Raw genomic sequence first — 55,463 nt, 5'->3', positions numbered from 1 at the left:
GACGCGGATCGCGCGCTCGTCGAGCAGGCGCGCGGCCGAGGCAGACACCTTCTCCGGCAGCGGGGCCAGGATGCGCGGCGCGCCTTCCAGCAGGGTGATGCGCACGTCGCGCTGGACCTGCAGGCGATTGAAGCCGTAGGCGGCATAGGCGCCCGATGCTTCGCGCAACTCGGCGGCCAGTTCGACGCCGGTCGCGCCGCCGCCGATGATCACGATGTCCAGGCCGGTGGCGGGACTGTTTGGCTTCATGCCCGCATCGGTCACCGCGGCCGGGTTCGCCGTCAGGGTCGCTTCCGCGGTGGCGGCCCTTGCGCCCGCCCCCGCAGCATCGGCCGCGACGACGCCGGACTCGAAGCTGCCGGAACCGACCGCCTTGGCCACCGCCACGCCGGGATTCGACGCGCCCTCGCCCTTGGCTTCGGCCGCGCGCGCGAGCAGGCGCAACAGGCGCAGGCGGAAGCGTTCGGCGTCCTCGGTGGCGTTCAGGGATATCGTGTGTTCGCGCGCGCCGGGCACGCCGAAATAATTCGAGGTGCTGCCGACGGCAATCACCAGGGAACGGAAGGAAATCGTGCGCGCGGGAAAGATCTCTTCGCCATCGCTGGCGGCGTTCACCGCGCCCACGCTGATGGTCTTGCCGGCGTGATCGAGCGCCGTCATGGCGCCGTAGACGAAGGTGAAGCCGCGGTCGTGGGCCAGCATCTGATAGGACAGGCCCTCCTGGTGGATGTCCAGGGTGCCGGCCGCCACCTCGTGCAGCGAAGGCTTCCAGACATGGTAGAGCCGGCTATCCACCAGCATCACCTTGGACGGGCCCAGCTTGCGGCCCAGTTTGCAGGCGAGCTCCAGTCCGCCTGCCCCGCCTCCGACGATCACAATCTCGCTATGCAAAACTGCCTCCCTCGTAGCGCCCACCGAGCGTCTAACGAACCCATGGCCGCGTTGCGTTCGTCTCGCCGTACTTGCGTACTGTCTTCGACGAATGCGCCTTGCCCTGAGCTCGTTAGACGCCCGGACTGTCGGGCTAACAAGACCAGTTTACTACGAGGGCGGAATCGCCGCTGGCGCGGGCGTATTGACGGCCCGGGCGGCTTGGCCATCGCGGGCACGGTGTGCCCACGATTGCCAGGACAGGTTCTTAGTGGTGGCCGTGCCCGTTGCCATGGCCATTGCCGTGGCCTTCGCCATGACCGCGTCCGTGACCCTCGCCATGGCCGCGGCCATGATCTTCCCAGCGGCCGCCGTGATCGCGGCCGCGGTCGTGGCCACGATCATGGTCGCGGTACTCGACGCGCTCGACCACGCGCACCTCCGGACGGCGGTAGCCGCCGCCGTGGTAATGCTCGCGGTAGCGCGGCACATAGGTGTTGGTGTACCAGTCATCGCGCACGAACAGGACCCGGCGGCCGCAGGCGTCGTAACGGCCGCAGAACCTGGCCCAGTGCTTGCGATGGCCCGGCGGCACACGCAGGTAGACCGGCTCGGCCACGTAATACGGATCCTGGCGGATGATCACCGGCTGCGGCGCGTACAGCACCGGCCGCGGCGCGAAGTCGCCGATGTCGACACGGCCGTAGAAGCCGGGCTGGCCGACGCTGATGCTGACATTGGTCTGGGCCAGGGCCGGGAACGCTGCGCAGAGTGCGGCGCCGAAGATGATCGATTTCATGGCTTTCTCTCCATATAAGTATGTGGCGAGTTTACCAAAGGGAAAGTTGCATTCAGTTCGCTGCAACACATAATTACATCCGTTACCGATACAATGCCCGCTTTCCGTTTCTCAATCTTGAAGGCAGAACGATGTTCATGAAATATGTTCCCCTGGCAGCCGCCCTCCTCGCCGCCGGCGCCGCCCAGGCGCAGGTCGGCATTACCGCGGACCTCGGCACCACCGGCGCCGGCTTCCACGTCGTGGTCCCGATGGAGTCCAACCTGAACGGCCGCTTCGGCGCCAACTATTTCAAGCACGACTTCGACCGCAGCACCGGCCAGCTCGATTACACGCTCAAGGGCAAGCTGCAGACCTTCGACATCCTGTTCGACTGGTATGTCCGCGACGGCAGCCCCTTCCACCTGACCGGCGGCCTGGTCTACAACGGCAACCGCTTCGACGCCACCGCCAATCCCTTGCAAAACGGCCAGATCATCGTGAACGGCCACAGCTACACCGCCGCCGACATCGGCATCGTGAAGGGAAATATCGATTACCGCAAGGCCGCCCCCTATCTCGGCATCGGCTGGGGCAACGCCCTCGCTGCCACCAACAAGAACCACTGGAGTTTCAATGCCGACCTCGGCGCCTTCTTCCAGGGCAACCCGAACGTCAAGCTGGGCAGCTATGGCTGCACGGTCGCAAAGATCGTCTGCGACCTGCTGAACGAAGATATCGCCGCCGAGCGCCTGCGCCTGAAGGACGACATCGACAGTTTCAAGGTCTATCCGGTGCTGCGCGCCAGCCTGAACTACAGCTTTTGATTTATCCGGCATTCGGCGCTAGGATGTCTGCATGGAGGGGATCATGCACAATCATCCGCTGCGCTGGAGCCTGGTGCTCCTGGTCTGCCTGATGGCGGTGGCCTGCCAGGACCGGCGCGAGCCGGTCAAGCCGACCGTCGACCTGTCCGGCGGCGCCGTCACCGTATCCTGACACCGCGGGTCTCCGCGGTCTCGCCCGCCGCCTCTCATGGCGGCGCGGTACACTGTCGCCTTTTCACACTCTTTTCACCTCTTACAAGACCGCCTGCCCATGTCGTTCGCTTCGCTCGGCCTGATCGACCAGATCGTCCGCACCCTGTCCGCCCTTTCGTACAATTCGCCGACCCCGGTCCAGTCGCAGGCGATTCCCGCCGTGCTGGAAGGCCGCGACGTCATGGCCGCCGCCCAGACCGGTACCGGCAAGACCGCCGGCTTCGCCCTGCCGCTGCTGCAGCGCCTGGTCACGGACGGCATGCAGGTGAACAGCAACGCGGCGCGCGCCCTGGTGCTGGTGCCGACACGCGAACTCGCCGAGCAGGTCCACCAGAGCGTGCGCGCCTATGGCGAAGGCCTGCCGCTGCGCACGATGGTGGCCTACGGCGGCGTCAGCATCAACCCGCAGATGATGCGCCTGCGTAAAGGCGTCGACGTGCTGGTGGCCACGCCCGGCCGCCTGCTCGACCTGCAGCGCCAGAACGCGCTGCGCCTGAACCAGGTACAGACCCTGGTGCTGGACGAGGCCGACCGCATGCTGGATCTCGGCTTTTCGCGCGACATCGACCAGTTGCTGGCCCTGCTGCCGAAGCGCCGCCAGACCCTGCTGTTCTCGGCCACCTTCTCCGATCCGATCCGCGCGCTGGCGACGAAGCTGCTGCGCGACCCGGTCAGCATCGACGCCAGCCCGCGCAACACGACGGTGAAAGCGATCCGCCAGTGGATCGTCCCGGTCGACAAGAAGAGGAAGCCCGAGCTGTTCCTGCACCTGCTGAAGCGTCACGCCTGGCCGCAGGCACTGGCATTCGTCAAGACGCGCAAGGGCGTGGACCAGCTGGTCGAGCTCTTGGCGTCCAAAGGAATTTCGGCCGACTCGATCCACGGCGACAAGCCGCAGCCCGCACGCCTGCGCGCGCTCGACAGCTTCAAGGCCGGCGAAGTACGGATCCTGGTGGCGACCGACGTCGCCGCGCGCGGCCTCGATATCGACGAGCTGCCGGTGGTGGTGAACGTGGATTTGCCGATCGTGGCCGAGGATTACGTGCATCGCAGCGGCCGCACGGGCCGCGCCGGCGCCTCGGGCGAGGCGGTGTCGCTGGTCTGCGCCGACGAGGTGCAGCAACTGGCGGCGATCGAAGCCCTGACCGGCCAGACGCTCGAGCGCAAGGAAGAACCGGGCTTCTCGCCCGACCACCGCGTGCCGGAAACGAATGCCGGCGGCCAGATCGTCAAGAAGCCGAAAAAGCCGAAGAAGCCCAAACACGGGGCTTCTTCGGCCAAGGGCAATGCGCCGGTGTTACAGGAAGACGTGCGCTTCCGGCGTTGAGTTTCAAGCGCTTTACTGCGCCTTCATCTCCGCATCGATTTTCGACTGCTTGCTGGTATCGCGCATGAAAAAGCAGACGATCAGCGTGCAGGCGATCACCGCGGTCGCGTACCAGTAGAAGCCGCTCTCCATCTGCTCAGCCTTGAACCACAGCGCCAGGTACTCGGCGGTGCCGCCGAACACCGACACCGCGAAGGCGTAGGGCACGCCGACGCCGGTGGCGCGGATCGAGGCCGGGAACAGCTCGGCCTTCACCAGGGCGTTGATCGAGGTGTAGCCGGACACGATCATCCAGGCGCAGGCGATCAGGAGGAAGGCTTCCCACGGGCCGCTGGCGTGGCGGATGGCGGTCAGGAGCGGCACGGTGAACAAGGTGCCGAGCAGCGCGAAGCCCACCAGCAGCGGACGGCGGCCGATACGGTCGGACAGCGCGCCGTACAGCGGCTGCAGGCACATCGCGAACAGCAGCGAGGCAGCCGAGACGGCGGTGGTCTGGGCATCCGTCAGTCCGACCGACAGGCGCAGGAACTTCTGCATGTAGGTGGTGTAGACGTAGAAGGCCAGGGTGCCGCCCATGGTCAGGCCGACCACCAGCAGGACTTCCCGCGGATGCTGGGCCAGCTGCTTCAGGCCGCCCATCGATTTCGACTTTTTACGCGCGGCTTCGAAGGACTGGGTTTCCGGCATGTCGTGGCGCATGCGCAGGGCCAGCAACGCCAGGCAGGCGCCGGCAAAGAACGGGATGCGCCAGCCCCAGGCCTTCAGCTGGTCGGCGTCGAGCAGGAAGCGCTGCAGGACCAGCAGCAGGAGCAGCGCCATCAACTGGCCGCCGATCAGGGTCACGTACTGGAAGCTGGTGTAGAAGCCGCGGCGCTTCGAATCCGCCATCTCCGACAGGTAGGTGGCGCTGGCGCCGTACTCGCCGCCCAGGCTCAGGCCTTGCAGCAGGCGCGCCAGCAGCAGGATGCAGGGCGAGAGGATGCCGGCCGTCGCATAGGTCGGGGCGCAGGCGATCAGCAAAGAGCCGAAGCACATCAGCAGCACGGAAGTCATCAGCGCCTTCTTGCGGCCGAGGCGGTCGCCGATGTGGCCGAACAGGACGCCGCCGATCGGGCGCACGAAGAAGCCGAGGGCGAAGATGCCGGCCGTGGACATCATCTGCGCGGTCGGGTCCTGCTTCGGGAAGAAGGAACTCGCAAAATACAGAGCGAAGGCCGAATAGCAGTAGAAGTCGAACCACTCGACCAGATTGCCGGCGGAACCGACGAAGATCGCGCGCAGGCGCTTGCCGGAGATGCGCTCGCCGGCGTCGACATGGCCGTCGAGGGCCGGTTTTGTTGTGACAGTGTTCATTGTTGTCTCCTTTTCCAAGGGCTCCACTATCGCGGCCGTTTGGCCGGCGCGCATCCGCAATCTCGTCGCACCCTCCTCCGTAAAACTACGGAGAGCGGTTCTCAATCGACGCTGCAGCTGTTATCGTCTGCCGATGTTCATCACACATCATTGGCGCAAGCTCCTGGGCGCCGCGCTCGCGCTGGTCCTGATCGCGGTCGCCGGGAACCTGGCCGAGCAGCGCGAGCTGCAGTCCAGGACCGAGGCCCTGCGCCAGGCCGCCGCGGCGAACGCGCTCGGCCTGCGCGGCATCGTCGAGAAGCACAACTTCCTGCCGCACGCCGCCGCACGCCACCCGGACGTGCAGCAGCTGCTGCGCACGCCGCGCGACGCGCTTCTACAGGCGCGCGTCAACGACTACTTTGCCGACCTGCAGTCGACCACCGGCGCCGCCGCGCTCTACCTGGTCGACCGGCAGGGTTTGACCCTGGCCGCCAGCAACTGGAACCTGCCGTCCAGCTTCGTCGGCCAGTCCTACCGCCAGCGGCCCTATTTCGAAGACGCCCTGCAGGGCCGGCGCGGCCTGTTCTACGGGCTCGGGCTCACCACCGGCCAGTCCGGCCTGTTCATCGCGGAACCGGTGCGCGTGCAAGGCGCGATCATCGGCGTGATGGTGGTCAAGATCAGCCTGGAGCCCTTGCAGGCGGCCTGGATGCGCGGACCCGATCCGGTGCTGCTGCGGGACAGCCGTGGGATCGTGTTCCTGAGCGCCGTGCCGGCCTGGCTGTTCCGCGCGATCCGTCCCGTGCCCGCCGTGGATGCGCGCTGGGTGGCCGAGCACGGCCAGTATGGCAGCCGCAGCCGGTTCGAGGTCCTGCCATGGCAGATCGAGCCGCGCAGCGATACGCCGGGCTATGTCGTGCGCACCGAGGTGGATGGGCGCCGCATGAAGCTGCTGGCGCTCGACACGCCCTTGCCGGAGCTGGGCTGGACCCTGACCGTCACCACCGACATGAAGGAAGTGCTGCAGGCGCGCCAGGCCGCGCTCGCGCTCAGCGCGCTGGCGGTGGCGCTGCTGCTGCTCGGCGTGCTGTACTGGCGCCTGCGCGAAAAGCGTTTCGTCGAACAGCGCACGGCGCGCCTCGAACTCGAGCACCGGGTGGAAGAACGCACCCGCGACCTGCAGGAAGCCCACGCCTTCCGCAAGGCGATGGAAGACTCGCTACTGGTGGGCATGCGCGCCCGCGACCCGGAAGGCAAGATCATCTACGTGAACCCGGCCCTGTGCGCGATGGTCGGCTACAGCGCCGAGGAACTGCTGGGCCGCCGGCCTCCCTACCCCTACTGGCACCCGGACGACCTCGAAAAGCAGGCCCGTGAAAGCGACGACGCCCTGCAGGGACGGGCCGCGCCGCACGGCTTCGAATCGCGGATCCGCCACAAGGACGGACACGACGTGGTCACCATGGTCTACGCGGCGCCGCTGGTCGACGCCCAGGGCGTGCACCGCGGCTGGATGAGCTCCGTGGTCGACATCACCGCGCAGAAGCAGGCCGAGGCCCGGCAGCGCGACCAGGAACTACGGCTGCAGCGCAGCGCGCGCCTGGCGAGCGTCGGCGAGATGGCCTCCACGCTGGCGCACGAGCTGAACCAGCCGCTGATGGCGCTGTCGAACTTCGCCGTGGCGGCGCGGGCGCTGGCCGCGCGCGGATCCGCGGACATGCTGCCCGGGGCGCTGGACGAGATCGTCGAGCAGGCCAAGCGCGCCAGCGAAATCGTCAAGCGGGTGCGCGCCTTCATCAACCCGCAACGGGCCCATTACGAAAGCCTGACCATGGACAGCGTCGTCACCCATGTCGAGACCTTGCTGAAGCCGGAGCTGCAAGCGCACGGCGTCACGCTGCGCCTGATGCTGGAAGGCGCGGACGCGCCGCTGCGCGGCGACCGGGTGCTGCTCGAGCAGGTCCTCGTCAACCTGATCCACAATGCCATGCACGCGATGCAGGACCAGGCCGGGCGCCGCGTCATCGAGCTGGACACCCGGCGCGCCGAGGAGGGATTGCGCGTCACCGTCGCCGATCACGGCCCGGGCATTCCGCCCGAGCAGCTCGAGCAGGTGTTCGCGCCCTTCTTCACCACCCGGCCCGACGGCCTGGGCCTGGGACTCAACATCTGCCGCACCATCGTCGAAGCCCACGGCGGTTTCATGAGCGTCGAAAACCGCATCGGCCGCGGCGCCGCCTTTTCCTTCACGCTGCCTGCGCTACCATGAGCACAATGAAAGACCTGCCACTGACCCTGTACGTCGTCGACGACGATGAAGCCCTGCGCCGTTCGCTGCTCCTGCTGCTGTTTTCGCAGGGCCTGGCAGTGCAGGCCTTCGAGTCCGGCGAAGCCTTCCTCGACGCCGTCGACATGCGCCAGCCCGGCTGCGTGATCCTCGATTTGCGCATGGGAGGGATGAGCGGCCTGGCCGTGTTCGAACGCCTGCTGGCCGAGCACAGCCCGCTGGTGACCCTGTTCCTGTCCGCGCACGGCGACATCCCGACCGCGCTGGAAGCGGTGCGGCGCGGCGCCTGGGACTGGGTCGAAAAGCCGGACACCGAGCAGCTGCTCGACAAGCTGCCGGCCGCCATCGCCCAGGCCAGAGCCCGTGCCCAGGCGCTGCGCCTGTGGGCCGAGCTGACGCCGCGCGAGCGCGAAGTGGCGCGCCTGGTGGGACTCGGGCAGCCGAACAAGGAGATCGCGCGCATCCTGGTGCCGCCCTGCGGCCCGCGCTCGGTGGAAACCCACCGCGCCAACATCTTCAGCAAGCTGCAGTGCGCCAACGACAATGAACTGGGCCGCTGGCTGGCGGCCCATCCCTGGCTGGACTAGAGAGCGCCCACGAAATTCTGGATCAGACGGTTGAACGACGCAGGATGCGTGACGTTCATGCCGTGCGAGGCCCCGGCGATGGTCTGCTTTTCCGCCTGCGGGATCCACTCCGCCAGCCGGTCGACGTTGTTGCGGTACATGCGCGGGCTGCGTTCGCCCGCGATCAGCAGGGTCCTGCACTGGATTTCGGCCGCATCGCTGCGGGTATAGGCGGGCAAGGGATCGCGGAACTGCTTCGGCAGCGTGGCCGCGTTGTCGGCCGCCATCGTGCGGAACTGGGACGAGCTGCGGCGCCAGATGCCCGGCATGCTGACCGAGTCGACGAACATTTCCAGTCCGGCCTCGATGTCCCCCTGCGCAATGAGGTCCGCAACCTCCGCGCGCAGGCGTTCGGTGGCCGGTGGGAGCGCCGCCGGTGGCGTGCCCTCGATCTGCAGCGGGCCGCCCGGATCGGCGAGCGTCAGCGTCTTGACCAGCTGCGGATACTGGCGCGCCAGGTGGAAGGCGACGCAGCCGCCGCGCGAGTGACCCACCAGATGCACCGGGCCGAGATGCATCGCCGCGATGAAGCCGGCGAGTTCGTCGGCGTGCGCCTGCCAGCCGAATGCGCCCTGCGCGAACGCATCGGCGGCCGGCCAGTAGTGGCTGAGGCTGACCGAAATGCACTTGAACTGCTTGGCCAGAACGGCAGTCTGGCTGTTCCAGTAGCGGTAGTCGCATAGCGAACCGTGCACGAACAGCAGCGGTTCGCCGGCGCCGGTGGCGACATGGGGCATGTGGATGTTGACGCGTGCGTTCATGGTGTTGCTCCTTTGACGCTACTATGCCCGACACACGAGACTAAGAAAATCGCATAATATTGATCGTACCTATTCGATTATCTGATACCGCATGAAAGCACTCGACCTGGACGTGCTGGCCATGATCGTCGCCGTGGCCGACACCGGCAACATCAGCCGCGCGGCGGAAGTCGTGCATCGCTCGCAGTCGGCGGTGAGCATGCAGATCAAGACGCTCGAGACGGCGCTCGGCAAGCCGCTGTTCGTGCGCAAGCCGCGCAGCGTGACGCCGACCCAGGACGGCGAAGTCCTCCTGAGCTTCGCGCGGCGCATGCTGGCCCTGCGCGACGAGGCCTGGGCCGCGGTGGTGCGGCCTGACATCACCGGCCGCGTCGTCATCGGCGTGCCCGACGACTATGCCTCGTCGCTGCTGCCGGGGATCCTGAAGAAGTTTTCCGCGACCTACCCGAAGGTCGAGATCCAGGTGGTCGGCCTGCCCAGCGTGGCGCTGGCGCCGATGGTGAAGGACGGCTCGGTGGACCTGGTGTGCGCGACGCGCGTAAAAGGGCTGAGCGGGGAATTCGTCCGCTTCGAGCCGATGGTGTGGGCCTCGAATCCGAGCGCCCAGGCGATCTGGAAGGAGCGCCCGCTGCCGATCGCGGTCTTCCTGCCCGGAAGCGTGGCGCGCGAAAACGCGATCCGCAGCCTGGAACGGGCGAAGATCCCCTACCGGACCTCCTATGAGAGCCCCAGCCTCATGGGCCTGCTTAGCATGGTCGAGGCGGGACTGGCGGTGGCGCCGCTGGCGCGCTGCGCGGTGCCCGGCCATCTGAGCCTGCTCGGCCAGGCCCAGGGCTTGCCGGACATCGACCCGCTGGAAGTGATCCTGGCGCGCAGCAGCAAATCCAAAAGACCGCCATGCGATTTCCTGGCCGAGAAAATCATGTCCGAACTGCGGCGCTGAATCGGCTATGCTATCGAAATTGTCATCCAGCAAGTTATCGTCATGCAAATCTTCGGAATCGGCCTCCACATCCTCGTCGCCATCTTCTTCGCGATCCACGTCGTGCGTACCGGACGCGAAATGTACTGGCTGCTCGTGCTCTTCATCTTCCCGCTGCTGGGCAGCATCGTCTACTTCTTCGCCGTGTTCCTGCCCGCCTCGCGCTTCGACCAGTCGGCGGCCAAGGCCGGCCGTGCGCTGCAGGCCACCCTGGACCCGGGCCGCGAAGTGCGCGACGCGCAGCGCGCCTTCGAGCTGACGCCGACCGCGCACAACCAGATGCGCCTGGCGAAGGCCCTGCTGGAAACCGGCCAGGCCGCCAAGGCCGCCGAACAATACGAAGCCTGCCTGCAGGGGCCCTTCGCACGCGATGCCGAACTGCGCCTGGGTGCCGCCCGCGCGCGCCTGGCCAGCGGCAACACGGCGGGCACGATCGCGCTGCTGGAATCGCTGGCCGCCGAGCAGCCGGGCTTCCGCCCCGAGCAGGTCGGCATCCTGCTCGGCCAGGCCTACGCCGCGGCCGGCCGCCAGGACGAAGCCGGCTCGCAGTTCGCCGCCGCGGCCCAGCGCTCGGGCAGCCTGGAAGCGCGCGCCGAACTGGCCATCTGGGCGCTCGCCAACGGCAAGCCGCACATCGCCGAGCCGGAACTGCAGGAGATCGAGCGCACCCGCAAGCACATGCCGGGGCACTCGCGCAAGCTGAACGCGGATTTGTTCAGGCGCGTGGATGCGGCGCGGGCGCAGGCACGCTGAGTCCGGGCACCGCCGCGCTCAGCGCAAGCTCAGCCAGAACTTGCGCACGCCCTCATCTTCGTCCAGCGGCCCCACCGTAAAGCCCAGTTTCTTCACCAGTCCGATCACCGGCGCGTTTTGCGGCAGCGCCTCGCCGACGATCTCGCGGGTGCCGCGCGCGCGGCAGTAGGCGATCAGCTTGTCCATCAGCAGGCGGCCCAGGCCTTTGCCCTTCAGGTCCGAGCGCACCGTCACCGCGAACTCCGCGCTGATATTGTCCGGGTCCGCCACTACCCGGCCCACGCCCAGTGTTTCGTCATGGCCGTCCGGTCCGGGGCGGGTGGCGATGAAGGCCATCTCGCGGTCGTAGTCGATCTGCGTGAAGCGCGCCAGCTGGGCCGGCTGCAGCTCGCGCACGCGCACGAACATGCGGTAGCGGACGTCGTCCGGCGTGAGGGCATTGAAGAAGGCGACGTGGGCCGGGCCGTCCTCGGGGCGGATCGGGCGCAGCAGCACTGTGCCTTCGGCCCAGGGCAGCACCTCTTCCAGCTCGGCCGGATAGGGACGGATCGCCAGCCGGTCCAGCGTGGAGCCCGAGCGGTCGGCCATGGCGATGCGCATGCGCGCGTCCAGCACCACGGCGCCGCGGCTGTCGGCCAGCAGCGGGTTGATGTCCAGTTCGACGATCTCCGGCACGTCGGCGACGAGGCGCGAGACCTGCACCAGCACCGCCTCGATCGCGGCCATGTCCGCCTTCGGGTGATTGCGGTAGCCCTCGAGCAGGCGCGCAACACGGGTACGCGCTACCAGTTCCTGCGCCAGCACCGTGTTCAGCGGCGGCAGCGCCACCGCGTGGTCGGCCGCTGCTTCGACCGCGAGGCCGCCCTGGCCGAACAGGATCACCGGTCCGAACACGGGGTCGGTGGCGGCGCCCGCGATCAGCTCGTGGGCTTCGGGATTCCGCGCCATCGCCTGCACGATGAAGCCTTCCAGGCGCGCGCCCGGCTGCAGCTCGGCCAGGCGGCGGCGCATGCGCTCGGCCGCGGCCAGCACCGCTTCCGCGTTGTCGAGGTCAAGCGTGACGCCGCCGACGTCGCTCTTCTGCGCCACATCCGGCGACAGGATTTTCACCGCCACCGGATAGCCGATCTCGCCGGCCGCGCGCACCGCGTCCTCGGGCGTGGCGGCGGCGCGGGTCGGCACCACCGGGATGCCGTAGGCTTCGAGGATGGCCTTGGTGTCCGGGTCGGCCAGCATGTAGCGGCCCTTCGCCAGCGCCTCGCGCACCAGGCGCCGCGCCTTCTCCCTGTCAGGCTCGCCGTCGCCGACCGAGGCCGGCACCTGCATCAGCAGGCTCTGGCTCTCGCGATAATGCACGATCTGCAGGAAGCCATTCACGGCATCTTCGGGCGTGCGGTAGGCCGGCATGCCGGCATCCGCGGCAATGGTGCGCGCCTCCAGCACCGACTGCACGCCCAGCCAGCAGCCCAGCACATTGCGGGACGACGCCTTGGCCAGCGGCGCCACCGCGCGCGCCACGTCAGCCGGGTCCACCACCGCGTTCGGCGCGTGGATCATCAGCACGGCGTTGGCGCCGGAATCCTGCAGCAGGACTTCGATGACGTCGTGGTAGCGCTCGGGCGGGGCGTCGCCGCGCAGGTTGAGCGGACCGTCGCCGCGCCATTCCGGCACCATGTCGCGCAGTTTTCGCACGGTGTCCTCCTGCAGCACGGCCGCATGGCCGCCGCCGTACTGCAGCGCGTCCAGCGCCAGCACCACCGGCCCGGCGCCGTTGCCGAGGATGGCGAGGCGCTCGCCGTACAGGGGCTTGGCGCGCGCCAGGGTTTCGACCGCCGCGAACAACTGCTCGGTGGTGTACACGCGCAGCATGCCAGCGCGCCGGATCGCGGCGTCGTAGACGTCGTCCGGGGTCGCCAGCACGCCGGACAGGCAGGCGCCGGCGGTGGCAGCTTCCAGCGAACGGCCGGCCTTCAGCACCAGGGTCGGCTTGCTGCGCGCCGCCGCCCGCGCCGCGGACATGAACTTGCGCGCATAGCGCAGGCTCTCGACGTGCAGCAGGATGGCGCTGGTGCCGCCGTCGCTGGCCAGGTAGTCGAGCACATCGCCGAAGTCCACGTCGGCGGATTCGCCCAGCGAGACGAAGCTGGAAAAGCCGATGCCGCGCGTGCGCGCCCAGTCCAGCACCCCGGTCATCAGCGCACCCGATTCCGACACGAAGGCGATCCGCCCCGGCGTGGCCCCGCCCGCGGCAATGCTGGCGTTCAGCTTGACACCCGGCGCCAGCAGGCCCGCGCTGTTGGCGCCGAGGATGCGCAGCAAATAGGGATTGGCCGCATCCAGCATCGCCTGCTTCAGGCTGCGCCCGCGCGCGTCGCGGCCGGTGGCGACGCCGGCGCTCATCACGATGGCGGCGCGGGTGCCCAGTTCGCCGAGCGCGCGCACGATGCCGGGTACGGTGTGCGGCGGGGTACAGATGATCGCGAGTTCCGGCGCCGCCGGCAGGCTGGCGACGTCGGGCCAGGCGCGCAGGCCGCCGATGCTGTCGTACTTCGGGTTGACCGGATACACCTGGCCCTTGAAACCGCCTTCGCGCAGGTTGCGCAGCATGGTGGCGCCGACGCTGCCCGGGCGTTCGGTGGCGCCGACCAGGGCCACGGACCTGGGCGCGAACAGCTGGCGCAGGTTACGGACGCTCATGCCGGGCTCCCCCAGCCGTGCAAGCCGATGGTGTCGAATTGGCTACACTGGTCCCAACAGAAAACAAGGCACAGGACCAGGACATGACGACCGGGCAGGACCAGGAGGAAAAGAAAAGCGGCTCGCTGAAGGTGATCTATGCGGCCATCGTCGCCAATCTCGGCATCGCCGTCAGCAAATTCATCGTCGCCGCCATCACGGGCAGCGCCGCCATGATGGCCGAGGGCATCCACTCGGCGGTGGATACCGGCAACGAATTGCTGCTCCTGCTCGGAGAGCACAACAGCGCCAAGCCGGCCGACGCCAAGCATCCTTTCGGCTACGGCAAGGAAATGTATTTCTGGGCCCTGATCGTGGCAATGTCCGTCTTTTCGCTTGGCGGTGGCCTCTCGATCTACCATGGCTATGAAGCATTGCGACATCCCGAACCCCTGACCGACCCTAGGTGGAACTATGTCGTGCTGGGTGTTTCCGCCCTGTTCGAAGGCTATAGCTGGAACCTCTCCCGCAAAACGCTCAACGAACGACGAAAGCCGGGCGCCTCGCTCTGGCAGACCATGCGCGCCAGCAAGGATGCGTCGGTGTTTACCGTGTTCATCGAAGACTCGGCTGCGCTGATCGGCCTGCTCATCGCCGGACTCGGGATCGCCATCGGCCATGCACTCGACAACCCCTACATCGATCCGGTCGCGTCGATCTTGATCGGCCTGCTGCTGGTGGGCGCCGCCTTTACGCTGGCGCGGGAAACCGGCGACCTGCTGGTCGGCGAAAGCATCAGCCCCGAGGCCATTCGAAAAGTACGCAGCGTGTTCGAGCGCGACCCGGACATCCAGGAAGTCGGCAACCTGCAAAGCATGCAACTGGGCCCAGACGAGGTACTGTTGACGGCCGCCGTCAAGTTCCGTCGGGGCATGCGCATCGACGAGGTGGAGGACGTGATCGACCGGCTCGAGAAATCGGTGGCGGCGCTCTACCCCTCGATCAAGCAAATCTATTTCGAATCGGGCGCACTGCGCTCGGCGATGGCCTGACAAGGCCGCTGGACTCATCTTGTATGCCTCCGTGGACGATGGCGATGCTTGGAATAATGCTATCACGGCCATGGCCGCGTCACGCCAGCCGGCTTGTCACGCGTGCTAGAATGAAGCCGTGAAATCCATCCTCCGATCGCTCGTGGTCTGCTTCCTGATGCTGGCGCTGCCCTTCCAGGCATTCGCTTCGGCAAGCATGCTGCCGCGCGTCGTGAACGCATCGCTGGCTGCACACGCGGCGCCGGCTACGGAACTGCCGCCCTGCCACCAGCAGATGGCGAAGGATCACATTGCCAAGGCTTCTTCCATGCACGATGGTGACGCCGGCCAGCACGACAAGGGCAAGTGCGGCGCCTGCGCCGCCTGCTGCGTCGGCGCGGCGATGGCTTCCAGCCTGCCTGCTGGACTGGCGCTTGCGCCGCCTTCCACCACCCCGATTCCCTTCCGCGCCGGGCATCTGCCCAGCGTCGATCCCGTCCTGCCCGAACGGCCTCCCAGCACCCTCCTCGCCTGATACCGCGCGCCGTCGCCTTCCGGCTGACGGCTGACATCACGCTTGATTCAAAGAGGAATCCATGAAGATCCAATACCCATTGGCGCGCGCCGCCGCCTGCCTGCTGCTGGCCGTGTCCAGCGTTCACGTCCACGCCCAGCAAGCGGCCGATCCACAAGCATCCGTACCCGCCACCAGCTACCAGTCTCCCCTGGCCAAGCCTGCCGAGGCCGCGCCTGCGTCGACGCCCGACGCCAGCTGGGTCAAGAGCAACCAGACCGTCGCCGCCACCAACTCGATGGCGCTGACCATGAAACCGATGGCCAGCCAGGCCGCCGATCCGCATGCGGGCCACGCCATGCACGATCACGCGGCCATGCAGGGCATGAACATGGACAAGAAGGACAGCCCGGCCATGTGCGCGCCCGGCGGCGACAAGGACAAGGGGATGCAATGCATGTCCAGCGACAAGTCGGGCCAGGACAAGATGTCCTGCTGCGGCGCCGGTTGCGAGTCCTGCTGCTGCAAGGACAAGATGAAAAAGGCCAAGGAGGCGCCATGAAGCTGAAGACGCTGGGCGCGCCGCTGGCGCTGGCCGTGCTGGCCGGCTGCACGACGGCGGCGCCGGATGGCGGCTTCTCTTCTGTCGCCGCCAGCGCACGCGAACGCATCGGCGCCGAACCCCGCCTCGCACGCGACGATGCCGCCGCGGGCGAACTGGCGCGGCAGGTAGAAGCCACGCTGGCGCAGCCGCTGGGCATGGACGATGCCGTCAAGGTCGCGGTGCTGGCCAACCCTGGCCTGCAGGCCAGCTACTGGAAGGTAGGCATCGCCCGGGCCGACCTGGCCCAGGCCGGGCGGCTGCCGAATCCGGTGCTCGCCTACAAGCATTTATCGAACGCCGGCGACCTCGCCATCGAGCGCACCTTCACCATGAACCTGGTGCAGTTGCTGACACTGCCGCTGGCGTCCCGCCTCGAGGCCCGGCGCTTCGAGCAGGTCAAACTGGAAGTCGCGCGCGAGATCGAGCAGCATGCGCGCGACACCCGCCTGGCCTGGGTCGATGCGGTGGCGGCCGGACAGGCGCAGGACTACGCGCGCCAGGTGGACGCCGCCGCCGAGGCCAGCGCCGAACTGGCCGGACGCATGGCGAAGACCGGCAACATGAGCCAGCTCGACCTGTCGCGCGAACAGCTCTATCACCTTGAAACCCAGGCCGCGCTGGCCCGCGCCGGCAAGCAGGCCGTGGCCGCGCGCGAGAAGCTCACGCGCCTGCTCGGCCTGTGGGGCAAGGATGCGCAATACAGCCTGCCCGGGCACCTGCCCGAGCTGCCTGCCTCGCCGGCGCAATTGCGGGACATCGAACGCATCGCCATCGAACAGCGCCTCGACGTGCAGGCCGCGAAGCTGGATGCGCAAGCCACCGCCGCGAATCTGGGGCTGACGAAGACGACGCGCTTCGTCAACGTGCTCGATCTCGGCTACGTGAACGAGACCACGACCGGTGCGCCGAGCGCGCGCGGCTACGAGCTCACGCTGGAACTGCCCCTGTTCGACTGGGGCGGCGCGCGGGTCGCGCGGGCCGAGGGCGTCTACATGCAGGCCGTGCAGCGCGTGGCCCAGGCAGCCGTGACGGCGCGCAGCGAGGCGCGCGAAAGCTATCTCGATTACCGCTCGGCCTACGACCTGGCCGCCCACTACCGCGACCGCATCATCCCGCTGCGCAAGCGGATCTCGAAGGAGGTCCTGCTGCGCTATAACGGCATGCTGATGTCGACCCAGGAACTGCTCGCCGATTCGCGCGAGCAGGCCGGCGCGGTATCCGGCTACATCGAGGCATTGAAGGAATTCTGGACCGCGCATGCGCAGCTGGAGGCGGCGCTCGGCGTGCGCCTCGGCGCGCAACACGGCAGGCACCAGGACCAGGAACGCAAGGAACACAAGGAACACGCAGAATGACATCGCGCAGGAATTTCATCACCGGAGCCGGTGCGGGCGCCGCCATGCTTGGCGCCTCGCTGGTCGGCAAGGCGGCCGCCGCCGCCATCCCCGAAGCCCCGGTCCAGAGCTCGGCCGGCACCGCGCCGCCGCTGGTGCCGCCGAACGGCCGCCCCTACAACCCGGTCGTCACCTTGAACGGCTGGACCCTGCCCTGGCGCATGAAGGACGGCGTCAAGGAATTCCACCTGGTCGCCGAGCCCGTGGTGCGCGAGATCGCGCCCGGCATGAAGGCGAATTTGTGGGGCTACAACGGCCAGAGTCCAGGTCCGACCATCGAGGTGGTCGAGGGCGACCGCGTGCGCATCTTCGTCACGAATAAACTGCCGGAAGCGACCAGCGTCCACTGGCACGGCCAGTTGCTGCCGAACGGGATGGACGGCGTGGCGGGCCTGACGCAGCCGCGCATCGAACCTGGCAAGACTTATGTGTACGAGTTCGTCGCGCGCTACGCCGGCACCTTCATGTACCACCCGCACGCCGACGAGATGGCGCAGATCGGCATGGGCATGATGGGTTCCTGGGTGACCCACCCGAAGGACCCGCGCCAGCATGCGGTGGACCGCGACTTCGTGTTCCTGCTGAACGCCTACGACATCGATCCGGGCAGCTACACGCCGAACGTCAACACGATGCTGGAACAGAATATCTGGACCATCAACAGCCGCGCCTTCCCCGGCACGGACCCGATGGTGGTGAGGAAAGACGACCGCGTGCGCATCCGCATCGGCAACCTGTCGATGACCAACCACCCCTTCCACATCCACGGCCACCGCTTCGAGATCACGGGCACCGACGGCGGCTGGATCCCGCCCGCCGCGCGCTGGCCGGAAGTCACCGTCGACATCGGCGTGGGCCAGATGCGGGCCATCGAATTCATCGCCGACGCGCCGGGCGACTGGGCCTTCCATTGCCACAAATCCCACCACACGATGAATGCGATGGGCCACGGCGTGCCGAACCTGATCGGCGTCGACCACAGCGGCGTGGCCAGGAAGATCAACGACCTGGTGCCCGGCTACATGGTGATGGGCGAAAAAGGCGGCTCCATGGGCGGCATGCGCATGCCCCTGCCCGAAAACACCCTGCCAATGATGGACGGCAAAGGCCCCTTCGGCGAGATCGAAATGGGCGGCATGTTCACGATGATCAAGGTGCGCGAAGGCCTGGCGCGCGGCGATTTCCGCGATCCGGGCTGGTACAGGCACCCGCAGGGCACGGTGGCTCAGGCGTGGGCCGGCGCGACGCCGGAGCTGGTCCGCGCCCCGGCGACGGCGGCGGCGCCCGGGGAGCCGGTGGCCACGGTCAAGCGCGGCGGCGGCCACGGCGGGCATTAGCCTTCGGCATATCCGAAGGCTGGGGCCGGAATTGCCGGATTGCGGACAAGGCACCCGGCCCCTATGATCGGCACATGAATGCGATGATCATGACCTTTTCTGCAGGAATGGTGGCCGGGGCGATGAATGCGCTGGCCGGTGGCGGTTCCTTCGTCAGCCTGCCGGCGCTGATCGCGGCCGGCGTGCCTCCGGTACAGGCGAACACTTCCAGCACGGTGGCCCTGTTCCCGGGCGGGCTGGCCAGCGCCTGGGCCTACCGCGACGGCGCCAGCTCCGTCGGCGCCGTGCCGATGCGCGCCCTGCTGGCGGCCACCCTGTGCGGCGGCCTGGTGGGCGCCCTCCTGCTGCTGCGGACCTCGTCGGCGGCCTTTACCTTCGTGCTGCCCTGGCTGCTGCTGGTGGCCTCCCTGGCGCTCGCCTTCGGCCGGCGCATCGGCGAGGCGCTGCGCGCACGCTGGCACATCCACGCCCATGCGGTGCTGGCGGTGCAGTTCGGGCTTGGGATCTACGGCGGCTATTTCGGCGGCGCGGTCGGGATCATGATGATCGCGGTGTGGGGGCTGCTGGACAACAGCGATATAAAACGACTGAACGCGCCGCGCACCTTGCTGGTCAGCGCGGCGAACGCGGTGGCGGTGCTGGCCTTCATCGTGGCCGGCGCGGTGCGCTGGCCGGAAACCCTGGCCATGCTGGCGGGCGCCGTCATCGGCGGCTACGGCGGCGCGCACCTCGGCAAGCGCGCGCCGGCGAACGTGATCCGCGCGTTGACGCTATGCGCCACCGCCTGCATCACACTGGTATTCTTCCTGAAGACGTACGCGCCCACGCTATTGCAACACTGAGTCCATGCGAGGTAGCCATGCTCGAGGCACTGGCAGCAACGATAGGCACGCTGGCGATCCTGGCAAGCATCGCCGCGAAGTTCTTCCTGTACTCGGCCGACAGCGGCGAGACCGCGGCCGCCGGCGCCCGTGCGGCGCCTAGCGCTTGCGCAGGGCCGCGATCTGCTTGCGCAGGTCCGCGTTCTCGGCTTCCAGGCTGTCGCGCGCCGTCCTGGCGCCGACCAGTTCCATCTCGGCCGCCAGCCGCGCGTCCGACAGCGTCGCATTCTGCGTCACGCCTTTCTCGACCTGGGTCCGCAAGTCCGCCAGCTGGGCATCCTTGCCCTCGATCGCCAGCTGGTCCTTGGCCTTGCCGACCAGGGCATCCATCGCCACCTGCCTGGCGTTACGCAGCTCGGCGTTGAGGCGCTCGATCTCCTCGTCGCGCTCGGCCAGGCTGGCCAGCGCCTCGTCGCGCGCCGCACTGGCCTCGTCGAGCTGCGCCTGCACCGCATCGCGCTCGCCCTCCAGCGCATCGCCGGCTTCGCGCAGCGCTTCCAGCTCTTCCTCGTGCCGCGCCAGCGCCGCACGCGTGCCGGTGCCGGCTTCCTCGGCGAATTGCTGGGCCCAGCGCGCCAGCTCGGCGACCAGGTTCGGCGGCAGCTCGGCCTTTGGCGGCTCGGGCGGGGTCTCGTGTTCGGCGCGCCACTGCGCCAGATGGCGCGAAATGGCGGCGGCCGAACCGCCGCCGAGGGCGTCGCGCACCGAATCGATGCTTACCGGCGTACCGCCGTCCTGCAGCTTGCTGGCCGCCGCCGCTACGTCTTCGAAATTCATGGATGGGCTACCCGTTTGTCGAAGGCCGTATCATACGCCACGCACGCCTCACTCATATCCGGAAGTCGTCGAGCGACTTGCCTTTCGTGAGCCCCTCGGCGATCCACTTCGGCTGGCGCCCGCGGCCGGTCCAGGTCTGCGACTCGTCGGCCGGGTTGCGGAAACGCGCCTGGCCTGCCTGGCCCGTTTGGCCATTCGCGCCCTTCTTGGCGCCGCCCTTCCTGCCGCCGCCTTCGCCGGACAGCAGCGCCGACACCGGCACCCCCATGTCCTGGGCAATCGCGAGGATCTGCTCGCGCGCCTTCTTGACCTCGTCCTGCTGGCGGGACTTGATCTCCTTCTCGATATCGAATTGCAGGCCCTTGAGCTCGGCGAGGTTGTAGTTCGACAGGTCGGTCTTTGCCATGTGCGCGCCTTTCAAGTTTCGGATTGTTTATTTGGCATTCTTGGCGATTCTACATGAGTGGAGAATTGCTGCCGCACCGGTCAGGCGCGCGCACTGACCGGATAGCCGGCCGCGTCGATCGCCTTCGCGATCCTGTCCAGGTCGGCCGCACTGTCAATTTTGACCTTCCTGGTCGGCAGGTCGATATCGACTTTCGCCTGCTGGTCGATCTCCTGCACCGCCTTGGTCACGCGGCCCACGCAGTGTTTGCAAGTCATGTCTTCCACGGTCAATTCATACATCGTCCTTACTCCTTCGTTTGAAACAGGGGTTGAAAAAGAGGCCGGCGTCCAGCGCCGCAGCAGCAGCGCATTCGTCACCACGCTCACGGAACTGAGCGCCATCGCCGCGCCGGCCAGCACGGGATTGAGCAGGCCCAGCGCCGCGACCGGGATGCCGACCACGTTGTAGACGAAGGCCCAGCCCAGGTTCTGGCGGATCTTGCGGTAGGTCGCCGAAGATATCGCAATGGCGTCCGCCACCAGTTGCGGATCGCCGCGCATCAACGTGATGCCGGCCGTGTGCATGGCGACGTCGGTGCCGCCGGCCATGGCGATGCCGACGTCGGCCGCGGCCAGGGCCGGGGCGTCGTTGATGCCGTCGCCGACCATCGCCACCTTGCCCGCGCCGGCGTCCGCCATCCGTTCGCGCACGGCGGCGGCCTTGTCGGCCGGGAGGACCTCGGCCAGGTAGCGCTGCAGGCCCAGTTCGCGCGCCACCAGCGCCGCCGCGCCGGGGTTGTCGCCGGTCAGCATGACGGTTTCGACGCCCATCGCTTGCAGGCGCGCCACCGCCGCCGCGCTGGTCGGCTTCAGGCGGTCGCCGAAGGCCAGCAGGCCCTCGACGCGAAGTGCGCCGCCCTCTTCCACGGCCAGCCAGGACACGGTGCGTCCATCGCGTTCGTGCCGGCGCGCGGCGTCTTCCCAGGCGTCCGCCGTTGTGCCGATCTCCCGCATCAGGCGGCGGTTACCAAGATACACGTTCGCGGTTCCGACCCGCGCCCGCACGCCGCGGCCCGGCAAGGCGGCGGCATCGCGCGCGGCCGGCGGCTGTGACAGGCCGCGTTCCTGCGCCGCCTGCGCCACCGCCTTGGCCAGCGGGTGCTCGCTGTACTGCTGCACGGCCCAGGCCAGCGGCAACAGCGACTCGCCGCCCTCGTGCGCCACCACGCGCGGCTTGCCTTCGGTGAGCGTGCCGGTCTTGTCGAAGACGACTGTGCGCAGCGCGTGCGCCGTCTCCAGCGCTTCCGCGTCCTTGATTAGGATGCCGTGGCGCGCGGCGACGCCGGTGCCGACCATGATGCCGGTCGGCGTCGCCAGGCCCAGCGCGCAGGGACATGCGATCACCTGCACCGCCACCGCGTTCAGCAAGGCTTGCTGCCAGTCGCCGGTGGCCAGGCCCCAGCCGAGCAGCGTGATCACGGAGATCAGCAGCACCGCCGGCACGAACACGGCGCTCACGCGGTCGACCAGGCGCTGGATCGGCGCCTTGACCGCCTGCGCATCCTCGACCATGCGGATGATATGGGCCAGCATGGTGTCCGCGCCAACCTTGGTAGCTTCCACCAGCAACAGGCCCTCGCCATTCACCGCGCCGCCCAGCACAGGCTCGCCGGCGCCGCGCGCCACCGGCAGGCTTTCGCCGGTCAGCAGGGATTCGTCCAGGTGGCTGCTGCCTTCGAGGACACGACCATCGGCAGGTACGCGCTCGCCCGGCCGCACCACCATCAGGTCGCCGCTGCGCAGGTCGGCCAGCGCCAGCTCGATATCGCGGCCGTCGCGCCGCACCAGGGCGCTGTCGGGCCGCAGGGATTCGAGGGCGCGGATCGCTGCCACGGTCTGGTGCTTCGCGCGGCCTTCCAGCCACTTCCCGAGCAGGACCAGGGTGATGACCACTGCCGAGGATTCGAAATACAGGTGCGGCAGCCGGTGACCGGCCGGCGCGCTAAACAGCTGATATACCGACAGGGCGTAGGCCGCCGAGGTGCCGATCGCCACCAGCAGGTCCATGTTGCCCGAGCCGGCGCGCAGCGCCTTCCAGCCGGCGCGGTAGAAGCGCGCGCCCAGCCAGAACTGGACCGGGGTCGCCAGCAGCAGCTGGATCCAGCCCGGCAGCATCATGCCGTGGGCGGCATCCGTGCCGAACAGCTGGCCGAACATCGGCAGCACCAGCGGCAGGCTGAAGATGGCGGCGGTGGCCACCGGCCACCACGAAGGCAGCGCGGACGAGCGCGGCGCGGCGCGCGGCTCCCCTCGCTGCACCGGCGCCGCCTCGTAGCCGGCCTGCACCACCGCGGCGACGATGGCGGCCGCGTCCAGCGCCGGGCCGTGCACGGTCGCCTGCTCGGTGGCCAGGTTGACGCTGGCGTCGGTCACGCCTGGGACCTTCTTCAACGCCTTTTCGACGCGCGTCACGCAGGACGCGCAGGTCATGCCTTGTACCGCGAGCTGCAGCCCGGCGGCGGAATCCTTGGTATTCATCGATTACTCCTGTCAGTCAACGACAGGATAATCCTTCCCACGGTGGGAAGGTCAAGCGTCCGCTTCGAACGGTGCCGAGGGGGGCGCCAGCGGCGGCATGGGCCGCAGGTCGTAGACCATGTCGGCGCGGTCGCCGGCCGCCGCCGCGGTGATCAGGAAGCTGTCGCGGCCGAGCCGCTGCGGGCCGGCGGCCAGGCGCACGGGCCGCAGTTCGCTGCGCGCCAGCACCAGCACCACTTCGTAGCTGAGGGTTGGCGCGGCGAACAGGCCGAGCATGGTGCGCAGGGCGCGCGCCCCGTCCGCGTGCGGCAGGAAGCGCTCGAACTGGGCGCGGCGCAGCGGCCCGATGCGCACGCGCACGCGCAGGTCCGGACGCCAGCAGCGCTCGCCCAGCACCGCTGCCTGGCCGAGGATCGCGCCGGGATTCGCTGCCGCGCCGCCGAGCCGGGACTGCTCTTCCCGTGACAGCGCATCCCAGAAGCCGATCCCCTCTTCCAACGCAATCGGCACGCCGAAATGGTGCGACAGCACCCGCGCCAGCACCACGGCGGACGCCGGGCGCTGCCTGAGCACCCCGACATAGCGCGCCAGCGTGGCATCGTCGACCGCCTCATGCGGCGAGCCCGGACTGAAGCCGGCGAGCGCCAGCAGCAGCGGCAGAAAAGCGTCGCTGCCGTCGGCGCCCGTCACCGAATGCTCGACCCGGTACTTGCGCCAGGCGCCGTAGAACAGGGCCAGCATGCGCGTGGTGAAGATGTCGAGGAAGGCGCGCGGCGCGTCGGCCAGTTCATCGTCCGGCTGCCCCGCTTCCCAGGCGGCGATGCGCTCGGTCACGTGTCCGGGCAGCGCACCGTGGGCGCCCAGCAGACCCATGAAGGTGGGGGTCAGGTGGAATTGCGGCGGCAGCCCGTCGAGCGCGAGGGAGGGTGCGATCGCCTCGACCTGGCCGGCCGGGAAGCCCAGCGCCAGGCTGTTACGGAAGCGCAGGTGGCGTTCCAGCGCGCGCCGCGGCGGCACGCCCTGCTCGCCCAGCCACAGCAGCAGCAGCCGCACCGCCTGGAAGAATTCGAAGCGCTGCGGCTCGGCCAGCAGCCGGTCTATCAGCCCAGCGGCCGGCTGCTGTAGCGGGGTTCGCATGCAAGGAGTTCCTGGCCGGTCTGGCGCGACACGACCTGCAGCCGCGTAAAACAGTTGAGCTGTCCGTTCAGCGCAAAATAATGGTCGAGCACCCGCGCGAACACGAACAGGCTGCCGCCGGCAAAGGCTTCCTCGTCCACCGTCAGACGGATGGCTATGCCCGGCATCAGGGTCGAGACCGGCGCGGTCCGTACCCAGGCCCGCACCGCGCCGTGCTCCAGGCCCCGGATGCCGGCGATCAGGCGCTGCGCCGCCGGCGAGTGCGGCAGGTCGTACAGCGCCAGCATCTTGCGGAAGTCGTCGAGGCCGGCCATGGTCAGGCTGGTATGGCTGAGCGACAGATGGGTGATCAGGCGCCAGTGCGCGCCGCGCGCGCTGCCGAAGCGGTAGCTGGGGCTGGGTTTGCGCAGCATGCGGATCGGCGCCACGCCGGACAGCTCGTCGGTGCGCAGGTCGCCATGCGGGTCGCCGTAGCGCAGCTGGGCCGGCAGGTCGCGGTTGGTGCAGGTCAGCGTGGTCGACAAAGTCGCGCCGGCGCTGTCGGTGGTGCGGAAGTCGGCGTCGATCAGGGCGATGCGCATCTCGTGCCCAGGGCTGACGGCCGCCACCGCATGGTCGCGCCGCGTGATCCAGTAGTGATTGCCTTCCCGTGCTTCGCCGCCGTCCGCAGCGCCGTTCGCGGCATACAGGGGCACGAAGCGGGTGACGCTGCTCGATCCCTGCCCTTCACGCACCAGGCGCACGGCGTCGACGCTGTGGATCTCATAGTCTGCCGCGTGCGCGCCGTCGGCCAGCAGCGGATAGTCGGCGCTGGTATAGGACAGCTGCAGCGGCGCGCCGGCTTTCGGGAACAGGTTGATGACCGGAGTGCAGGACGTCAGCAGGTTGCCCGGCTTGAGCCCGCCCAGCAGGCGCGCCGGGTCCGAGTCGACGGGCAAGCCGTTCAGCACCACGTGCAGGGTGAAGCTGGTGCAGCGCGGCGGCAGCAGCGCGCGCAGGGCCGCCGTGTCGAGGTCGATGAAGTGGAATTTCTCGGGATAGCAGAAGTACTCGCTCAGCAGGCGCAAGGCCGGATGGGCGCGCGCCGGGAACGGGATCATCGCATCGTCTTCCCCGAAGCCGGCCAACGCCAGCGGAAAGTCTGGCAGCGGCAGCCAGGCCGCCTCGTCCCCGGCCTGGACGTAAGCACAGGCGCCGCGCAGGAAGATCGCGTCGATCAGGGCCGCGCGCATGGAGGCTTCGCCGTCGACGAACAGGCGCAGACGCGCCGGCAGCACCTCGGCCAGCGGCCGCGGGCCGGGCGTGTCGATGCTGATGCCGATGCTGCTCCCGGCGCCGCGCGGCAGGCGCAGCGAGCGCGGGCTACTCGCCAGCGCGGCGAACTGCAGCCCGGCCACGCGCAGCGGCGCCAGCAGCACGTCGTAGACGGTGCGGAACAGGATCACGCTGTCGTGGCGGGCGCTGGTCCGCAGCATGGTCCCGCGCGGCATCAGTACGGGGGCGTCCGGCAGTTCGGCGTCGCCGTGGCCGCCCACCTGCACGATGGTGTGCGAAGGCATGGGCCGCAGATAGTGCGGGTACAGGCTTTCCAGCAGCGATTCGGTGAACTTCGGGTAGTCGTCGTCTAGGCGCTTGCGGACCCTGGCGCTCATCAGGGCCACCGACTGGATCAGCCGCGCCACGCTCGGGTCTTCGTAGGTCTCGCCGGCCAGGTGCAGCTCGCTGGCCGGCTTCGGATAACGGGCGCGGAATTCGCGCGCGAACTGTCCGAACAGGCCCAACTCTTCCTCGTAGTAGCGCAGTAGCTCGTCCATCCAAAGATAGTCCCATCCACGCTGCAAACGTATCTTGAGTACAATCAACATGGACCATTTACCCAAGGGGGAACAAGCATGGCTGACCTGAGCAATTTTCCTATCACCCGCAAGTGGCCCGCGCAGCATCCCGAGCGCCTGCAACTGTATTCGCTGCCCACGCCGAACGGCGTCAAGGCCGCGATCATGCTGGAAGAAACCGGCCTGCCCTACGAGGTGCACCGCGTCGATTTCGGCACGAACGACCAGCTCTCGCCCGAGTTTCTGTCGCTGAACCCGAACAACAAGATCCCGGCCATCATCGACCCGGACGGCCCCGGCGGCCAGCCGCTGCCGCTGTGGGAATCGGGCGCGATCCTGCTCTACCTCGCCGAGAAGACCGGCAAGCTGCTCCCAAGCGACCCGGCGCTGCGCTACCAGACCATCCAGTGGCTGATGTTCCAGATGGGCGGCCTGGGGCCGATGTTCGGCCAACTCGGTTTCTTCCACAAGTTCGCCGGCAAGGACTACGAGGACAAGCGCCCGCGCGACCGCTACGTGGCCGAGTCGAAGCGCCTGCTGGCGGTGCTGGACAGGCACCTGGAAGGCCGCAGCTGGATCATGGGCGATGAGTACACGATCGCGGACATCGCTACCTTCCCCTGGGTGAACAACCTGGTCGGCTTCTATGGCGCGGGCGAGCTGGTGGGCTACCAGGATTTCAGGAACGTGACGCGCGTGGTGCAGGCCTTCGTGGCGCGGCCGGCTGTCGCGCGAGGATTGCAGATCCCCCCGGCCCCGGCGCCTTAAGCTCCCAGAGTCCGCAGGTCGGCCACCACCTCATCCCCGAAGGACTTGCCGAGCAGGTAGTCGACCAGCTGCTCGGCGCATTCGTCCGGGTCGACCAGGCTGCCGGTTTCCTTCAGGTCGACGAAGCGCTGGCGCAGCGGGAAATTCTCTTCCGGCGTGGCGCGGATCTCGGCCTGCATGCCGGTGTCGATGGTGCCCGGAGCCAGGCTGCAGATCTGCACGTCCTGGCCGCCGTCCAGCACCACGGCGCGCGCATGGTGGTCGAGTGCTGCCTTGGTGGCGCAATAGACGCTCCAGCCGGGGTACGGATGGCGCCCGGCGCCGCTGGAGATGTGCAGGATGCGCGTCAAGCCGCCGTCGCTGGCGCGTACCACGGCGGCCGCCAGCGCCATCGGCGCCGCCACGTTCAGGGTCACGGCGCGCAGCACCGCCCGCGGGTCCTGCTCCTCGAGGGGGCCGACCGGGGCCACCATGCCCGCATTGTTGAGCAGAAGAACGGCGCCGGTCCCGTCCAGGTAGTCGGTCAGGGCGTTCCCGCCTAGCCAGTCGATCAGCGCCGGACCGTCCGCCAGGTCCAGTTCGACCTCCTCGAACAGCTCGGGCCAGGATTGCGCCAGTCCGTCGGAACGGGTGCGGGCCAGGCCCAGCACCGGCACCCCGCGCGCCAGCAGGTTACGGGCCAGGGCAGCGCCCAGGCCCTTGGTATGGCCGGTTACGATCGCTTTCATGTCCTTCTCCATCCCATTGCCGCGCAGGGCATCGACATGCATGTTATCGCAAGCAGGCGCGCACGATAAAGTCAAACGTGCTGCCGTCGCACCCTTGCCTCTGCTCCAGTTCGCTCCGCCATGGCAGAATCGGTCATCGCACCGCCGGATTCACCGCAAGGAGGAGCATGAAAATTCCTGATATTCCCGTCGACGAAGCACGCCGCCTGACCGCCCTGCACGCCACCCGCCTGCTCGGTAGTCCTCCCGAGGAAGCCTTCGACCGCATCACGCGCATGGCCGCACGCCTGCTGAACGCGCCCACCGCCCTGGTCTCGCTGGTCGACAAGGATGTCCAGTGGTTCAAGTCGCGCTGCGGCCTGGAGGCCGCCGAGACTGCGCGCGACATCTCCTTTTGCGGCCACGCGATCCTCAAGCACGATCCGCTGGTGGTCGGCGACGCCACCCAGGATCCCCGTTTTCACGACAACCCCCTGGTGACCGGCGAGCCGCATATCCGCTTCTACGCCGGTGTTCCCCTGTACTCGGTCGACCGCATGGCGCTCGGCACCCTCTGCGTGCTCGATACCGAGCCGCGCCAGCTGGGCGCCGAGGAACTCGACCTGCTGCGCGACCTCGCGCGCATGGTCGAACAGCTGATCCACCACCGCCAGCTGGCCACCGCGGCCCAGGCCCTGTACTCGCACGTGCTGCTGGACGCCGCCAACCCGGAGCTGAGCGCGGCCGCCGGCCAGGTCGAGTTCCTGCTGAACCACGACCAGCTGACCGGGCTGTCGAACCGCCAGGCGCTGGTGCGCACCATCGGCGCCGGCATCGAGGAATGGCGCAGGCGGGACACGCCGACCCTCGTCGCCTCGATCAACCTCGACAAGTTCAAGCGCCTGAACGAAGCCCTCGGCCACCATGCCGGCGACCAGGCCCTGGTCTCGATCACCTGGAGCCTGCAGGGCGTGCTGCGGCCGGAAGACCTGCTGGCGCGGGCCGGCAACGACGAATTCGTGGTGCTGCTGCCCGGCCTCGGCGACGACAGCGTGGCGCGCGACCGCCTGCGCCAGATCATGCAGGCGGTGCACCGCGAGTTCAAGAACCCGGGCGGCGGCGCGATCCCGCTCACCTGCAGCATCGGCTATGCGATCTACCCGCAGGACGGCGACAACGCCGACGTCCTGATGAACAACGCCGCCATGGCCTCCCGCCGCGCCAAACTGATGGGCGGCGGCCAGATCCAGCACTTCTCCGAGGAGCTGAAGGCTGCCTTCAACCGCAAGCTGACCATGGAAAGCCAGCTGCGCGCCGCGCTCGACCACAAGGAGCTGTTCCTGATGTACCAGCCGAAGATCGCGCTGAAGGACGGCTCGGTGGCCGGGCTGGAAGTGCTGCTGCGCTGGCGCCACCCGCAGCATGGCGTGGTTTCGCCGGTGGAGTTCATTCCGGTGGCCGAGGAGGCCGGGCTGATCGTCGAGATCGGCGAATGGGTGCTGAAAAGCGCCGTCGACCAGTGCCGCGCCTGGCGCGCCGACGGCGTGCCGACGGTGCCGGTGGCCGTCAACCTGTCGGCCCGCCAGTTCCACCGCACCGACATCGTCGGCTGCGTGGCCGCCGTGGTGCGCGACGCCGGGCTGGCGCCGGGCGACCTCGAACTGGAGCTCACCGAAAGCATGTCGGTGCAATGCCCCGAGCGCAGCGCCGGCCTGATGGCAAGTCTGCGCGAACTCGGCTGCACCATCAGCATCGACGATTTCGGCACTGGCTACTCCAGCCTCAGCTACCTGAAGCGGCTGCCGGTCGACAAGCTCAAGATCGACCGCTCCTTCGTGCAGGACATGCACCAGAGCGCCGAATCGATGGCGATGGTGAAGGCCATCATCGCCATGGCCCACGGCCTGCGGCTAGAGGTGATCGCCGAGGGCGTCGAGTTGCAGGAGCAGCTGGAAGGCCTGCGCGCGGCCGGCTGCGACCAGATCCAGGGCTATTATTACAGCAAACCGCTGAGTCCCGAGGACTGCGCCGGCTACCTGCGCGAACATGCCGCGCCGCAGGCGCCCTCGGATCAGGGGTAGCGCACCGGCCGCCCCAGCGTATCCGGCAGCGGGATGAACTCGGTCTCGCCCGGCACTTTCGGGAAGCGCATCTCACGCCAGTCTTCCTTGGCCTGCTCGATGCGCTCGGCCGAGCTGGAGACGAAATTCCATGTCAGGTAACGCGGGCCGTCCATCGGCTCGCCGCCCAGCAGCATCACACGGGCGCCTTTTCCATTCGCGGCGGCCAGGGTGACGGCCGCGCCGGGCTTCAGCACCAGCAGCTGGCCGGGACCGAAGCTGCCGTCGCGGCCGAGGTCCAGCGTGCCTTCCACCACATAGATCGCCTGCTCGCCGTACTCGGCCGGCATGGGCAGGCGCGCGCCCGGCTGCAGCGCCAGGTCGACGTAGAACATCGGCGACTCGACCGGCACCGGGGCGCGCTTGCCGAAGTATTCGCCGGCGATGATGCGGGCCGTGGCGCCCTCGCCTTCGAGCACCGGCAACCGGTCGGCGGCGATGTGCGAGAAGCTCGGATCCTTTTCTTCCTTGGCCTTCGGCAGCGCCACCCAGCATTGCAGGCCGTGCAGGGTCGAGCCGTTGGCGCGCACCAGCGGACCGGTGCGTTCGGAGTGGACGATGCCCTTCCCTGCCGTCATCCAGTTGACGGCGCCGGGACGGATGTCCTGCACGGTGCCGAGGCTGTCGCGGTGCGAGATCTCGCCTTCCAGCAGATAGGTCACGGTGGACAGGCCGATGTGCGGGTGCGGACGGACGTCGATGCCGGTGCCGGCGTTGAACACGTGGGGCCCCATCTGGTCGAGGAAGACGAAGGGACCGACCATGCGGCGGTCCTTGTGCGGCAGCGCGCGCCGGACTTCGAAGCCGCCGCCCAGGTCATGGGTGCGCGGGACCACGATGGTTTCCAGCATGCTCTCTTCGTCGTGTTGGTCGAGTTCCATTTAAACTGCCTCCGTGGTGATCTGGATCTGCCCGGACAGGGTCTTGTGGACCGGGCACTTGTTGGCGATGTCCGTCAGGCGCTGCTTTTCTTCTTCGCTCAAGGCGCCGAGGTAGCGGATGCTGCGGTGCAGGGCGTAGGCCGCGCCTTCCTGGCCGTGCCTGATACTGACCTGCACCTCGTCAAGTAGCCAGCCCTTGCGTTTGGCGTACAGGTTGACCGTCAGCGTGGTGCAGGCCGCCAGCGCGGCCGCCAGCAGGTCGTGCGGTTCCGGGCCGCTGCCCTCGCCGCCGAATTCCGGCGCCACGTCGGTCAGGAGCCGGTGCGGCCCGATCTCGATTACCTGTTGCAGCGGTCCCTGGCCGCGGTGGGTCGTCACTTCCATGTCGGTCTCCCTGTTATTTGAACGATTGTACGTGATGGCTTGTTAAACCGTGCGTGGGCGCAGGATGGTGGTGCCGGCCTTGGCCTGCACGCGCTGGCGCTCGCGCTGTTGCTCGACCTCGAAGATCACCAGCATCGCGCCCAGGATCGCCACGTTTTTCAGGAAGTGGTTCAACTGGTTCTGGAACTCGGCCGCGCCGGCGCTCCAGAAGCCGTGGAAGATCAGGGTGACCGGCACCAGGAACAGGGCCAGGCCGAGGCTGGCCCAGCGCGCCTGGAAGCCGGTGATCAGGGCCAGGCCGCCGCCGACTTCCAGTAGGATGGTCGCGGCCAACAGCAGGCTGGCGAAAGGCAGGCCCATGCTGCCCATCCAGCCGGCCACATAAGAGAAGCCGAGGATCTTGTTGATGCCCGAGACGACGAACAGGGCGCCAAGCAGAGCGCGGCCGACGGGGTAGAGTTTGCTGGTGTTCATGATGTTCTCCTTCAGTTGGGTTGTCGATGGAGTTCATTATGTAGGCCCCGAGAACTGAAGAAAAACGAGTTATTTGACCGTCTATCATCGAAATTTTCGATCAGACGTAAGCCAGCAAACGTCCGCAGGCGATCACCGCTAGCCACAGCAGCAAGGAGAGCACGGCGTGGGCCCGCGCCCGTGGCGGCGCCCGTTCCTGCCAGCGGTCCGCCGCGCGGTAGGGTCCGCCATGAAAGGCCAGCGCATTCAGCCCGGCCACGGCGATCAGCACCAGTTTCAGCAGGAAGACGCGGTTGGCCGCCAGGTCAGGCGCCTCGGCGGCGAACAGCAGCAGGCCGGTGGGCAGCACCAGCAGCGTGCTGCCCGCCGACCAGGGCAGCAGGTGGCGCGCCAGCGCCCGTACCGGCAGCTCGCGCCCCAGGCCGAGCACGCGCAGGTCGAACATCGCTACCGCCCCGACCAGCACGGCAAAGCCGGCAATGTGGGCGATCTCCACGGCCGGATACAGCCAGGCGTTGGCGCGCATGGCCAGCGCCGGCGGCGTCGCGGCCAGCCAGTTCGCCCAGTCGGCCGCATTCGGCGCGCCGGCCGGGTGGCCAGGGACGAGCATCAGCGCAGCTCGGTGGTCTTGTTGGCGATGGTGATGCGTTCCGCGCGCATCTCATCGGGCTTGGTCCGGTGCGGATAACCGTAGACATTGGCCGTGCCGCCGACCGCCAGCATCTCCTTCGACAGCCCACGGCTTTCCATGCGGCCCGGCGGCGCCAGCACCACGGTCCAGGTCTTGCCGCCGCTCTTCAGGCGAACCCAGCCGTGGGGCTGGACATAGCCCGCTTCCTGGATGGTACCGCTGAGCTGCAGCGGCTTGTCGGCGTTGTATTCGCTCCAGCCGTGGTGGGCGGAAGCGGTGGCGGCCGCGGCGAAGGCGGCGAACAGGAACCAGCGTTTCATGTGGACTCCTTCGACATCGGATCGAGGCGATTCTACGCCGCCGGATGGGGGCGCACGACTGCCATCCTTTCGCCGCGATCAAGGCCCTTTCCTCGCGGCCGGTGTGGCGCTACCATGCACGGATGACACTGCCTGAAAATGCACCCTCGCCAGCCGCCCGCAACTTCGGCATCGACTGCCTGCGCGGCCTCGCCATCCTGCTGGTGGTCGTGCACCACCTGGCCCTGCCTTTCCGCCTGCCGCTGGGACCGAGCCTGCTGAAGGAGTGGCTGCCCAAGCGCCTGCTGAACGCGGTCAGCTTCAACGGCTACGAAGCGGTGTTCATCTTTTTCGTGATTTCCGGCTTCCTAATCGCGACCCGCATCGTCGAACGCGATGGCGGCCTCGAGCGCGTGAACCTGCGCCGCTTCTACCGCGCCCGCGCGCTGCGCATCCTGCCCCTGCTGCTGCTCACGCTGGCCGCATTGTCGGTGCTGGCCCTGGCCGGCGTAACAGGCTTTGCGCCCGACGGCGACAGGCAGAGCCTGGCCGGCCTGCTGGGTTCCGCCCTCAGCTTCACCTTCAACTGGTACGAGGGCCGCACCGGCTGGGCGCCCGCGGGCTGGGACGTCCTGTGGTCGCTGTCGATCGAGGAAGTGTTTTATCTCGGCTTCCCGCTGCTCTGCCTGTGGCTGCCGCGGCGGCTCTTGACCGGCGTGCTGATCGTGTGGGCGCTGGCCCTGATGCCCTTGCGCGGCCTGGTGCCCGCAGCAGACGAAGTCTGGTGGGAAAAAGCCTATCTGCCGGGAATGGCGGCGATCGCCTGGGGCGTGCTGGCCGCGCTGCTGGCCCAGCGCTGGCGCCCGGCGCGGCGCGACGCCCGCGCGATGGCGGTCTTTGGCGCCTTCTGCATCCTGATGGTGCTGGGCTGGCGCGAGCTGGTGCACCGCCACCTGTTCAAGTCCGGCATGTACGGACTGGTGCTGGGCGCAGCCTGCCTGCTGCTGGCCTTCCATGCGCATCCACCGGCGCCGCGCGCTGGTTTCGGCTGGCTGGCGCGCATGGGTAACCTGAGTTACGAGCTGTATCTGTCGCACATGTTCGTGGTGCTGGCTGCCGTGGGTCTCTACCGCGGCATGCTGGGCAAGGAGCAGGCCTGGACCTTCACCGTCTACCTGCCCGTGCTGCTGGTCTGCTTCGGCCTGGCGCTGTTGCTGGAAAAGTTCACGTCGCGCTTTGGGCGCCGGGGGTCTTGCGTTGAGACGGAAGCCAAGCGAGAATTGATAATCCAACAATAGGACCGCGCACATGGACCACTCGACTTCCGGCAGCCTCCAGCTCAGCAAGCACCGCATCGAAGCCCTGGTCGACGGCATCTTCGCCGTCGCCATGACCCTGCTGGTGATCGACCTGCGGCTGCCCGAGCACCTGCACATCAGCAGCGACGCCCAGTTGCGCGAGGCCCTCGCGGAACTGCTGCCCAACCTGTATTCCTGGCTGGTCAGCTTCATCGTGCTGGGGATTTTCTGGGTCGGCAACCACCGCGTGTACAGCCATGTGCGGCATGTCGACGGCGGCCTGGTGTGGCGCACCATCCTGATGCTGGGCGGTGCCAGCCTGCTGCCTTTCGCGTCGGCCGTCAACGGCCACTTCTTCTCGCAGCTGGCCCAGGGGGTGTACTCGATCGTGATGGTCCTGATCGCTCTCGGCTCGCTGCTGGTGGCGCGCTACATTCACCGCAATCCGCAGCTGTGCGCGCACCCGATGGATGACGCGACCTATGTCGCCATCTGCGCCCGGCTGGGCGGCCTGGGCGTGATCGCCCTGCTGGCGGTGGCGCTGGCCGGCCTGTTCCCGGGATCGGCCAACTGCGCCTTCATCCTCGGCTTCGGACTGCGCCCGCTGGGCAATGCGATGGCGCGCCGCTTTGCCGTTGCGCCTGCCCAGCAGCCGTCCTGATTTACTTCGACGCCTCGATCCAGCGGTTCACCTGGCTTTCCAGGATGGGCAGCGGCAGCGTGCCGTCGCCCAGCACCACCTCGTGGAATTTGGCATAGCTGAACTTCGGCCCCAGCGCCTGCTGGGCCTTGGCGCGCAGCTCGAGGATCTTCAGCGCGCCAGTCTTGTAGGCCAGGGCCTGGGCCGGCCACACCATGTAGCGCTCGATCTGGTTGGCGGCGCGCGCCTCGCTGTAGCCGAGGTTTTCCATTGCATAGGCGATCGCCTTCTCGCGCGACCAGCCCTGGGCGTGCATGCCGGTGTCGACCACCAGGCGCACGGCGCGCAGCAGCTCGTCGTTCAGGTGGCCGTAGTAATAGGCCGGGTCTTCGTAGAAGCCGAACTCGCGGCCCAGGGTCTCGCAGTATAGGGCCCAACCCTCGGTGTAGGCGGCGGCGCTCGGGTGCTCGGTGAAGAACTTGCGGAAGTCCGGCAGCGGCAGTTCCTTCAGCAGCGCCGCGTGGAAGTGGTGGCCGGGGACGCCCTCATGCAGCAGCAAGGTAGCCATGCCCACCGTCTCGTAGTCCTTGGGATCGTTGACCACGGCCCAGAACACGCCCGGATGCGAACCGTCCGCCGCCACCGGCGTGTAGTGGTCGGAAGCGGTGGCGCGGGTCAGTTCGGGTTCCAGCTGGATGTCCAGCTTCGCCTTCGGCAGCAGGCTGAAATACTGCGGCAGTTTCGCATCCACCTGGGCATAGATCTGGCGGTAGCGCTCCAGCACCTGCTGCTCCGTGGTGAAAGGCTTGAACTTCTGCTGGGCCGCGACCCACTGCGGGAAGCCTTTCAAGGGGCCGTCGTAGCCGAGCTTGGGCGCCAGCTTCGCCATCTCGGCCTGGATGCGCGCGACTTCCTTCAGGCCCAGTGCGTGGATCTGCGCGGGCGGCGTATCGAGATTGGTGTTGTTCCTGATGCGGGCCTGGTACCAGGCGGCGCCGTCGGGTAGCGCGCCGTAGCCGGCAGTGCTGCGGCCCGCAGGCAGATAATCCTTTTCCAGATAGGTGCACAGGCGGTCCAGGGCCTGGCCGATCTTCAGCGCGGCCTGGCGATAGCCGATTGCGAGCTCGCGCTTGTCCTTGTCGGAGAAAGCGGCGGGCAGGCGCTTCGCCGGCGAGTAGAACACGCTGGCCTGCGGATCGCTGCTGCGCAGCTGCTGGAACTGCGGCAACATGCGCATGGTGACGATCTTCGGTTGCACCACGCCCGTGCGCACGCCTTCCTTCATGTTGACGATGGCCTGGTCGATCCAGGCCGGCAGCTGCTGCAGGCGATGCAAGTAGGCGCGGTACTGGGCCGGCGTCTCCAGCGGCTGCGAGCCGGTGCCGCCGGCATAGTTGGCCAGGTTGCTCGGCACGTTGTCGAAGTGATTCAGCGGCAGCAGGTGCTCGGGGAAGCGCTCGAGGTCGAGCTGGGCCTGGATTTCGGCGGCCAGGATGTCGTAGTTCAGCCGGGCCTTGTCGGATAGATGCGCGCGGTCGACTGCCTTCAGCTGGTTCAGGAAAACGTGGTTCGCGGCCAGGTAGCGCTTGCGCACCTTGGGATCGATCGCCATGCCGATCTGGTCGTCGTAGCGGCTGTCGCCGTTGGCGGTGGCGTAGAGCAGCGGGTCGTATTTTGCGCGGGCGTCGTAGAACCTGGCGGCGATCTGGTCGATCTTTTTTCCGGAAGCCTGGGCAGCGGCGCTGACCGGCGCAGCGGCGGCGTGTACGGGCGTGAATGGGACGCTGGCAGCGAGAATCGCGGCAGCCAGGCTGGCTGCGCGCATGGACCGGACGGACGGGAGCATGCGTTTCCTTGTGAATGAAATTCCGACAAGGATAGCGCAGCTTCCCGCCCGTGGACAGGCCTTATACCTGGGCCATGCCGCCATCGACAAAGAGCTCGGCGCCGTTCACATAGCTGGCGTCGCTTGAGGCCAGGAACAGCACGGCTTTCGCCACTTCCTCCGCCTCGCCGACGCGGCCCAGCGGCACCTGCGAAGCCAGCGCATCGAGCAGGCCTTGCTGGGCGGCGGGATCGTCGCCGGCCAGTTCGACCAGGCCGGGGGTGCGGATCGGGCCCGGGCTGACGACGTTGACGCGGATGGCGCGCTCCTTCAAATCCAGGATCCAGCTGCGCGCCAGGTTGCGCACCGCGGCCTTGGTGGCGCTGTAGACGCTGAAGGCCGGCGTGCCCTGGATGCTCACCGCCGACGCGGTCAGCACGATCGAGGCGCCTTGCGACAGCAGCGGCAGCGCGGTCTGCACCGTGAACAGCAGGCCTTTCACGTTGCGGTCGAAGGCGTCGTCGTAATGCGCCTCGGTGATGCCGCCCAGCGGCGCCATCGAACCGCCGCCGGCATTCACGTACAGAACGTCGATGCGGCCGGCCTGGCCGCGGATGGTGTCGACCAGGCGCTGCAGGTCGGCGCTGCTGGACGAATCGGCCTGGATGCCGGTGGCGTTCGGGCCGATGGCGTCGACGGCGGCGTCGAGTTCGGCTTGGCGGCGGCCGGTGACGAAGACGCGCGCGCCTTCCTTCGCGAATAGTTTGGCGGTGGCGAGCCCGATGCCGCTGGTGCCGCCGGTGACGAGAGCGATTTTGTCTGTGAGTTTTTTCATGGTGTTCTCCTTGGTTTGGGTGGTGAGTCGATGGAGACCAGTGTAGATTGCGCAAACCCATGCGTAAATCCGGTAAATCTGGAATCACTATCCACCCACATGTACAATCGCCCGCATGGACCACCTCCTCGCCCTCCGCGCCTTCGTGCGCATCGCCGAAGCGGGAAGCTTCGGCAAGGCAGCCGACCAGCTCGGCGTGCCGCGCTCGACCGCCAGCAAACTGATCCAGGACCTCGAAGTGCACCTCGAAACCAGGCTGCTGCAGCGGACCACGCGCCGCATCACCGTCACGCCGGAAGGCGCGCAGTACTACGAGCGCGCGCTGCGCCTGATCACCGACCTGGAAGAGATGGATGCCCAGGCCCGCGGGTCGCGCGCCCAGCCCAAGGGCCGGCTGCGGGTCGGCATCGGCTCCTCGCTGGCCAACCTGGTGCTGCTGCCCGCCCTGCCCGATTTCCAGCGGCGCTACCCGGACATCGCGCTGCACCTGGGCGTGAGCGACCTGCCGGCCGACCTGGTCGGGGAAGGCATCGACTGCGTGATCCGCGGCGGCGCCCTCGACGACACCACGCTGGTCGCGCGCAAGCTGTGCGAGATGGATTTCGTCACCTGCGCGGCGCCGGGTTATTTGAAAGCCTTCGGGACGCCGGCGCATCCGCGCGAACTGGAGACGAAGCACCGCCTGTTCAGCTATGCCTCGACGCAGACCGGCAAGCCCTTTCCGCTGCGCTTCCTGCAAGGCGACGAGTCGATCGAGATCGATGCCGCGGTGGCGGCCGCCGTCAACGAAAGCACGGCCCACATCACGGGCCTGGCGGCGGGGCTGGGCATCGGCCAGACCTTCCGTTTCGCGGTGCGCGGCCACCTGGAGCGCGGGGAGTTGGTGCGGGTGCTGGAAGACTGGACCCAGCCGCGCTTCCCGCTGTATGCGATGTATCCGTCCAGCCGGCACCTGAACGCCAAGGTGCGCGTGTTCGTCGACTGGGCGGTGGAACTGTTTGCGGCGCTGGACGACCGCGCCTGAGCATGCAATGATGCGAACGTGGACAAACAACTCCTGCTGATCTGCTTCCTCACCTTCGTGATCCACTTGATCGGCACGCTCGCCTACTCGGTGCGGATCGCCGGCGTCAGGACGAAAAGGATCGCGGTGTCCCTCGCGCTATTCAGCATCCTGATGCTGGTGTCGCGCACCTCGAATTCCTTCCTCGGCCCCTTCCTCGCCAAGCGCGTGGAGACCAATCTCGACGCCCTGTCCAGCGGCGCCCTGCTCGGCGACTTCCGCTGGCTGCTGGTGTCGGCGAGCCTGGCGACGGTGGCGGGCGCCTTGCTGATACCGACCTTCCAGCGCGTGTTCTGCCGCGCCGTCCTGCATTTCCAGGTCCACCGCTCGATTCCCAAGCTGATCCTGCATGGCTTCTTCAAGGGCGGCCTGTCCTATGTGCGGGACGTGGCCAGCGTGCCGGCCGCGCGCAATGTCACCGACATCCGCACCGGCCATGGGGTGTCGGGCCGGATCACGCTGCTGAACGTCGGCGCCACCGCGCTGTGGACCGTCGGCGTCTTCGCCGCGCTGTATGCGGGCGTGCTCGATCCCTCGGTGCGGGTGACTTCGAGCACGCTGTCCTCGATCATCAATGGCGGCGCCACCATCCTGATGGCGGTGTTCATCGACCCGCACATGTCGGGCATGACGGACGACGTCGTCGAAGGCAAGGTGAGCGAAGGCCAGTTCAGGAAGGCCGTGGTCTGGCTGGTCGGCAGCCGCCTGGCCGGGACGCTTGCCGCGCAAGCCCTGCTGGTGCCCTCGGCGGTCCTGATCGCGTCGGTGGCCCGCGTGATCTAGGCGGCTAGGCGCCGAAGCGTCCGAAGGCGCGCGCCACGGCCGCATGCGCCTCATGCTCCACGATCGAGTTGTGCGCCGTGATCACCCGCGTGAACGGCCACTGCAGGATGACCCGCGCGCTGCCGGCCGCCAGCGCCCTGTCGCGCGTGATGAGGCGCACCGTGCGCGGCACGTCGAGGTGCGAGCGCACGCCGGTGAGTTTCGCATACAGCGAGATATTCCAGGGCAGCTTGCCGCACCAGCACTGCAGCACGTCGGTCATGATCAGGGTCTGCGACGCCTTGTGGAAGAACACCACCTCGTTCACGAAGGGCATGCCGCGGACGATCGCCTGGTCCAGCTCATGCTCCCATTCGGGCGGGACGCTGTCGCCCAGCTCGACCAGGCCTTCCAGGTCCGGGCGCTTGGCGGCAAGGCCGGGCGCCCCGTACAGCGCCGCCTGCGGGAACATGCGCAGCGCGTGTTTGGCGAACATGTGGTGGGCGCGGTTGGGGCACACGATCCAGCTGACCTTGCCGAGGCTGCGCAGCTGTTCCGCCACGGCCTCGCTGAAGCGCACCGGCGAATGGAGCCACAGCCGGCCGTCTTCGAAACGGACCACGGTCATGCGCGAAGAGACGGCCAGGCCGGCGGCCTTGAAGCCGCGTTCCATGTGCCAGAGATTGGGGGCGATTTGAATGAGCATGCCCCTATTGTAAAATAGTTACATGCTAAGAATCAGCCTCGATGCTCTCCTCACCGTCGACACCATCGCCCGCCGCGGCAGCTTCTCGGCCGCCGCCAAGGAACTGTTCCGGGTGCCGTCGACGATTTCCTATACCGTGTCCAAGCTCGAGGAAGACCTCGGCGTGCAGCTGTTCGAACGCTTCGGCCCGCGCGTGGTGCTCACCGCCGCCGGCGAGGAATTGCTGAAGGAAGGCCGCTACCTGCTGAAGGCGGCCGGCGACCTGGAAAGCCGCGTCCGCCGCGTCGCCTCCGGCTGGGAGACCGAATTCACCATCGGCGTCGACTCGGCCCTGTCACCGCTCGGCCTGCAGGACGACATCCGCGCCTTTTATGAAGTGGCGGACCAGACCCGCCTGCGCATCGTCAAGGAAGCCCTGTCCGGCACCTGGGAAAGCCTGCTCGACCGCCGCGTCGACTTCCTGGCCGGCGCTGCCGGCGAAGGCCCGTCCGGCGGCGGCTACACCGCCGAGCCGCTGGGGAAGATTTCCTTCGTGTTCGTGGTCGCCCCTTCGCATCCGCTCGCCAAGGTGGGGCACCGTCTCGGCAAGGCCGAGCTGAGCGAACACCGCGCCGTCACCGTGGCGGACTCGGTGCGCCTGCTGCAGGCGCGCACCGTGGGCCTGCTGTTCGGCCAGGACACGCTGACGGTTCCGGACATGCAGACCAAATACGACTTCCAGGTGGCCGGCCTCGGCTTCGGCTTCCTGCCCGAGCCCTGGGCCCGCCCGGCGATCGAAGCCGGGCGCCTGGTGGCGAAGGCAGTCGAGGAGCCGCGGCCGGACGAGAACCTGTACATGGCCTGGCGCACCGGCGAGGAAGGCGCGGCCCTCAAATGGTGGCGCGAGCGGCTGCGGACGGCGCCGCCGCTGGAGCGCATGCTGGCGATGAATTGTCCGGTGGAGCGGCTGCTATAAGCGACCAAGGGTCTTCGGGAAGAAGTGCTTGGGTCATGGCGTCATTACGTCTGTGGAGACGGCCGCGTTCTTAGTTCTTGAACTGAGCTCGTGCACGTCCGCTATCGACCGTACTCGGCCGCTTGCCCAGCTTAGCAGTTTGCTTCAGCGGAAAGGTCATGGACTGTCACGACCGGCCGCAACCGAGCCAGAGCGGACTGTCGATACGGCGCATTGTACCGGCTGTTGCGCGTAGCGTACTTAGAGGTTTTTGTTCGGTCTTCTGAACTTGACGAAATTTGCACACCATAATATTTTTGCCAATATTGAAACTACGACGGCAGCCTAAATAATGAAATTCGACCCAGCAGGGCGGTTACGCTCCCACATGGACTCCATAAAAAATAGGGGCGGGTTGACCTATGCGGAAATGGTAGACATCTTAAGGCGGGCACGCTTAGTCATTGAGTCACCACTCCTCAAGAAAAACTACCCAGTTCTCTCACTGTATTGCGATTGGGTAATGCACGGTGAACTAGGAAAAAACCCAGGTGGGCATGAGGTATTGCGAGCGATTGATAAGAGCATTGCCGATACCTGGCATAGCGACCCAGCAGGCGTTCATGATGCGGTCAATCAGGCACTTGACCTAGGCGGGCTTCGGAAGGAAATTATCAGGCTTTTCGAGGCTAACCGTATTGACTCGACTATTTTTTCCGTTAAGGGAAACTGGCTTGAGTTCCTAAGGGCTCTACTAATGGAAATTGCAGAGCGCCCTATTATTTTTCCTGACAATGTTGCTACCGACCAGCGAGCCAAGGGACGAAAAGCCTTTTTAGCTATGCAGAATTATCGCGCATCGAAGGGTGTCCCCTTAGATTTTAGTGTTACTCGGGTTGCCATTGCATACCGTGAAAAGGATGGAAGCGACCCGCCCGGCTATTACTGGCATGCGCGAATTAAGGAAGACAGCCCTGAACATTTTGTGCAGATTATTGGGCCGGTAGACTATAGCGATTAATGGCTACGCCTTGACGTATTTGGCGGGGGAAGTTCCGATACCGGACGGATTAAGTCCACTCTTCGACTTTCCGAACGAGCCACTCAAAGCGTCGCTATGACAACTGACGTGGCTTAGGGAAGTCTCCGTCGCGAACTGGGCGTTGGATAGTGGCAGCCGCCAGTGTAAATGGTCGCGGCTACCCCGCTTCGACTTTAAGATAATGGGCCCAGGTTAAGTTTCGCTGGGGAAGAACTGCAAATGCTTTTGCCCCAGCCACACAGCTGACGGTAGCGTTACGGACGCCGAGATATTCTGCTCCGGCGACTATCGTTGCTTCATAGTTGATTAGTATTTTCAGCGCATACATCTTCTCTTAGAAAATTACCTCAGCAGATGGCCGCTAGTGAGCGGACCCGCGCCACCATTCGCGCAGGCGCGCTATGATCCGAGCAGGACCCGGCCCCGGTGGCCGGGATGGTCATCATTCGCCTGGCACAGCCGTTTTCACGCGCCTGTCACATTCGGCCTTCATACTCTGTTGCCACGAGTGAAATATTCGAGCCCAATGGATATGAAGTCAAAACCGGACGCGGCACTGACCGCGCCCACCGGCGACAGCACGGCGCCCTTCCTCAACCGGGAAATCTCGCTGCTGGAATTTAACCGGCGGGTCCTGGCGCAAGCCGAAGACCCTTCCGTGCCGCTGCTGGAGCGCCTGCGCTTCCTGTGCATCGTCAGCAGCAACCTCGACGAATTCTTCGAGGTCCGCGTCGCCAGCCTGCTCGCCCAGCACCGCCACCAGAGCGGCGCCGACGACACCGCCAGCATCAACCTCGACGGCGCCAGCGAGGAATGCCGCCAGATCATCGCGCGCCAGTACGCCCAGCTGAACGACGAGATCCTGCCGCGCCTGTCCGAGAACGGCATTCACCTGCTGCGCCGCTCCGACCGCAACGCCGCCCAGAAGGCCTGGGTCAAGCAGTACTTCGACAAGGAAGTGCGGCCCCTGCTCACGCCGGTCGGCCTCGACCCGGCCCACCCCTTCCCGCGGGTGATCAACAAGAGCCTGAACTTCATCGTCGAGCTGTCCGGCAAGGACGCCTTCGGGCGCGGCACCGGCATCGCGATCATGAAGGCGCCGCGCGTGCTGCCGCGCGTGATCCGCCTGCCGGACGAATTATCAAGCAAGCCGGGGGCTTCCTACTGCCTGCTGTCCTCGGTGATCCAGGCCCACATGTCCGAGCTGTTCACCGGGCGCGAAGTGGTGTCCTACTCGCAGTTCCGCGTGACCCGCAACAGCGATCTCTGGGTCGACGAGGAAGAGGTCAAGAACCTGCGCCAGGCCCTGCAAAGCGAACTCCATAGCCGCAACTACGGCTTCGCGGTGCGCCTGGAAGTGGCGCGCGGCTGCCCGCGCCACCTGGCCGACTTCCTGCTCGACCAGTTCTCGGTCGACCGCTCGCGCCTGTTCAGCGTGGACGGTCCGGTCAACATGGGCCGCCTGCTGGAGCTGGTCAACAGCAATGCGCGGCCCGAGCTGAAGTTTTCGCCCTTCGTGCCGGGCTTCCCGGCCAAGCTGGTCAACCACCAGGACATCTTCGCTGTGCTGGGCCGCCAGGACGTGCTGCTGCACCATCCCTTCCAGTCCTTCGAGCCGGTCATCGACTTCATCCGCTGCGCCGCCGCCGATCCCAGCGTGCTGGCGATCAAGCAGACCATCTACCGCGCCGGCGCCGACTCCGAGCTGATGGAAGCGCTGATCGAGGCGGCCCTGCGCGGCAAGGAAGTGACGGTCATCGTCGAGCTGATGGCGCGCTTCGACGAGGAAGCCAACATCAACTGGGCCGAGCGCCTGGAAGAAGCCGGTGCCCAGGTCGTGTACGGCGTGGTCGGCCTGAAGACCCACGCCAAGCTGGCCCTGGTGCTGCGCCGCGAGCAGGACGGCCTGCGCCGCTACGCCCACCTCGGCACCGGCAACTACAACCCGACCACCGCCAAGCACTACACCGACTTCGGCCTGCTGACCTCGGACGAAGAGATCACCCTGGATGTCAACGAGGTCTTCATCCACCTCACCAGCATGACACGCCCGACCCAGCTCTCGAGCATCTGGCTGGCGCCCTTCTCGCTGCAGAAGGAAATCGTGAAGGCGATCCGCCAGGAAGCGGCGATCGCACGCGACGGCAAGCCGGGGCGCATCATCGCCAAGATGAATTCCTTGACCGACGAATCGGTGATCCGCGCACTGTACGATGCCTCGAACGATGGCGTGCGCATCGACCTGATCGTGCGCGGCGCCTGCTCGCTGCGGCCCGGCGTGCCGGGACTATCCGAGAATATCAAGGTGCGCTCCATCGTCGGCCGCTTCCTGGAACACAGCCGCATTTTCTACTTCCGCAACAAGCTGCAGCACGACGTCTACCTGAGCAGCGCCGACTGGATGAACCGCAACCTGTTCCGCCGCGTGGAGATCGCCTTCCCGGTCCGCTCGCCGGCGTTGAAGAAACGCGTGATCCGCGAAGGCCTGCAGGTCTACCTGAAGGACAACGTCAACGCCTGGGAGCTGGGCAGCGACGGCCACTACCGCCGCAAGAAACCGCGCGGCAGCCAGGCAGCCTACAGCGCCCAGCTGCACCTGATGGAATCGCTGGGCCTGGGCGCATCGGGCGATCAACACAACAAGGATAACGACAATGGAACTGATCCTGTGGCGCCACGCCGAGGCTGAAGCGCACAAGCCGGACGAAGCGGCCGACCAGCTGCGCGTGCTGACGCCGAAGGGTTCGCGCCACGCCTCGCGCGTCGGCGCCTGGCTCGACCGCCAGCTGCCCTCGCAGTGCCGCATCCTCACCAGCCCCGCCACGCGCTGCGTGCAGACCGCCGAGGCGCTGGGCCGCAAGTTCCATACCGTCGACGTCCTCAACACCGATTCGACGCCGCAGGCCATCCTCGAAGCGAGCGGCTGGCCGGACGCGCGCCAGGCAGTGGTCATCGTCGGCCATAACCCGCTGCTGGGCCAGGTGGCCTCGCTGATCTTCAGCGGCGAGCCGCACGAATGGAAGATCCGCAAGGCGAGCGTGTTCTGGATTTCGCACAAGGGCGGGGCCGATCCGGCGCCTTTCGTACGGCTGGCGGTGGGGCCGGATCTGGTGGGGAAGCTGCGCTGATCCTTGCTAGCGGTTTGCGGGGCCGGCCAGGCCCCGGTTTGCTGTATCTTCCCTTTTCCCAGTCGGTTAGTTGCAATTTTAAGAAAGGATGGCGCCCAGAACCCGGGACGCCGGTTCCCTATTTCAGACTGCGCAAGGCCTGCTCCAGCGTCGGATAGCGGAACGCAAAGCCTTCGCGTTCCAGCCGCGCCGGCGCCACCCGCTGCCCTTCCAGCAGCAGGTCGGCCTGCTCGCCCAGCGCCAGCCGCATCGGCCAGCCCGGGGTCGGCACGATTGCCGGACGATGCCAGACGCGCGCCGCGGTGCGGCTGAAGTCCGCCTGGCTGACGCATTCGGGGGCCGTGAAGTTGGTGGCGCTCCGCTCCCCCGCCCGCCCTTGATCCCTCAAAGCCATCTGCCAGCGGTGCGCCATCGCGCGCACCACATCGTCCACATGGATCCAGGACAGCCACTGCCGCCCGCTCCCCAGCCTGCCGCCCAGCCCGAGCCGGATCGGCAGCAGCATCATGGGCAGTGCCCCGCCCTTGCCGAGCACCAGGCCGAAACGCATGCACTCGACCTGCACGCCATAGGCCGCGGCCGCCCCCGCCGCTTCCTCCCACTCGCGGCACAAGTCGGACATGAACATCGACTGCGGCGGCGCGCTTTCGTCCAGCGGCCTCACGTCGCCGATCTTCTGGATGCCGTAGTAACCGATCGCGGACGCCGACAGGAACAGGAAGGGCTTGTGTTCCGCACGTGAGATCCAGTCGACCACCCGCTTGGTCAGCGCGATGCGGCTGCGGCGCAGCGCCTCCTTGCGCGCCTCCGTCCAGCGCGTGCCCAGGATGCGCGCACCGGCCAGGTTGACGACGACATCAACCCGCGCCGCGGCGTCCAGCTCGTCCATCGAAGCGATGCAGCGCACCTTGCCCTCGAATTCGGTCGAGGCCTGCCGCGGCTGGCGCGTCAAGGCGATCACTTCATGCCCATCCGCCAGCAGCGCAGCCACCAGATTGCGCCCGACGAAACCGGTGGCGCCCGTCACCAGCACGCTGCGTTTGACGGAATCGAAAACAGTCGATGCGTTCATGAGCTCTCCTTCCCGTTCGGCAGGAAGCGCGCCACCGCGCCGCCCATTTTCAGGATGCGCTGCAGGGTCTGCGGCGATAAATGCTTGTAGTCTTCGAAGCTCGCGCTCAGCAGCTCGAGGAAGTCGAGCGTGACCTGCATGCGCGCCAGGGCTGCGGCGCCGAGTTCCGGGTCCTGCGTGCCCTCGATCGCGCATTCGCGCAGCACGGTCAGGGTCGGATCGATTTCGCGGCGCTTGCGCTCCTCGACGATGACGCGGAAGATTTCCCACACATCCTGCAGCGCAGTGAAGTGGTCGCGGCGGTCGCCGAGCACATGGGTCACTTTCACCAGCTTCCAGCTCTGCAGCTCCTTCAGGCTGTTGCTGACGTTGGAGCGCGCCACGCCCAGGGTCTCGACGATGTCGTCGGCACTGAGCGGCCGTTCGGCCAGGAACAGCAACGCGTGGATCTGGGCGACGGTCCGGTTGACGCCCCAGCGGGTGCCCATCTCGCCCCAGTGGAGGATGAATTTCTGCGCGGTCGGACTGTTCAGCATGATCTTCTCTTCTTTCTGTTAATGCAGAAATTAAAGAACATACTGAAAACAATGTCAACGTAATTCGATAAATGTTTCCGCTGTGACATTTCGCGAGTCTTTTCGCCCCGGGGATTTTGTAAGATGTTCCGGATAGGAGACCCCATGCCAAGACACACTCTGCTTTCCACCGCCATCCTGGCCGGCGTACTGACCGCCTCCGCTTCCGCCCAGGCACAGTCGCAAACCGTGCGGGTCGGCTGGGCCTCGCACCTGCCGCGCGCGCACGACGTCGGCACCGTCTACGCCGCCAGCTGCGGCGAGGTGAACTACGAACTGAAGGTGTCGCGCGAACGAAAAACGGTCACCCTCGTCCGCAGCAACGGCCCGGACGTCGACCTGAGCGCGACCACGGTCGGCGCCCGGCTGCTCGACGAGGATGTGCTGGCCCATGTCGGCTTCAACTGCCCGATGAACGCGCTGAACATCTTCCTGAAGGGCGTGAAGCTGGTCGACCTGGGCGTGCCGCAGGGCTTCCGCGACGTCATTTCCGTCGGCGCGGACGGCCAGCCGGGCAAGAGCGAGCCGCGCGATGCACGGGTCGACGAACTGGCCGTGGCGCGCACCGGCACCGGCATCATCCCCTCGGCCGCGGAACGCGACCGCCGCGCCTGCGAGGGCGTGAAATGAGCGCCAGGCGCTACTGGTTTCCGGTGCGCCCGGCGCGCAATGGCTGGGGCTGGGGCCTGCCGGTGGTGTGGCAGGGCTGGGTCGTGCTGCTGGTGTTTTTCGTGGTGCTGATCGGCGGCGAAATCGCGCTGGCGCGTCACGGTCCGCTTGTGCTGAGTACCTGGGGCCTGCTGATGGGCGCACTGCTGCTCGGCGTCTTCTTCTGGAAGGGCGAACCGCAGAGCGCGCGCGACGAAAGTTCGCCCTGAACCGTTTTCCGTTTCTCACCCCGATAAAGGATGTACCCCGATGAGTAATCGCTTGACCGGACTCGCCGTACTGGCATTGATCGCCGGCGCCTCGCCTTCTTCGATGGCCGCAGCCGCCGCGCAGTGGGCGAGCGCCGACGCGTTCGCGAAGCCGCACCAGCTGGTCGATGTCGGCGGACGCAAGATGAACCTGTATTGCAGCGGCCAGGGCGCCACCACGGTGGTGTTCGATGCGCCTTCCGGCGACGCCGGCTGGACCTGGTTCCGGGTGCAGCCCGCCGTCGCACAGCACACGCGCGCCTGCGTGTTCGACCGCGCCGGTTTCGGCTTCAGCGACCCCGCAAAGCGCCCGAACACGGCGGAGAACGTGGCCGAGGATCTGCACAAGCTGCTGGCCGCCGCGGGCGTCAAGCCGCCCTATGTCATGGTCGGCAATTCGCTGGGCGGCGCCGATGTGCAGGTCTATGCCTATCGCTACTCGTCTGAGGTCAAGGGACTGGTGCTGCTGGAGCCGGCCCACGAGGATGGCTACAAGCGCCTGGACAAGGCCAGCCAGGGCATGTTCAAAAAAGTCGCCGAGATGGGCGAGCAGCAGACCGCCTACTGCCTGGCCGCCGCCGAAAAAGGCTTCAAGCCCGGCAGCGAAGAGCATATGAACTGCATCGGCAAGCCGGCCGACAATTACGGGCCCGTCCTGGGCGCGGCCGTGCAGTCTGCGACCAGCAACCCGGCCTACTGGCGCGCCGTCGCCGACGAAGGGAAGGCCATGGACCTCACGAACGAGCAGCTGCGCAAGCGGCGGCGCTCCTTCGGCGACATGCCGGTGCTGCTGCTGACGCGCGGCGTCAGCCCCTACGCCGTGCCGGGCAAGCCGCAGAGCGCCCTGAACAAGGCCTTCGAAGACGAGAACTTCGCCATCCAGAAGGAGACCGCGGCCCTGTCGACGCACGGCAAACAGCGCGTGGTGGCGGGAGCCGGCCATATCATTCAGGCCGACAAGCCGGAAGCCGTCGTCGAGGCCGTGCTGGAAGTACTGAAGCGCTAAACCTGGGTCACCTGGAAGCCGACGCCGACCTCGCCCCAGGCGGCGGCTTCCTTGTCGAACCATGCAGCCACGGTCGGGTGCTGCTTCAGCCAGCCGCGCGGGGTGTCGATCTCGATGCGGTTCTTCATGCGCAGGCGCAGGCCATCGAGGTCGCCGTCCACGCGCGCGTGCATGAACACGGTGGCCAGGCGGATCGCCAGCACGCTTCGCGCCAGGTCAGGCTCGCCCAGGGCTTCCCTCACCTTGCGCAGATTGCCCTTCTGCGCCAGCACCATGGTGCTCATCAGGCGCTGCTCGCGGTTGGTGAAGCCCGGCAGGTCGGCATGCTCGAGGATGTAGGCGGCGTGCTTGTGAGCGCCGGTATGCGAGACCGCCTGCCCTACTTCGTGGAGCATGCAGCTCCACTGCAGGTGGCGGCGCAGGCTGTCGTCGGTGGCCGCCAGGCGGTCGTAGAGCTGGCATGCGATGGCGGCGGTGCGTAGGGCGCGCCCCTCGTCGACGCCGAAGCGGCGCATGCAGTCCTGGATCGCGCTGTCGCGGCGGTCGCTGCGGCGCGCGCGCAGTTCGAGGTCGGACAGCACGCCCAGGCGCAGGCCGGCGTTGATCGCGCTCATCGCCCGCACCCCGAACTCCTGCATGGCGGCCAGCAGCACGCTCAGGCCGCCCGCCATCACGATCACGCGCTCGCGCTTGATGCCCGGCAGGTCGAAGGCATCGACGTGGCCGGCCGCGACCAACCGGTCGCGTAGCGCCAGCAGGCTGTCGACCGACATCGTGCCGTCGCCGAGGCGGTTGCGGGTGATGACTTCGTTGATCGCGCGGATGGTGCCCGAGGAGCCGTAGGCGGCCTGCCAGCCGTGCGCGCGGTAGCGGCCGGCGGCGTCCTCGAACAGCGCACGCGCGGCGTTGACGGCGGCATCGAAGGAGACCGCGCCGACATGCCCATCGGGGAACCAGGCGGCGCTCTGCGGACGGGTGCCGATGCTGAAGGACTCGACCAGCTGGATCTCGTCGCCGCGGCCGGCGATCACCTCGGTCGAGCCGCCGCCGACGTCGATCACCAGGCGCTGCTCGCCGGGGCGCGCCAGCGCGGCGGACACGCCCATGTAGATCAGGCGTCCTTCTTCTTCTCCGGAGATGATTTCGACTGGATACCCGATCGCCGCTTCCAGGCGCGGCAGCAGCAGCCCGGCATTGGTGGCCACGCGCATGGTGTTCGTGGCGACCACGCGCACCGCGTCCAGCCGGTGCTGGCGCAGGATGGCGCCCAGGTCGCGCATGCTGCGCACCGCCGTTTCCATGGCTTCCGGCGTCAGCGCCCCATCCGGGCCCAGCCCGGCGGCCAGGCGGATCGGGTCGCGCGCGGTGCGCACGATGTGCATCTGGCCGGCGATGGGTTCGCCGATGTGGAGGCGGAAGCTGTTGGAGCCTAAATCGACTGCTGCGTACATGAAATCTGTCCGGAATGGCGTTGTGTGCAGTATAGCCGCCACGCGGATGACCGCAACGCGCGGTTCAGGAAATGCGCCGCACCGACTCCCGCACCACGAGGCTGAGCTGGGGCACCTCCAGGTCCAGCGGCTCCTGCCCGATCATCCTGACGATCGCCGTGCCCAGGCAGCGGCCGACGTCGAACAGCGGCTGGCGCACCGTGGTCAGCGGCGGCGTCGTGTACATGGAGCTGTGCAGATCGTCGAAGCCGATCACGGAGATATCGTCGGGCACGCGGATGCCGCGCCGGTACAGGGCCAGGCGCGCGCCATAAGCAGTCAAGTCGTTCGCCGCGAAGATGGCGGAGAAGCGCTGCCCCGATTCCAGCAGGCGTTCGACCGCCAGCAGGCCGCCGGATTCCGAGAAGTCCCCGCCCACCAGCAGCGCGGCGCTTTCCTTGATCTTGTGCTTCTTCAGGGTGTCGCGGTAGCCGGCCAGGCGCGCCTGCGCATCCTGGTGGTCCGCGGGCCCGGCGATGAAGGCGATCTGGCGGTGGCCTTGCAGGATCAGGTGCTCGACCGCCTCGCAGGCGCCCCAATAATTGTCGAGGCTGAAGCCGTAGGCCTGCGGCCCCTCCAGCTTGCGGCCGAAGGCGACGATGGGCACCCGCTGCGACAGCTTCAGGATCTGCGCGTCCTTCAGTTTGCCGCTCAGGATGACCAGGCCGTCGACACGGCGCGCGATCAGCAGCTCGATGCGCTCGGCCTCCTCGTCCGCGTGCCAGTGGCCCGACACGATCAGCGGCGCGTAGCCGGTGCCCTGCAGGACGTCGTCGATGCCGGCCATGGCGTCGGCGAAGTAGCCCGACACCAGCGACTGGGTCAGCACGCCGATGGTGCGCGAGCTGCCGGTCTTGAGGTTCCGCGCCAGCACGTTCGGCTTGAAGTTCAGCTTGTCGATCACGCTTTCGATCGCCTTGCGCTTTTCGTCGGAGACCTTGGCGGTGCCGTTCAGGAAGCGCGAGACGGTGGCCGCCGACACGCCGGCGACGCGGGCGACCTCGTGGACCGTGGCGCCGCTGCTCGGGCCTGGGCTGGATGCTTTTCTCATCCGGCCAGTATAGCACCGAACAAGGCTTGCGAAACCGGTTTCAGAAACACGTTCAAATCGGCGCCGATGCAGGCTGCCGGAATGTGCGCCCGCCGGACGCCTTGCGCACCATCTGTTCAACCATCGCGCGGTGCTGCGGCAGGTCGGCCAGCGCCCTGCCCGACATCTGCGCGATCATGCCGAATTCGCGGCGCGCCTCGCCGATCCTGGCCAGGTCGACGGCGCCGGCACGCAGCTTCGTATCGAACTCCATCCCGTACAGCACGTACTGCCAGCTCGAGGGCGGATACATCTCGAGGTCGGTGACGAAATCGAGGCGGTGCGGCGGGCGGCTCTTCCACATCGCCAGTTTGTCGCGCAGAGTCTGCGGGATCGTCGCCGCGTCAACGTTATCCAGCCAGAAGCGCGCGTCGGTCCGCTGGCTCAGGCAGTAATGCAGCTTGATGAAGTCGACGATGCGCGCATAACGCTCGCGCATCAGCGCATTGAACAGGCGCGCGGTGGATTCGAGCACGCCATCATGCGGGAACAGGAAGCCGACCAGGTAGGCGGCGGTTTCGATCAGGCCGATGCCCGAGGATTCGAGCGGCTCGAGGAAGCCGCCGGACAGGCCGACCGCCACGCAGTTCCCGATCCACTGCGTTTCGCGGTAGCCCACTTTCAGTTCGAGCCGGCGCGGCTGCAAGCCTTCCGCCTGCCGGCCGATGTAGTCGCGCAGCACCTGCTCGGCGCGGGCGTCGTCCGTATGCCGGCTCGAATACACATAGCCGATCCCGCGCCGGTCCTGCAGGCCGATGTCCCAGGTCCAGCCGGCTTCGTGGGCCGTCGAAATCGTGCAGGAAGGGATGGGCGCATCCGGCGCTTCGTAGGGAACCTGCAGCGCCATCGCACGGTCGACGAACAGGACATCGCTGACGCTCTTGAAGGGCGAGCTGAGCGCTTCGCCGATCAGGAGCGCACGGAAGCCGGTGCAGTCAACATACAAGCCGGCCGACAAGGCGCCTTGCTCGCGGGTGTGCACAGCCGCGATCGCGCCCTCCCCATCCAGCTCGACCCGCTCGACGTTCGCCTGCACGTGGCGCACGCCCAGCGATTTCGCATGCGCCGCCAGCAGTGCGGCAAAGCGTCCGGCGTCGAAGTGGTAGGCGTAGTTCATCGGTCCCAGGAAGTCACCATCGTGCGGGCGCTTGGGCGCGTGCGCGGCATCGGCGACGCGCTGTTGCATCGTCACCGCCTGGGCGAAAGGCACGCCGGCGCCGGCGTCGCCGTTCAGCCAGTAAGGCAGCAGCTCGAAGCCGCCCGGGCGCTGGCTCGGCTGGCTGAAGGGGTGGAAGTAATGGTCGGCGCCGGGCGCGCCGGGTGCGCGCACCCAGTGGCGGAAGTGCACGCCCTGTTTGAAAGTAGCGTTGCACTCCTTGATGAAGCGCGCCTCGTCGATGCCGATCGCGGACAGTGTGCCGCGGATCGAGGGAAAGCTACCCTCGCCCACGCCGACGATGCCGATCTCCGGCGACTCCACCAGCGTGACGCGCACGCCCTGGGCCTCGCGCGCCGCCAGCGTCTTCGCGAGGAAGCAGGCGGTAAGCCAGCCGGCGGCGCCGCCGCCGACGATCAGGACTTCGTGGATGGGGGAAGCTGGGCGCATCGCGGTCTCCTTGTTCGATGTTGCTTTTTTGTTGATAAAGAGTTTGACATCCAATAATTCATGAATGTACTATGAAATCGATTTCACGAACAATGAAATCGATTGCAGATGCAAATCGCATTCGAAGCCTGATCGCAGCAAAAACGCAGCACAACGATAAAACTCAGGAGACAGTCATGAAGAACACCGCCTGCGCCGGACGGCGCACCCTTACGCCCATCCAGCTTGCCATCCTCACCTTCTGCGCCGGCTTCAATGCCGCCGCCCATGCACAGAGCGCCGAGCCGTCCGCGCCGGCCGCCCAGGCCAGCGACAGCGGCAAGATCGCCGAAGTGATCGTGACCGCGACCAAGCGTTCGACCTCGCTGCAGAAGACCCCGATCGCGATCACCGCCCTGAACGCCCAGACCCTCGAAGACAACCACGTGCAGACCCTGCTCGACGTGGTCAACCTCGTGCCTGGCTTCCAGGCCACCGGCCAGGGCGACCACGGCGTCACCACCATGACCCTGCGCGGCATCGGCAACGACAGCGCCAAGACCGAATACGCAGATCCGGAAGTCGCTACTTTTGTGGATGGCATCTACTCGCCGCGTCCGGAAGGCGCCACCGCCCTGCTGTTCGACCTCGACGCCATCGAAGTCCTGCGCGGTCCGCAAGGCACGCTGTGGGGCCGCAACTCCACCGTCGGCGCGGTGAACATGCAGACCGCCAAGCCTGTCCTCGGCAGCAAGAGCGGCAGCGTGGAAGCCGGCCTCGGCGACTACCGCCGCTACGGCGCGCGCGGCGCATTCAACATCCCGCTGGGCGAGACCGCCGCGCTGCGCATCGCCGCCGTCCACGAGCAGCACGACGGCTATGTCGACTACCAGGCCTTCAATGTCCCCTCGCTGGCCGATCAGCGCGCGGCCTGGAAGGCTTCCGGCGGCGCCGACGCCGCCTTCCAGCCGATCAATCCCAACCTGTTCGTGCGCACCGGCCCCAAATACAGCGCCCAGGACCAGACCGCGGCGCGCATCTCCTTCCTGTGGCAGCCGAGCAGCCAGCTGCGCTGGAACATCGCCTACGAGCGCTTCACGGACCGCGGCACGCCGTCGATGAACCTGATGCAGACGCCGCGCGCCGGCCAGGACTTCTGGTCGGCCCTGATCGACACCGCGCCCACCCTGAAGCGCGATTCGGATTCGGTCCGCTCGCGCCTGGAATACCAGCTGAATCCCGACATGCAGCTGACCTATATCGCCGGCTGGTCCAAGTTCGACGGCTCCTCGACCTTCGACCAGGACGCCGGCGCCGACCTGCCGACGAGCTTCTCGACCGGCGGCAACCACCAGGAAAACAACACCGTCTATTCGCACTACACCAACTACAGCCACGAAGTCGAGCTGCAGTCGCTGGGCAGCCGCGAGATCGACTGGCAGCTCGGCCTCTATTACGGCGCCGAGGACAACGGCATTCGCTTCGATATCCCGATCATGAACGGCACCCAGCAGGGCACCGTGGGCTGGCAGGGTTCCTTCATCCAGCCGAAGGAAACCGTCAAGTCCTCGGCCGCCTTCGGCCAGGCGACCTGGAACCTTGCGAACAACCTGCACCTGACCGGTGGCGCGCGCTACACCCACGACAAGCGCACCAACGAAGGCGGCAACGGCTATACCTGGGATTCGAAGGCGGTCGTGCCGCAGGTGCCGCTCTCGCCCAACATCGATCCGACCAAACCCGGCCAGGGCTACAACCCGAACGTGCCGTCCAATACCGGCGAATTCAATGGCCACAAGTGGACCGGCCTGCTGCGCCTGGGCTATGACATCGACCGCTACAACATGGTCTACGCCAGCCTGTCCACCGGCTACAAATCCGGCGGCCTGCAGGATGGCGGCCGCCCCTACTTTGATGAAACCCTGACCAACTACGAGGTGGGCAGCAAGAGCAGCTTCATGGGTGGCAAGCTGCTGGTGAATAACGCGATCTTCTTCGAGAAGTTCCGCGGCTTCCAGTTCAGCTCTCCGATCACGAATGCGGACGGCACCCGCGGCCTCGCTACCGAGAATGCGGACGGCGCAAAGATCTACGGCCTGGAGTCGGAGATCACCGCCAGGATCACCCCGGACGACCGCATGATGCTGGCCCTGACCTTCACCCCGCACGCCAAGCTGGGCAAGCTGACCGGCGGCTCGAACGACTACACGCTGCCGCCCTGCCCCGCCACCAACGGCACCACCACCTGCCTGGACGTGACCGGCCACAGCATGCCGCACACGCCGAAGTTCATGGCCCAGCTGCAGTACCAGCACGTGTTCCGCCTCGGCGAAGGCACGACCCTGGCCCCGCGCATCTCGGCCCACTACGAAACCGAGTCAACGCTGTCGGTGTTCGACCTCGGCGCGGAAGACCGGCAGAAGGCCTACGGCCGCGCCGACGTCGGCCTGCGCTACACCCGCGACAAGTGGTGGCTCGACCTGTTCGTGCGTAACGTCAGCGACGAGAAGATCAAGACCAGCGCCTTCAACCCGGGCCCGCACGCGATCTGGCTGGCCCAGTACCAGCCGCCGCGCACCATCGGCTTCAACACCGGCATCGACTTTTAAACGACCATGATTCAATCCATGCACTTCCCTGCCAACTTCACCTGGGGCGTCGCCACCAGCGCGTTCCAGATCGAAGGCGCCTCGCGCGCCGACGGCAAAGGCGTCTCGATCTGGGACAGCTTCTGCCGCACGCCCGGCACCATCGAGGACCGCAGCAACGGCGACGTCGCCTGCGACCACTACCATACCTACAGGGAGGACGTAGCGCTGATGGCCGCGCTGGGGGTGGACGCCTACCGCTTCTCGATGGCCTGGACGCGCGTGCAGCCGGACGGCAAAGGTGCATGGAACGAGCAAGGCTTCGACTTCTACAAGCGCCTGATGGATGCGCTGCAGGACAAGGGCATCGCGCCGCACCTGACCCTGTATCACTGGGACCTGCCGCAAGGCCTGCAGGACGATGGGGGCTGGCTGTCGCGCGACACCGCCCACCGTTTCGCCGACTATGCCGGGGAGGTGGCGCGCCGCTTCGGCGACCGCCTGGTGACGATCGCGACCCACAACGAGCCCTGGTGCACGGCCAATCTCGGCTACGGCAACGCCCAGTTCGCGCCCGGCGTGGCCGATAAAAAGCAGGCGGTCCAGGTCTCGCACCACCTGCTGCTCTCGCACGGGCTGGCGATGCAGGCGATGCGCGCGACCGGCACGAAAGCGGAGCTGGGCATCGTACTGAACCAGTGGACCGCCGATCCGGCCACCGATTCCGAAGCCGACCGCGCGCTGGCGAAGCTGGAATGGGCGCGCTCGGTCCA

Annotated in this window: 52 protein-coding genes (2 of these 52 cut by a window edge); 28 read left to right on the top strand and 24 right to left on the bottom strand. The window is 67.2% G+C overall.

The window, feature by feature from the left end; genetic code table 11:
- Together LQV39_RS19530 and LQV39_RS19525 are read right to left on the bottom strand one after the other, a co-directional pair.
- Nucleotides 1–891, bottom strand: the 5' portion of a protein-coding gene (locus tag LQV39_RS19530) for an NAD(P)/FAD-dependent oxidoreductase (protein WP_230027807.1). The gene continues 576 nt to the left of window position 1, outside the view; only the first 891 of its 1,467 coding nucleotides appear in the window; its start codon is at nt 889–891; its stop codon lies beyond the left edge, outside the window.
- 247 nt (nt 892–1,138) lie between these two features.
- Nucleotides 1,139–1,669, bottom strand: coding sequence for a hypothetical protein (locus tag LQV39_RS19525; protein ID WP_230027806.1), 531 nt, complete (start codon nt 1,667–1,669; stop codon nt 1,139–1,141).
- Nucleotides 1,670–1,806: 137 nt separating this feature from the next.
- Between LQV39_RS19525 and LQV39_RS19520 the strand changes: the two genes are divergently transcribed.
- From LQV39_RS19520 to LQV39_RS19515, 3 genes are all read left to right on the top strand, one after another.
- Nucleotides 1,807–2,475: a hypothetical protein gene (locus LQV39_RS19520; protein WP_230027805.1), complete on the top strand. Its 669-nt coding sequence runs from the start codon at nt 1,807–1,809 to the stop codon at nt 2,473–2,475.
- A 43-nt stretch (nt 2,476–2,518) separates the two neighbouring features.
- On the top strand, nt 2,519–2,647 hold the full coding sequence (locus LQV39_RS26430) for a hypothetical protein (RefSeq protein WP_290368611.1): 129 nt from the start codon (nt 2,519–2,521) through the stop codon (nt 2,645–2,647).
- Nucleotides 2,648–2,746: 99 nt separating this feature from the next.
- Entirely contained in the window at nt 2,747–4,015 is a 1,269-nt protein-coding gene (locus LQV39_RS19515) for a DEAD/DEAH box helicase (RefSeq protein ID WP_230027804.1), read from the top strand.
- Between the two features lie 12 nt (nt 4,016–4,027).
- Here the strand turns inward: LQV39_RS19515 and LQV39_RS19510 are convergent, their stop codons facing one another.
- Complete coding sequence (locus LQV39_RS19510) at nt 4,028–5,368, bottom strand: MFS transporter (protein ID WP_230027803.1); 1,341 nt, start codon at nt 5,366–5,368, stop codon at nt 4,028–4,030.
- Between the two features lie 133 nt (nt 5,369–5,501).
- Between LQV39_RS19510 and LQV39_RS19505 the strand changes: the two genes are divergently transcribed.
- Together LQV39_RS19505 and LQV39_RS19500 are read left to right on the top strand one after the other, a co-directional pair.
- Nucleotides 5,502–7,619 (top strand): ATP-binding protein, encoded by a 2,118-nt coding sequence (locus tag LQV39_RS19505; RefSeq protein ID WP_230027802.1) that lies wholly within the window; start codon nt 5,502–5,504, stop codon nt 7,617–7,619.
- A gap of 5 nt (nt 7,620–7,624) precedes the next feature.
- On the top strand, nt 7,625–8,224 hold the full coding sequence (locus LQV39_RS19500; RefSeq protein WP_230027801.1) for a response regulator transcription factor: 600 nt from the start codon (nt 7,625–7,627) through the stop codon (nt 8,222–8,224).
- Here LQV39_RS19500 and LQV39_RS19495 read toward each other — a convergent pair.
- A complete protein-coding gene (locus tag LQV39_RS19495; RefSeq protein ID WP_230027800.1) occupies nt 8,221–9,024 on the bottom strand; it encodes an alpha/beta fold hydrolase in 804 nt (267 codons plus the stop codon). The genes LQV39_RS19500 and LQV39_RS19495 overlap by 4 nt on opposite strands.
- Nucleotides 9,025–9,115: 91 nt before the next feature.
- On the opposite strand from LQV39_RS19495, the gene LQV39_RS19490 reads away from it, so the two are divergent.
- Complete coding sequence (locus LQV39_RS19490; protein WP_230027799.1) at nt 9,116–9,967, top strand: LysR family transcriptional regulator; 852 nt, start codon at nt 9,116–9,118, stop codon at nt 9,965–9,967.
- Between the two features lie 42 nt (nt 9,968–10,009).
- Nucleotides 10,010–10,759: a hypothetical protein gene (locus LQV39_RS19485; RefSeq protein WP_230027798.1), complete on the top strand. Its 750-nt coding sequence runs from the start codon at nt 10,010–10,012 to the stop codon at nt 10,757–10,759.
- Nucleotides 10,760–10,777: 18 nt separating this feature from the next.
- Here LQV39_RS19485 and LQV39_RS19480 read toward each other — a convergent pair whose 3' ends face one another.
- On the bottom strand, nt 10,778–13,456 hold the full coding sequence (locus tag LQV39_RS19480) for a GNAT family N-acetyltransferase (protein WP_230027797.1): 2,679 nt from the start codon (nt 13,454–13,456) through the stop codon (nt 10,778–10,780).
- An 83-nt stretch (nt 13,457–13,539) separates the two neighbouring features.
- On the opposite strand from LQV39_RS19480, the gene LQV39_RS19475 reads away from it, so the two are divergent.
- The 6 genes from LQV39_RS19475 (at nt 13,540) to LQV39_RS19450 (ending at nt 19,157) form a co-directional block, all read left to right on the top strand.
- Nucleotides 13,540–14,487 carry a cation diffusion facilitator family transporter gene (locus tag LQV39_RS19475; RefSeq protein WP_230027796.1) on the top strand — a complete coding sequence of 316 codons (948 nt, stop codon included), beginning with the start codon at nt 13,540–13,542 and terminating at the stop codon, nt 14,485–14,487.
- Between the two features lie 118 nt (nt 14,488–14,605).
- Nucleotides 14,606–15,001 (top strand): hypothetical protein, encoded by a 396-nt coding sequence (locus tag LQV39_RS19470; RefSeq protein ID WP_230027795.1) that lies wholly within the window; start codon nt 14,606–14,608, stop codon nt 14,999–15,001.
- Between the two features lie 61 nt (nt 15,002–15,062).
- Nucleotides 15,063–15,542, top strand: coding sequence for a hypothetical protein (locus tag LQV39_RS19465; RefSeq protein WP_230027794.1), 480 nt, complete (start codon nt 15,063–15,065; stop codon nt 15,540–15,542).
- Complete coding sequence (locus LQV39_RS19460) at nt 15,539–16,939, top strand: TolC family protein (RefSeq protein ID WP_230027793.1); 1,401 nt, start codon at nt 15,539–15,541, stop codon at nt 16,937–16,939. Before LQV39_RS19465 ends, LQV39_RS19460 begins: the two co-directional genes overlap by 4 nt.
- Nucleotides 16,936–18,315 carry a multicopper oxidase family protein gene (locus LQV39_RS19455; RefSeq protein WP_230027792.1) on the top strand — a complete coding sequence of 460 codons (1,380 nt, stop codon included), beginning with the start codon at nt 16,936–16,938 and terminating at the stop codon, nt 18,313–18,315. Before LQV39_RS19460 ends, LQV39_RS19455 begins: the two co-directional genes overlap by 4 nt.
- 74 nt (nt 18,316–18,389) lie before the next feature.
- Nucleotides 18,390–19,157 carry a sulfite exporter TauE/SafE family protein gene (locus tag LQV39_RS19450; RefSeq protein WP_230027791.1) on the top strand — a complete coding sequence of 256 codons (768 nt, stop codon included), beginning with the start codon at nt 18,390–18,392 and terminating at the stop codon, nt 19,155–19,157.
- A 138-nt stretch (nt 19,158–19,295) separates the two neighbouring features.
- Here the strand turns inward: LQV39_RS19450 and LQV39_RS19445 are convergent, their stop codons facing one another.
- The 5 genes from LQV39_RS19445 to tssF all read right to left on the bottom strand — a co-directional run bounded on the left by LQV39_RS19445 (nt 19,296) and on the right by tssF (nt 25,849).
- Complete coding sequence (locus LQV39_RS19445; RefSeq protein ID WP_230027790.1) at nt 19,296–19,973, bottom strand: DNA-binding protein; 678 nt, start codon at nt 19,971–19,973, stop codon at nt 19,296–19,298.
- A 52-nt stretch (nt 19,974–20,025) separates the two neighbouring features.
- A complete protein-coding gene (locus LQV39_RS19440) occupies nt 20,026–20,379 on the bottom strand; it encodes an H-NS family nucleoid-associated regulatory protein (RefSeq protein WP_230027789.1) in 354 nt (117 codons plus the stop codon).
- Between the two features lie 80 nt (nt 20,380–20,459).
- A complete protein-coding gene (locus LQV39_RS19435) occupies nt 20,460–22,898 on the bottom strand; it encodes a heavy metal translocating P-type ATPase (RefSeq protein WP_230027788.1) in 2,439 nt (812 codons plus the stop codon).
- A gap of 51 nt (nt 22,899–22,949) precedes the next feature.
- Nucleotides 22,950–24,035 (bottom strand): type VI secretion system baseplate subunit TssG, encoded by a 1,086-nt coding sequence (gene tssG, locus LQV39_RS19430; protein ID WP_230027787.1) that lies wholly within the window; start codon nt 24,033–24,035, stop codon nt 22,950–22,952.
- Entirely contained in the window at nt 23,999–25,849 is a 1,851-nt protein-coding gene (gene tssF / locus LQV39_RS19425; RefSeq protein ID WP_230027786.1) for a type VI secretion system baseplate subunit TssF, read from the bottom strand. Before tssF ends, tssG begins: the two co-directional genes overlap by 37 nt.
- 78 nt (nt 25,850–25,927) lie before the next feature.
- On the opposite strand from tssF, the gene LQV39_RS19420 reads away from it, so the two are divergent.
- Entirely contained in the window at nt 25,928–26,638 is a 711-nt protein-coding gene (locus LQV39_RS19420) for a glutathione S-transferase N-terminal domain-containing protein (RefSeq protein ID WP_230027785.1), read from the top strand.
- Here the strand turns inward: LQV39_RS19420 and LQV39_RS19415 are convergent.
- Nucleotides 26,635–27,366 (bottom strand): SDR family oxidoreductase, encoded by a 732-nt coding sequence (locus tag LQV39_RS19415; protein WP_230027784.1) that lies wholly within the window; start codon nt 27,364–27,366, stop codon nt 26,635–26,637. The two genes, LQV39_RS19420 and LQV39_RS19415, sit on opposite strands and share 4 nt — an antisense overlap.
- Before the next feature lie 167 nt (nt 27,367–27,533).
- On the opposite strand from LQV39_RS19415, the gene LQV39_RS19410 reads away from it, so the two are divergent.
- Nucleotides 27,534–29,426, top strand: coding sequence for a bifunctional diguanylate cyclase/phosphodiesterase (locus LQV39_RS19410; protein ID WP_230027783.1), 1,893 nt, complete (start codon nt 27,534–27,536; stop codon nt 29,424–29,426).
- On the opposite strand, the gene LQV39_RS19405 is transcribed toward LQV39_RS19410, so the two are convergent.
- The 5 genes from LQV39_RS19405 to LQV39_RS19385 form a co-directional block, all read right to left on the bottom strand.
- On the bottom strand, nt 29,417–30,346 hold the full coding sequence (locus LQV39_RS19405; protein ID WP_230027782.1) for a pirin family protein: 930 nt from the start codon (nt 30,344–30,346) through the stop codon (nt 29,417–29,419). The genes LQV39_RS19410 and LQV39_RS19405 overlap by 10 nt on opposite strands.
- A complete protein-coding gene (locus LQV39_RS19400) occupies nt 30,347–30,730 on the bottom strand; it encodes an OsmC family protein (protein ID WP_230027781.1) in 384 nt (127 codons plus the stop codon).
- 42 nt (nt 30,731–30,772) lie between these two features.
- On the bottom strand, nt 30,773–31,204 hold the full coding sequence (locus tag LQV39_RS19395) for a DoxX family protein (RefSeq protein ID WP_230027780.1): 432 nt from the start codon (nt 31,202–31,204) through the stop codon (nt 30,773–30,775).
- 100 nt (nt 31,205–31,304) lie between these two features.
- The gene (locus LQV39_RS19390) at nt 31,305–31,814 is read right to left on the bottom strand and encodes a DUF6644 family protein (RefSeq protein WP_230027779.1); all 510 of its coding nucleotides are present in this window, start codon (nt 31,812–31,814) and stop codon (nt 31,305–31,307) included.
- Nucleotides 31,814–32,155 (bottom strand): DUF6152 family protein, encoded by a 342-nt coding sequence (locus tag LQV39_RS19385; RefSeq protein WP_230027778.1) that lies wholly within the window; start codon nt 32,153–32,155, stop codon nt 31,814–31,816. Before LQV39_RS19385 ends, LQV39_RS19390 begins: the two co-directional genes overlap by 1 nt.
- A 122-nt stretch (nt 32,156–32,277) precedes the next feature.
- Between LQV39_RS19385 and LQV39_RS19380 the strand changes: the two genes are divergently transcribed.
- Both LQV39_RS19380 and LQV39_RS19375 read left to right on the top strand, forming a co-directional pair.
- Nucleotides 32,278–33,432, top strand: a complete 1,155-nt coding sequence (locus LQV39_RS19380; RefSeq protein ID WP_230027777.1) for an acyltransferase — start codon at nt 32,278–32,280, stop codon at nt 33,430–33,432.
- A gap of 10 nt (nt 33,433–33,442) precedes the next feature.
- Nucleotides 33,443–34,093, top strand: coding sequence for a TMEM175 family protein (locus LQV39_RS19375; protein WP_230027776.1), 651 nt, complete (start codon nt 33,443–33,445; stop codon nt 34,091–34,093).
- Between the two features lies 1 nt (nt 34,094).
- Here the strand turns inward: LQV39_RS19375 and LQV39_RS19370 are convergent, their stop codons facing one another.
- Both LQV39_RS19370 and LQV39_RS19365 read right to left on the bottom strand, forming a co-directional pair.
- Nucleotides 34,095–35,918 carry a DUF885 family protein gene (locus LQV39_RS19370; protein ID WP_230027775.1) on the bottom strand — a complete coding sequence of 608 codons (1,824 nt, stop codon included), beginning with the start codon at nt 35,916–35,918 and terminating at the stop codon, nt 34,095–34,097.
- 61 nt (nt 35,919–35,979) lie between these two features.
- Nucleotides 35,980–36,732: an SDR family oxidoreductase gene (locus LQV39_RS19365; RefSeq protein ID WP_230027774.1), complete on the bottom strand. Its 753-nt coding sequence runs from the start codon at nt 36,730–36,732 to the stop codon at nt 35,980–35,982.
- Nucleotides 36,733–36,847: 115 nt separating this feature from the next.
- Between LQV39_RS19365 and LQV39_RS19360 the strand changes: the two genes are divergently transcribed.
- Together LQV39_RS19360 and LQV39_RS19355 are read left to right on the top strand one after the other, a co-directional pair.
- The gene (locus tag LQV39_RS19360) at nt 36,848–37,756 is read left to right on the top strand and encodes a LysR family transcriptional regulator (protein ID WP_230027773.1); all 909 of its coding nucleotides are present in this window, start codon (nt 36,848–36,850) and stop codon (nt 37,754–37,756) included.
- Between the two features lie 18 nt (nt 37,757–37,774).
- Nucleotides 37,775–38,578: a lipid II flippase Amj family protein gene (locus LQV39_RS19355; protein ID WP_230027772.1), complete on the top strand. Its 804-nt coding sequence runs from the start codon at nt 37,775–37,777 to the stop codon at nt 38,576–38,578.
- A gap of 4 nt (nt 38,579–38,582) precedes the next feature.
- Here the strand turns inward: LQV39_RS19355 and LQV39_RS19350 are convergent, their stop codons facing one another.
- On the bottom strand, nt 38,583–39,263 hold the full coding sequence (locus LQV39_RS19350) for a DUF4336 domain-containing protein (RefSeq protein WP_230027771.1): 681 nt from the start codon (nt 39,261–39,263) through the stop codon (nt 38,583–38,585).
- A gap of 22 nt (nt 39,264–39,285) precedes the next feature.
- On the opposite strand from LQV39_RS19350, the gene LQV39_RS19345 reads away from it, so the two are divergent.
- The 4 genes from LQV39_RS19345 (at nt 39,286) to LQV39_RS19330 (ending at nt 44,367) form a co-directional block, all read left to right on the top strand.
- Entirely contained in the window at nt 39,286–40,218 is a 933-nt protein-coding gene (locus LQV39_RS19345) for a LysR family transcriptional regulator (RefSeq protein ID WP_230027770.1), read from the top strand.
- Between the two features lie 331 nt (nt 40,219–40,549).
- On the top strand, nt 40,550–41,218 hold the full coding sequence (locus LQV39_RS19340) for a hypothetical protein (RefSeq protein WP_230027769.1): 669 nt from the start codon (nt 40,550–40,552) through the stop codon (nt 41,216–41,218).
- A gap of 547 nt (nt 41,219–41,765) precedes the next feature.
- Nucleotides 41,766–43,928 (top strand): polyphosphate kinase 1, encoded by a 2,163-nt coding sequence (gene ppk1 / locus LQV39_RS19335; RefSeq protein WP_230027768.1) that lies wholly within the window; start codon nt 41,766–41,768, stop codon nt 43,926–43,928.
- Nucleotides 43,894–44,367 carry a histidine phosphatase family protein gene (locus LQV39_RS19330; protein WP_230027767.1) on the top strand — a complete coding sequence of 158 codons (474 nt, stop codon included), beginning with the start codon at nt 43,894–43,896 and terminating at the stop codon, nt 44,365–44,367. The genes ppk1 and LQV39_RS19330 overlap by 35 nt, the downstream gene beginning before the upstream one ends.
- 118 nt (nt 44,368–44,485) lie before the next feature.
- Here the strand turns inward: LQV39_RS19330 and LQV39_RS19325 are convergent, their stop codons facing one another.
- Complete coding sequence (locus tag LQV39_RS19325; RefSeq protein WP_230027766.1) at nt 44,486–45,439, bottom strand: TIGR01777 family oxidoreductase; 954 nt, start codon at nt 45,437–45,439, stop codon at nt 44,486–44,488.
- Nucleotides 45,436–45,975: a GbsR/MarR family transcriptional regulator gene (locus tag LQV39_RS19320; protein WP_230027765.1), complete on the bottom strand. Its 540-nt coding sequence runs from the start codon at nt 45,973–45,975 to the stop codon at nt 45,436–45,438. The genes LQV39_RS19325 and LQV39_RS19320 overlap by 4 nt, the downstream gene beginning before the upstream one ends.
- A gap of 144 nt (nt 45,976–46,119) precedes the next feature.
- On the opposite strand from LQV39_RS19320, the gene LQV39_RS19315 reads away from it, so the two are divergent.
- The 3 genes from LQV39_RS19315 to LQV39_RS19305 are packed head-to-tail and all read left to right on the top strand — an operon-like array spanning nt 46,120 to nt 47,937.
- Nucleotides 46,120–46,644 carry a hypothetical protein gene (locus LQV39_RS19315; RefSeq protein WP_230027764.1) on the top strand — a complete coding sequence of 175 codons (525 nt, stop codon included), beginning with the start codon at nt 46,120–46,122 and terminating at the stop codon, nt 46,642–46,644.
- Nucleotides 46,641–46,892 (top strand): hypothetical protein, encoded by a 252-nt coding sequence (locus LQV39_RS19310; RefSeq protein ID WP_230027763.1) that lies wholly within the window; start codon nt 46,641–46,643, stop codon nt 46,890–46,892. The genes LQV39_RS19315 and LQV39_RS19310 overlap by 4 nt, the downstream gene beginning before the upstream one ends.
- A gap of 40 nt (nt 46,893–46,932) precedes the next feature.
- A complete protein-coding gene (locus LQV39_RS19305; protein ID WP_230027762.1) occupies nt 46,933–47,937 on the top strand; it encodes an alpha/beta fold hydrolase in 1,005 nt (334 codons plus the stop codon).
- Here LQV39_RS19305 and LQV39_RS19300 read toward each other — a convergent pair.
- The 3 genes from LQV39_RS19300 to LQV39_RS19290 form a co-directional block, all read right to left on the bottom strand.
- Nucleotides 47,934–49,388: a Ppx/GppA phosphatase family protein gene (locus LQV39_RS19300; protein WP_230027761.1), complete on the bottom strand. Its 1,455-nt coding sequence runs from the start codon at nt 49,386–49,388 to the stop codon at nt 47,934–47,936. The two genes, LQV39_RS19305 and LQV39_RS19300, sit on opposite strands and share 4 nt — an antisense overlap.
- A 64-nt stretch (nt 49,389–49,452) precedes the next feature.
- Nucleotides 49,453–50,478, bottom strand: a complete 1,026-nt coding sequence (locus tag LQV39_RS19295) for a LacI family DNA-binding transcriptional regulator (RefSeq protein ID WP_230027760.1) — start codon at nt 50,476–50,478, stop codon at nt 49,453–49,455.
- A 52-nt stretch (nt 50,479–50,530) separates the two neighbouring features.
- Entirely contained in the window at nt 50,531–52,123 is a 1,593-nt protein-coding gene (locus tag LQV39_RS19290) for a tryptophan halogenase family protein (protein WP_230027759.1), read from the bottom strand.
- Nucleotides 52,124–52,299: 176 nt separating this feature from the next.
- Between LQV39_RS19290 and LQV39_RS19285 the strand changes: the two genes are divergently transcribed.
- Both LQV39_RS19285 and LQV39_RS19280 read left to right on the top strand, forming a co-directional pair.
- On the top strand, nt 52,300–54,711 hold the full coding sequence (locus LQV39_RS19285; RefSeq protein ID WP_230027758.1) for a TonB-dependent receptor: 2,412 nt from the start codon (nt 52,300–52,302) through the stop codon (nt 54,709–54,711).
- 6 nt (nt 54,712–54,717) lie between these two features.
- A protein-coding gene (locus LQV39_RS19280) for a GH1 family beta-glucosidase (RefSeq protein WP_374199445.1) crosses the window boundary here: on the top strand, nt 54,718–55,463 show its 5' portion. 589 nt of this gene lie beyond the right edge of the window; 746 of the gene's 1,335 nt are visible here — the first part of the coding sequence; its start codon is at nt 54,718–54,720; the stop codon falls past the right edge of the window.

Origin of the sequence: Massilia sp. Bi118 (assembly GCF_918697865.1) — a bacterium.
Lineage (GTDB): Bacteria > Pseudomonadota > Gammaproteobacteria > Burkholderiales > Burkholderiaceae_D > Telluria.
The sequence above is the reverse complement of the archived record's forward strand: the minus strand, read 5'-3'. Positions and strand labels throughout refer to the sequence as shown.

Bases quoted from the DNA above. Each gene is read 5' to 3' on its own strand.
- LQV39_RS19525 (WP_230027806.1), bottom strand. From the start codon at position 1,669: ATGAAATCGATCATCTTCGGCGCCGCACTCTGCGCAGCGTTCCCGGCC.
- LQV39_RS19520 (WP_230027805.1), top strand. From the start codon at position 1,807: ATGAAATATGTTCCCCTGGCAGCCGCCCTCCTCGCCGCCGGCGCCGCC.
- LQV39_RS26430 (WP_290368611.1), top strand. From the start codon at position 2,519: ATGCACAATCATCCGCTGCGCTGGAGCCTGGTGCTCCTGGTCTGCCTG.
- LQV39_RS19515 (WP_230027804.1), top strand. From the start codon at position 2,747: ATGTCGTTCGCTTCGCTCGGCCTGATCGACCAGATCGTCCGCACCCTG.
- LQV39_RS19510 (WP_230027803.1), bottom strand. From the start codon at position 5,368: ATGAACACTGTCACAACAAAACCGGCCCTCGACGGCCATGTCGACGCC.
- LQV39_RS19505 (WP_230027802.1), top strand. From the start codon at position 5,502: ATGTTCATCACACATCATTGGCGCAAGCTCCTGGGCGCCGCGCTCGCG.
- LQV39_RS19500 (WP_230027801.1), top strand. From the start codon at position 7,625: ATGAAAGACCTGCCACTGACCCTGTACGTCGTCGACGACGATGAAGCC.
- LQV39_RS19495 (WP_230027800.1), bottom strand. From the start codon at position 9,024: ATGAACGCACGCGTCAACATCCACATGCCCCATGTCGCCACCGGCGCC.
- LQV39_RS19490 (WP_230027799.1), top strand. From the start codon at position 9,116: ATGAAAGCACTCGACCTGGACGTGCTGGCCATGATCGTCGCCGTGGCC.
- LQV39_RS19485 (WP_230027798.1), top strand. From the start codon at position 10,010: ATGCAAATCTTCGGAATCGGCCTCCACATCCTCGTCGCCATCTTCTTC.
- LQV39_RS19480 (WP_230027797.1), bottom strand. From the start codon at position 13,456: ATGAGCGTCCGTAACCTGCGCCAGCTGTTCGCGCCCAGGTCCGTGGCC.
- LQV39_RS19475 (WP_230027796.1), top strand. From the start codon at position 13,540: ATGACGACCGGGCAGGACCAGGAGGAAAAGAAAAGCGGCTCGCTGAAG.
- LQV39_RS19465 (WP_230027794.1), top strand. From the start codon at position 15,063: ATGAAGATCCAATACCCATTGGCGCGCGCCGCCGCCTGCCTGCTGCTG.
- LQV39_RS19460 (WP_230027793.1), top strand. From the start codon at position 15,539: ATGAAGCTGAAGACGCTGGGCGCGCCGCTGGCGCTGGCCGTGCTGGCC.
- LQV39_RS19455 (WP_230027792.1), top strand. From the start codon at position 16,936: ATGACATCGCGCAGGAATTTCATCACCGGAGCCGGTGCGGGCGCCGCC.
- LQV39_RS19450 (WP_230027791.1), top strand. From the start codon at position 18,390: ATGAATGCGATGATCATGACCTTTTCTGCAGGAATGGTGGCCGGGGCG.
- LQV39_RS19445 (WP_230027790.1), bottom strand. From the start codon at position 19,973: ATGAATTTCGAAGACGTAGCGGCGGCGGCCAGCAAGCTGCAGGACGGC.
- LQV39_RS19440 (WP_230027789.1), bottom strand. From the start codon at position 20,379: ATGGCAAAGACCGACCTGTCGAACTACAACCTCGCCGAGCTCAAGGGC.
- LQV39_RS19435 (WP_230027788.1), bottom strand. From the start codon at position 22,898: ATGAATACCAAGGATTCCGCCGCCGGGCTGCAGCTCGCGGTACAAGGC.
- tssG (WP_230027787.1), bottom strand. From the start codon at position 24,035: ATGCGAACCCCGCTACAGCAGCCGGCCGCTGGGCTGATAGACCGGCTG.
- tssF (WP_230027786.1), bottom strand. From the start codon at position 25,849: ATGGACGAGCTACTGCGCTACTACGAGGAAGAGTTGGGCCTGTTCGGA.
- LQV39_RS19420 (WP_230027785.1), top strand. From the start codon at position 25,928: ATGGCTGACCTGAGCAATTTTCCTATCACCCGCAAGTGGCCCGCGCAG.
- LQV39_RS19415 (WP_230027784.1), bottom strand. From the start codon at position 27,366: ATGAAAGCGATCGTAACCGGCCATACCAAGGGCCTGGGCGCTGCCCTG.
- LQV39_RS19410 (WP_230027783.1), top strand. From the start codon at position 27,534: ATGAAAATTCCTGATATTCCCGTCGACGAAGCACGCCGCCTGACCGCC.
- LQV39_RS19405 (WP_230027782.1), bottom strand. From the start codon at position 30,346: ATGGAACTCGACCAACACGACGAAGAGAGCATGCTGGAAACCATCGTG.
- LQV39_RS19400 (WP_230027781.1), bottom strand. From the start codon at position 30,730: ATGGAAGTGACGACCCACCGCGGCCAGGGACCGCTGCAACAGGTAATC.
- LQV39_RS19395 (WP_230027780.1), bottom strand. From the start codon at position 31,204: ATGAACACCAGCAAACTCTACCCCGTCGGCCGCGCTCTGCTTGGCGCC.
- LQV39_RS19390 (WP_230027779.1), bottom strand. From the start codon at position 31,814: ATGCTCGTCCCTGGCCACCCGGCCGGCGCGCCGAATGCGGCCGACTGG.
- LQV39_RS19385 (WP_230027778.1), bottom strand. From the start codon at position 32,155: ATGAAACGCTGGTTCCTGTTCGCCGCCTTCGCCGCGGCCGCCACCGCT.
- LQV39_RS19380 (WP_230027777.1), top strand. From the start codon at position 32,278: ATGACACTGCCTGAAAATGCACCCTCGCCAGCCGCCCGCAACTTCGGC.
- LQV39_RS19375 (WP_230027776.1), top strand. From the start codon at position 33,443: ATGGACCACTCGACTTCCGGCAGCCTCCAGCTCAGCAAGCACCGCATC.
- LQV39_RS19370 (WP_230027775.1), bottom strand. From the start codon at position 35,918: ATGCTCCCGTCCGTCCGGTCCATGCGCGCAGCCAGCCTGGCTGCCGCG.
- LQV39_RS19365 (WP_230027774.1), bottom strand. From the start codon at position 36,732: ATGAAAAAACTCACAGACAAAATCGCTCTCGTCACCGGCGGCACCAGC.
- LQV39_RS19360 (WP_230027773.1), top strand. From the start codon at position 36,848: ATGGACCACCTCCTCGCCCTCCGCGCCTTCGTGCGCATCGCCGAAGCG.
- LQV39_RS19350 (WP_230027771.1), bottom strand. From the start codon at position 39,263: ATGCTCATTCAAATCGCCCCCAATCTCTGGCACATGGAACGCGGCTTC.
- LQV39_RS19345 (WP_230027770.1), top strand. From the start codon at position 39,286: ATGCTAAGAATCAGCCTCGATGCTCTCCTCACCGTCGACACCATCGCC.
- LQV39_RS19340 (WP_230027769.1), top strand. From the start codon at position 40,550: ATGAAATTCGACCCAGCAGGGCGGTTACGCTCCCACATGGACTCCATA.
- ppk1 (WP_230027768.1), top strand. From the start codon at position 41,766: ATGGATATGAAGTCAAAACCGGACGCGGCACTGACCGCGCCCACCGGC.
- LQV39_RS19330 (WP_230027767.1), top strand. From the start codon at position 43,894: ATGGAACTGATCCTGTGGCGCCACGCCGAGGCTGAAGCGCACAAGCCG.
- LQV39_RS19325 (WP_230027766.1), bottom strand. From the start codon at position 45,439: ATGAACGCATCGACTGTTTTCGATTCCGTCAAACGCAGCGTGCTGGTG.
- LQV39_RS19320 (WP_230027765.1), bottom strand. From the start codon at position 45,975: ATGCTGAACAGTCCGACCGCGCAGAAATTCATCCTCCACTGGGGCGAG.
- LQV39_RS19315 (WP_230027764.1), top strand. From the start codon at position 46,120: ATGCCAAGACACACTCTGCTTTCCACCGCCATCCTGGCCGGCGTACTG.
- LQV39_RS19310 (WP_230027763.1), top strand. From the start codon at position 46,641: ATGAGCGCCAGGCGCTACTGGTTTCCGGTGCGCCCGGCGCGCAATGGC.
- LQV39_RS19305 (WP_230027762.1), top strand. From the start codon at position 46,933: ATGAGTAATCGCTTGACCGGACTCGCCGTACTGGCATTGATCGCCGGC.
- LQV39_RS19300 (WP_230027761.1), bottom strand. From the start codon at position 49,388: ATGTACGCAGCAGTCGATTTAGGCTCCAACAGCTTCCGCCTCCACATC.
- LQV39_RS19295 (WP_230027760.1), bottom strand. From the start codon at position 50,478: ATGAGAAAAGCATCCAGCCCAGGCCCGAGCAGCGGCGCCACGGTCCAC.
- LQV39_RS19290 (WP_230027759.1), bottom strand. From the start codon at position 52,123: ATGCGCCCAGCTTCCCCCATCCACGAAGTCCTGATCGTCGGCGGCGGC.
- LQV39_RS19285 (WP_230027758.1), top strand. From the start codon at position 52,300: ATGAAGAACACCGCCTGCGCCGGACGGCGCACCCTTACGCCCATCCAG.